Raw genomic sequence first — 55,512 nt, 5'->3', positions numbered from 1 at the left:
CCGATCATGCGCTTCCCGAGCGGGACTCCTGCCCACGAGAGAATCGGCCGGGAATTGGGATTCGGATCCAGCTTAGCGGACGAACCGGGCGTCGAAAACCGGCCGGGCGTCGAAAACCGGCCGGGCGTCAAACGCAGATCAAGCGCCAGACGCAGATCAGGCGTCAGAAGCGGATAAGGCTGGCGCCCCAGGTGAAGCCGCCGCCCATCGCCTCGAGCATGACCAGCTGGCCGGGCTGGATCCGTCCGTCCCGCACCGCCACGTCAAGCGCCAGCGGCACCGAGGCGGCCGAGGTGTTGGCGTGCTGGTCGACCGTGACCACCACCTTGTCGGGCGAGAGGCCAAGTTTGCGGGCCGTGCCGTCAAGAATGCGCTTGTTGGCCTGGTGCGGCACCACCCAGTCGAGGTGCTCGGCCGGCAGGCCGGCGGCTTCCAGAACTTCGCGCAGCACGTCGGCCAGATTGGTCACCGCGTGCTTGAACACTTCCTTGCCGCGCATCCTGAGCTTGCCGACCGTGCCGGTGGTGGACGGCCCGCCATCGACGAACAGCAGCTCGTTGTGCTGGCCATCGGCGTGGAGGCGGGTGGCGAGAATGCCGGGGCCGTGGGCCTCGTCAACCTCGCGCGCTTCCAGCAGGATCGCGCCGGCACCGTCGCCGAACAGGACGCAGGTGGTGCGGTCTTCCCAGTCGAGGATGCGGCTGAAGGTTTCCGCGCCGATCACCAGCGCGCGCCGGGCCATGCCCGAGCGCAGCATCGAATCGGCCACGCCCACCGCATAGAGGAAGCCCGAGCAGACCGCCGCCACGTCGAAGGCGATGCCGCCATTGGCGCCCAGCGCGTCCTGGACGATCGTGGCCGTGGCCGGGAAGGTCTGGTCGGGCGTGGCCGTGGCCAGCACGATCAGGTCGACGCTGGCCGGATCGACGCCGGCCGCCGCGCAGGCCGCGCGGGCCGCCTGGGTGCCCAGCGAGCTGGTGGTTTCCCCCTCGCCCGCGATGTAGCGCTGGCGGATGCCGGTGCGCTCGACGATCCACTCATCCGTCGTGTCGACCATGGCCGCCATTTCGGCGTTGGTCACGCAGCGCCGCGGCAGGGCCGAGCCGGTTCCGATCACCACCGAGCGACGGGTCATTCGGGATTTCCTTCGCGCTTCTTGCTGCCGTTGCGGGCCGAGCGGAGCAGGCCATCGGCCCCCACGCGGGCAAGGTCGGCGTGGATGCGCTGGGTCAGGTCTTCTTCCAGCAGGCGCGCGGCCACGGCCACGGCATTGGCGACGCCCACGGCGTTGGCGCTGCCATGGCTTTTCACCACGACCCCGTTGAGGCCGAGGAAGACCGCGCCGTTGTGGTTGTTGGGATCGAGATGGTGCTTGAGCAGCTCGGTGGCGGGGCGCGAGATCAGGAAGCCGATCTTCGAGCGCAGCGACGAGGCGAAGGACCGGCGCAGCAGGTCGGCCACGAAACGCGCCGTGCCTTCCACCGCCTTGAGCGCGATATTGCCGGAAAAGCCGTCGGTCACGGCAACGTCGACATCGCCGCGGCAGATCTTGTCGGCCTCGGTGAAGCCCTCGAAGCTCATCGCCAGCTTGTCGGCCGCGGCCTTCAGCTCGGTGGCGGCCAGCTTGAGGTCGTCGGTGCCCTTGTTGTCCTCGGTGCCGATGTTGAGCAGCTTCACCCGCGGCGATTCGAGGCCTGTGACGATGCGCGAATAGGCCGCACCCATGATCGCGAACTGGACGAGGTTGCGGGCATCACACTCGGTATTGGCGCCCAGATCGAGCATGATCAGGTCATTGTCGCCGAGCGTGGGCAGCAGCGCGGCCAGCGCCGGCCGGTCAATCCCCGGGAGCGTCCGCAGCGCCAGCTTGCTGATCGCCATCAGCGCGCCGGTATTGCCGGCGGACACCGCCGCCCCGGCCTCGCCGCGCTTCACCGCATCGACGGCCATGCCCATCGACGTGGTCTTGGCGCGGCGCAAGGCCTGGCTCGGCTTGTCCTCGCCGCTGATCGTGTCAGGCGCGTGGAGGACTTCCGACGCGGCCTTGAGGTTGGGATGATTCTCGAGCGCGGCGCGAATCTGCGGCTCGTCACCGACCAGCAGGAACTTGAACCGGTCATGCCGCCGGCGGGCAAGCGCCGCGCCTTCGACCATGACGCGCACGCCCACATCCCCGCCCATCGCATCGACGGCGATACGCGGCAGGTTCATCCCCCCAAACCCCTGCGGTTACGGCTCAGAGGCCGACAGCGACGATCTCGCGACCGTTGTAGTGACCGCAGGCGTTGCACAGGTTGTGCGGGCGCTTCAGTTCGCCGCAGTTCGAGCATTCGTGGAAAGCGTCGACAGTCAGCGCGTCGTGGCTGCGGCGCATACCCCGGCGGGACGGGGACGTTTTTCTCTTGGGGACAGCCATTTCGGCACCTGTTCCTGAATTCTACAATCTGTCGAGGACCGCGGCCTGCCAGTGCGGGGCTGCGGAGCGAAGGCGCGCCTATAGCGATTTTGTCGTGCGTTGCAAGCATTGCCGGGCTAGCACGCGAAGCAATTCAACGGGGGGATGAACCATGTTGCTGCAAACCACACTGAGCCTTGCCGCGGCCGCGGCGATCATCAACTTCTGGCTGGGCATCCGCATCGGCCAGTTGCGCCATCGGCACAAGGTCTCGGTCGGCACCGGCGGGCACGAGGCGATCGAGCGCCGGATGCGCGCGCAGCTGAACTTTGCCGAGAACGTGCCGCTGGTGCTCATCCTGATCGGCCTGATCGAGGCCGCGCAGAAGGGCGGCCAGTGGCTGGCCCCGGTGGGCGCCGCCTTCATGCTCGGCCGGGTGCTGCATGGCCTGGGGATGGACGGCGGCTCGCTGCAATGGGGCCGCGGCCTCGGCACGATGACCACCATGCTGACCGCGATCGGCCTGGCCGTGGTCGCCGTGCTGATCGCGCTGGGGCAGATGTAACGGACGCGAGCTTGTTCCACTGACGTGGAAACGGCACCAGCCCGCTCCCCCACCCGGCCACCCATGGCAAGGTATTCTATGGGTGGCCGGCCCTCTACCACCTGAACATCCCCCGGATGTTCAGGTGCAAACGAGACGGGAGCGGGCTGGTGCCGCACCTGTTTCAGCCAGGCTGAAACAGGCTTCAGGCGCCCCGGGACGACGCCCGCGCCTATCCGAAGTTGCGGTCGGCCACGAAGGGGTTGGTGCGGCGTTCGTGGCCGAAGGTGCCGGTGGGGCCGTGGCCGGGGATGAAGGTCGTCTCGTCGCCCAGCGGCCAGAGCTTTTCGGTGATCGAGCGGATCAGGTCTTCGTGGTTGCCGCGCGGGAAATCGGTGCGCCCGATCGAGCCGGCAAACAGGACATCGCCCACCACCGCGAGGTGCGAGGGGGCGTGGTGGAACACCACGTGGCCCGGCGTGTGGCCGGGGCAATGGATCACGTCGAGCTCGATCTGGCCGAAGCGGACCTTGTCGCCATCCTTGAGCCAGCGATCCGGCTCGAAGCTGTGGCCTTCCATGCCATAGCGCGAGGCCGGATCGTCGAGCTTCTCGATCCAGAAGCGATCGTCCTCGTGCGGGCCTTCGATCGGCACGCCCAGGTCCTGCGCCAGAACGCCGGCCATGCCGCAATGGTCCATGTGGCCGTGGGTGACGAGAATCTTCTCCACCGTGATCCCGGCCTTCGCGATTCCCTCCTTCAGGCGCGGCAGGTCACCGCCCGGATCGACGAGCACGCCGCGCATCGTGGCGGTGCACCACAGGAACGAGCAGTTCTGTTCAAAGGCCGTGACGGGGACGATCGCGGCGCGCAGCGGAAGGGTTTCGGTCATGGAGCCAGCAGATGGCGGCTCCGGCGGCGGGAATCAATGGCTCACAGCCGCCCGCTCTTCCACACCACCCGGCCCACGATCTCGACCTCGTCGGGCGCCAGTTCGATCGGGCGGTAGGCCGGGTTCTGGCTTTCCAGCACGACGCGGCCGGGAACGCCGGTCTGCACGCGCTTGACCATCAGGCTGTCGCCCACCCGCACGACGTGGACCCCATCGCGCAAGGGGCGCGGGGTGCGATCGACGAGGATCTCGTCGCCATCGCGCAGCAGCGGCTCCATCGAATCGCCCGCGACGAGAATCGCGCTGAGCTGGCCCGGCTCGAATCCCTGCTGGCGCAGCCACCGGGCGGAAAAGCGCAGGGCGCCCACCGCCTCGTCGGCGCCGGGAAAGGCGCCCGGCCCGGCCGAGGCTTCGACCGCGAGGCGCGGAATATCCAGCCAGACAGGGCTGACGCCGCGTTTACCAGCCAAGTTGCTGACAGATGCGGAGGAATTATACTCCGGCGCGCCCAGATCCCCCTCCGCCACGCCAAGGAATTCGGCCAGGCGGCGGCGGTCCTGCTCCTCCAGCTTGCGCGGGCTGCCCTTGCGGACAAATTGCTGGAGATACGTGGAATTGCGGCCAATCAGGGCCGACAGCGCGGCAAGGCTCACCCCCTGTTCGGTGGCAAGGGCAAGCAGGCGGGCGCGGGGATCGGTGGTAACCATGAATCCTGCATAGGCGAAGTATTTTTCCTAGACAAGTAGGATTTCCACCGTGATGTAATCGTTTCAACGAGACCGAGTCGGAGCCGGAAACACAATGCTGCTCACCAAGATCGAACGGTTCCTGCGGGAAACAGGAATGCCGTGGACCAAGTTCGGACGCCTCGCCACCCACGATCCGCGCTTCGTGCAGGATCTCCGCAACGGCCGCACGCCCCGCACCCATACCGCGAAACGTGTGGAACATTTCATGAACGAATTCAGGAGGAACCCCCATGCTGCATGAGCGTCGCGCCATTCTCGAACGCAAGGCGGCGATCCGCCCACACCACGACCGCAACCGGCCGCGCCCCCACCCGCGCGGCAACTGGATGCGCCTGCTGGGCCAGGTGCTCAAGCTGGCCGGCGGCCACGGCGACCTGCTGCGCCATGATGAACGGCCCTGGGCCAGCGTGACCTTCTCGGGCGCGCGCCACACCCTGGCCCTCGCCTTCGCCGGCGCCGACGCGATCGCCGCGGCCGAACGGGTGATCGCCGAACTGGCCGACCACGAATTCGACATTCCCGGCCACATCGTCGCCGATGCCCAGGTCCGCGAAGTCAGCCACCAGCACGTGCCGACCGCGCAGCTGACCATGGAGATCGAGATCCTGCTGCTCGAGGACCTGTAAGGCCCGAGCCGGGTTCCGCGCAGAGACGAGCGGCCGGCGGCTTTCAGCCCAGCGCCCACTCCCAGCCGAGCGGATCGCCGTCCATCACCTCCACGCCCTGCCCGGCCAGTTCGTCGCGCAGGGCGTCGGAGCGGGCGAAGTCCTTGGCCGCGCGGGCCTCCTTGCGGGCGGCGAGCGCGGCTTCGATTTCGGCTTCGGTGATGGTCGCGGCCTTGGGGCGCAGGCGCAGGTCGGCGCGGGCGAGGCCCAGCAGGTTCAGGCCGAGAACGGCGTCGATCGCGGCAATCGTGGCGAGCTTTTCGGCCGGATCGGCCTTCTTGAGCGCCACGACCTCATCCAGCACGGTGAGCGCCACGGCGGTGTTGAGATCGTCGGAGATCGCGGCGTCGAACCGTTCGAGGAAGGGCTGGAACTTGCCCGATGCGGCCCCCGCCGGGGCATCGGCGCGCGCCTTCAGGGCATCGACCTGCATCACCATGCGCTTCAGCCGGGTGAGCGCGGCGGCGAGGCCTTCCCAGGAAAATTCCAGCTCGCTGCGGTAATGCGCCTGGAGGCACATCAGGCGGTAGGCGAGCGGGTGGAAGCCCTTGTCGATCAAGAGTTGCAGCCGCAGGAACTCGCCCGAGGACTTGCTCATCTTGCCACTGCGCTCAACCAGGAAATTGTTGTGCATCCACAGGCGCGCGCCGCTGTTGGCCGCAAGGTCAAGGCCATCGGTGCAGCAGAAGGCCTGGTTCTGGGCGATCTCGTTGGGGTGGTGAATCTCGCGGTGATCGATCCCGCCGGTGTGGATGTCGAACGGGAAGCCCAGCACCTCGCCGCTCATCACCGAGCATTCCAGGTGCCAGCCCGGCGCGCCCCGGCCCCACGGGCTGTCCCATTCCATCTGGCGCTTCTCGCCCGGCGGGGTCTTGCGCCAGATCGCGAAGTCGGCGGCATTGCGCTTGCCTTCCACGGCCTCGATCCGGCCCTCTCCTTCCTCGGTCTGGGCGCGGGCGAGCCGGCCATAGTCGGCCACGGTGGAGACGTCGAAATAGAGGCCGCTGTCCAGCTCGTAGCAGTGGGCGGGAGCGATCTTCTTCGCAAAGTCCAGCATCTGGGGCACATAGTCGGTCGCCACGGTCCACCGCGCCGGCTGGCGGATGCCCAGCGCCTGCACATCGGCCCAGTAGGCCTGCTTGTAGTGTTCGGCGATGTCCCAGATCGAGCGCGCCTCGGCCCGGGCCATCTTCTCCATCTTGTCCTCGCCGGCATCGGCATCGTCGGTGAGGTGGCCCACATCGGTGATGTTGATCACGTGGGTGAGCTTGTAGCCCTTGAAGCTCAGCGTGCGGCCCAGCACATCGGCGAACACATAGGCGCGCATATTGCCGATGTGCGGGTAGTTGTAGACCGTGGGTCCGCACGAATAGACCCGCGCTTCCCCGGGGTGGACCGGCTGGAATGGCTCCATCTGGCGCGTGAGGCTGTTGAACAGGACGAGCGGGGGGCTGGTGTCGGTCATGGCGCGCAGCGCCTTGCGGCGCTTTGCCGCCTCCGTCAACAGGGCCGGTTCAGGCGGGCACCGTCTCGAAGCCGGCGAAGGTCACCTGGTCGGCCAGGGCCACGCGGCTGCGCTCGAACTGGTTCACCGGCGCGTCCGCGTCGCGGTAGCCCAGGGCGAGGCCGCAGAACAGCAAGGCATCGTCGGACAGGCCGAGGTGCGCCTTGATGGTGCGGCCATACATTCCCATGTATTCCTGCGGGCAGGTGTCCAGCCCGGCCTCGCGCGCCAGCAGCATGATGGTCTGCAGCCACATCCCCACGTCCGACCACTGCGGCGGCCCCATCAGCTTGGGGAAATGCGCCAGCAGCAGGACCGGCGCGCCGAACGAGCGCGCGTTCTGGCGGGCGAAATCGGCCCGGCCATCGGCATCGCCGCGGCCCACGGCCATCGCGCCATACATCTGCCCGCCCAGTTCCTGGAGCCGCGCGAGGTGGCGGGGCGAGGCATTGGGCGCATCGAAGCGGTATTCGAGCGGATCGTCGGGCGCGGCGGCGAGCAGCTTGGCCTGAAGCGCGGCGAGCGCCTCGCCGGTCAGCACGGTGGCCTCCCACGGCTGGAAATTGCACCCCGATGGCGCCCAGCGGGCGCCCTCCAGGAGATCGCGGATAGTCTCGAACGGCACCGGCTGGCCGGTAAAGGCGCGCACGGAACGGCGGCTGCGAACGGCTTCGGTGACGTTCATGGCTTGGCGTTTCCCCTCACTCTTCCTCGAACAGGCCGGCGAGTTGCTCGATGATCGTGCCGCCCAGTTGCTCGGCATCCATGATGGTCACCGCGCGGCGATAGTAGCGGGTGACATCGTGGCCGATGCCGATGGCCACGAGCTGGACCGGCGATTGCTTCTCGATCCAGTCGATCACTTTCCTCAGGTGCTGCTCGAGATAGCCCGATGAGTTCACGCTGAGCGTGGAATCATCAACCGGGGCGCCATCGGAGATGACCATCAGGATGCGGCGGTCTTCCGGGCGGGCGAGCAGGCGCGAATGCGCCCAGAGCAGCGCCTCGCCGTCGATGTTTTCCTTGAGCAGCCCTTCGCGCATCATCAGGCCCAGGCTCTTGCGGGCGCGGCGCCACGGCTCGTCCGCCTGCTTGTAGACGATGTGGCGCAGGTCGTTGAGGCGGCCCGGCTGGGGCGGCTTGCCGGCCGAAAGCCAGGTATCGCGGCTCTGCCCGCCCTTCCAAGCGCGGGTGGTGAAGCCGAGGATCTCGGTCTTGACCCCGCAGCGCTCCAGCGTGCGCGCGAGAACGTCGGCGCTGATCGCCGCGATCGAGATCGGCCGGCCGCGCATCGAGCCGGAATTGTCGATCAGGAGCGTGACCACCGTATCCTTGAACTCGGTGTCGCGCTCGATCTTGTAGGACAGCGAATGGCCCGGCGTGATGACCACGCGGGCCAGCCGCGCGGCATCGAGCAGGCCTTCCTCCTGGTCGAAATCCCACGACCGGTTCTGCTGGGCCATCAGCCGGCGCTGGAGCCGGTTGGCCAGCCGCGTGACCACGCCCTGCAAGCCCTTGAGCTGGGCGTCGAGATAGGCGCGCAGGCGGCCCAGTTCCTCGTCGTCGCACAGCTCGGTGGCCGAGATCACCTCGTCGAACCTGTCGGTGAACACCTTGTAGTCGAAATCGGACGGCAGGTCGGTCCACGGACGGTTCGGGCGGACCGGGAGCATCCCCTCCTCGCCCTCGTCACCGTCGTCGGCGTCGTCGTCGCTGTTGTCGGTCTCGCTCTGGTTCTGCTCCTCGCCCTCGTCCTCGCCGGCGGCGGGCTTGGGGGCGGATTCGGCCGGCTGGTCATCCTCGCCGCTCTCGTTGCCGCGTTCCTCGTCGGGGGTTTCCTCCTCGCCGTCCTGGTCTTCCGGCTCGGTCGGCTCCGGCTGGTCCACCTCGGTCCGGGTCAGTTCGAGATGCTGGAGCATATCCAGCGCCCGGCTCTGGAAGGCCTGCTGATCCTCCAGCGAGTGGGCCAGCGCGTCGAAATCGCCGCCGGCCCGGCTGTCGATCCAGCCGCGCACCAGGTCCACCCCGGCGCGGGCCGAGGCTGGCACGGCCTGCCCGGTCAACCGCTCGCGCAGCAGCAGGCCGAGCGCGGAGGCCAGCGGCACCTCCTCGGCGCTGGCGGCGCGGGCGATCGGATCGGAAGCGGTCCGCAATTCGGTGGCGGCATCGAGATTGCCGCGCATTCCGGCGAAGTCGCGCGCGCCCAGCGCCTCGTAGCGCGCCGTTTCCACCGCGTCGAAACAGGCCCGTGCCACCGGCTCGGCCGGCGCGTGGCGGGCATGGAGCGCTTCGTTGTGGTGCCTGAGGCGCAGGGCGAAGCTATCGGCGAACCCGCGGGCGAGCGCGGCCTGCTCGGGCGGGAGCGAGCGGGCCGGCATCGGCACCCGCAGCGACTGGCCGGTGAGCGCCGGACTGTCGCCGGTCCACACCACGTCCACCTCGGCGTCGGCCGCGATGGCGCGGCTGGCGCCGGTCAGCGCGGAGCGGAAACGGTCGAGGGGGGATTCGTCAGCCATTATACTCAGTCAAACGTCCCTCGGGACATGGGGCTTCGACAAGCTCAGCCCGAGCGGACAAAAGTTCAAGTCCCCCAACACCGCCCACCCTGAGCCTGTCGAAGTCCGTTCACCCTGAGCCTGTCGAAGGGTGCTCGCGCAGCCCCTCAGATCGACTGGCCGGTCTTCGCCCAGTCGGCGAGGAAGCCCTCGATGCCCTTGTCGGTGAGCACGTGCTTGACCAGCCCCTTGATGACCGCCGGCGGCGCGGTCATCACGTCGGCGCCGATCTTCGCGGCTTCGAGCACGTGGATGCCGTGGCGCACCGAGGCCACCAGGATTTCCGTGGCGAAGGCATAGTTGTCGTAGATCAGCCGGATGTCGGAGATGAGCTGCATCCCGTCGAAGCCGTTGTCGTCGTGCCGGCCCACGAAGGGCGAGACGAAGGTTGCCCCGGCCTTGGCGGCCAGCAGCGCCTGGGCGGCCGAGAAGCACAGGGTGACGTTGACCATGGTGCCCTCGCCGGTCAGCGCCTTGCAGGTCTTGAGACCATCGATGGTGAGCGGCACCTTGATGCACACGTTGTCGGCGATCTTGCGGAGCACTTCGGCCTCGCGCATCATGCCGGCATGGTCAAGCGCGACCACTTCGGCGCTGACCGGGCCATCGACCAGGCCGCAGATCTCGCGGGTTACCTCGATAAAGTCGCGCCCCGACTTGGCGATGAGCGAGGGGTTGGTGGTCACGCCATCGAGCAGGCCGGTGGCGGCCAGGTCCTTGATGTCGGCGATTTCAGCGGTGTCGGCGAAGAACTTCACGGGAATGCTCCGGGCAATGATTCCCCTTGCCTATAGGGTCTGCACCGGGGTGGGGCCAGCCCCAAGGCTGAGGGGCCAAAGCGGGGGCCAAAGCGAAGGGCCAAGGCGGGGACTAGTGCAGCCCGCCCGCGCCCCATATAGCGCCCCCATGCGCCGCGTCCGCCTGCTTGTCCTCAACGCCGCCCTCGGCCCGCTGGATTACCGCGTCCCAGCAGGCATGGCCGTGGAGCCGGGCAGTCTGGTGATCGCGCCACTGGGGCCGCGCCAGGTGCTGGGGATCGTGTGGGAGGCCGAACGCCTGCCCGCCACCGAAGTGCCCGACGCGCGCCTGCGCCCGCTCCTGGAAGCGCTGCCGGTGCCGCCGCTGGCCGCCCCCTTGCGCCGCCTGATCGAATGGACCGCCGACTATTACTGCGCCTCGCTGGCCGGGGTGGCACGCATGGCGCTGGGCTCGCTCGCGGCGCTGCGCGGCGGGGCGACCACCACCGAATACCGGCTGACCGGCGAGGTTCCCGCCCGGCTCACCCCCCAGCGCGCGGTCGCGCTCGATGCGCTTCACGACGAGCAGGGCTCCTTGCGCGAACTGGCCGAGCGGGCGGGCGTGTCGGAGGCGGTGCTGCGCGGGCTGGTGGGCGCCGGCGCGCTGGAGCCGGTGACCGTGGATACCGACCGCCCCTTCCCCCCGGCCGATCCCGCCCATGCCCAGCCCGACCTTTCCGCCGACCAGCAGGAAGCCGCCGACCTGTTCGTGGAAGCGGTTCAGGCTGGCACCTTCCAGCCGTTCCTGCTCGATGGCGTGACCGGCTCGGGCAAGACCGAGTGCTATTTCGAAGGGATCGCCGCGGCCATCGCCACGGGCCGGCAGGTGCTGGTGCTGCTGCCCGAAATCGCGCTGACCCAGAACTTCCTGCGCCGCTTCGAGGCCCGCTTCGGCGTGCCCCCGGTGCTGTGGCACTCCAACCTCAAGGCCAGCGAGCGCCGGCGCGCCTGGCGGGCGATCGTGCGCGGGGGCGATCATGGCGGAGCGCAGGTCGTGGTCGGCGCGCGTTCGGCCCTGTTCCTGCCCTATGCGCGGCTGGGGCTGATCGTAGTCGATGAAGCCCACGAAGTCTCCTTCAAGCAGGACGACGGGGTGCGCTACAACGCGCGCGACGTGGCGGTGATCCGCGCCAGGTTCGAAGGCATTCCGGTGATCCTCGCCAGCGCCACACCGGCGCTGGAATCGATGCAACTGGCCGAAGCCGGGGTCTACCGGCGGATCGCGCTGGCCGCGCGGTTCGGCGGGGCACAGCTACCGGCGATCGAGGTGGTTGACCTGCGCGTGGCCCAGCCCGAACGCCAGCACTGGCTCTCGCCCCCGCTGGTGAAAGCGCTCAAGGACCGGCTGCTGCGCGGCGAGCAATCGCTCCTGTTCCTCAACCGGCGCGGCTATGCCCCGCTCACCTTGTGCCGCCATTGCGGCTACCGCTTCCAGTGCCCCAATTGCACCGCCTGGCTGGTCGAGCACCGGCTCTCGCGCCGGCTCGCCTGCCACCACTGCGGCCACGAGGTGCCCACGCCCGAGGCCTGCCCGGAATGCGCCACGCCCGATTGCATGGTCGCCTGCGGACCGGGGGTGGAGCGGATCGCCGATGAAGTGGCCGAACGCTTTCCCGAGGCCCGCCTCGCCGTGGTCACCTCCGATACGCTCAATTCGCCGGGCAAGATCGGTGAATTCGTGGAGACCGTGGAGGCCGGCATGGTCGATGTCATCGTCGGCACGCAGCTGGTCACCAAGGGCTATCACTTCCCCGAGCTCACCCTGGTGGGCGTGATCGATGCCGACCTTGGCCTCGAAGGTGGCGATCTGCGCGCGGGCGAACGCACCTACCAGCAGATCGCCCAGGTGGCGGGCCGCGCGGGGCGCGGGGAAAAGCCCGGCGAAGTGCTGATCCAGACCCGCCACCCCGAAGCCCCGGTCATCGCTGCCCTGGCCAGCGGCGACCGCGATGCCTTCTACCAGGCCGAGGCCGAAAGCCGCCGCGATGCCGGCGCGCCGCCGTTCGGCCGCTGGGCCGCGATCATCGTTTCGAGCGAGGACGAGGCCGAGGCCCGCGACGCCGCCCGGGCCATCGGCGGCTGCGCCCCCCGCCTGCCCGATCTGATGGTGCTTGGCCCCGCGCCCGCCCCCATGGCCCTGCTGCGCGGCCGGCACCGCTATCGCCTGCTGGTCAACGCGCGGCGTTCGGTGCAAGTGCAGGCGATCATCCGCGAATGGCTGGGCGGGCTCACCTTCCCGCCGGGCGTGCGGGTCGCGGTCGATGTCGACCCCTACAGCTTCGTGTGATCCGGGAGATGACCATGAGACTCGCAACAACGGCTCTGGCGACAGCCAGCGCCCTGGCCCTCACCGGTGGAGCCCTGGCCCGGCCCTTGCCCGAAGGCGCGCGCTACGTGGCGCTCGGCAGCTCCTATGCCGCCGGCCCCGGGGTGGGCGAGCCGGTCCCCGGTGAGCCGGCACGCTGCGGGCGCGGCTCGCTCAGCTATGCGCGGGTGCTTGCCGCCCGGCTGCGGCTCAAGCTGGTCGATGCCAGTTGCAGCGGGGCGACCACGGCCCACCTGCTCGGCCCGTGGAACGAACTTGCGCCCCAGATCGACGCCATCACGCCCGACACCCGGCTGGTGACGATCACCGTGGGTGGCAATGACGTGCGCTTCGTCAGCAACCTGTTCGCCAGCGTTTGCGCGGCGCGCGCCGATGCGCCGCCGCGCTGTCCGCCCCATGCCGCGCCCACTCCGGCGGAATGGACCGCGCTTGCCCGGGCTATGCAGCGGATCGGCCACGAAGCGCGGCGACGCGCCCCGCGGGCCGTGGTGGTATTCGTCGACTATCCCGTCGTGGTCCCGCCACAGGGCACCTGCGCGGCCCTGGGCATTGCCGAACCGCAAGCCGAGGCGGGCCGCGCGGCCGCTGCTCGCCTCGCGCGGGTTACCGCCGAGGCCGCGCGCCGCAGCGGGGCGCGGCTGCTTGCTGCCTCGGCCCTCACCCGTGGCCACGATGCCTGCGCGCCCCAGCCGTGGAGCGAAGGCGCGAGCCTGCGGCCGGGCGGAATTGCGATGCACCCGATGATCGCGGCCCATGCGGCGATTGCCGAAAGGCTCGAACAGATGCTGGAGACCAACCGATGATCGCGCGCGAACTGCTGGGCACCGCGCAGGTGCCGGGGGGCGAGGAACTGCGCCTGTTCCGCCATGATCGCGATTTCATGATCGTGCTGGGCGGCAACGAACTGATGAGCAGCCGGATGAGCGGCTCGGAGATCGCGCTCGCCGAACAGACCCTGGCCCGGCTCGCCCCGGCTCGCCAAAAGGCGCCCTGTATGCTGATCGGCGGCTACGGCATGGGCTTCACCCTGCGCGCGGCCCAGGCCGCCACCGGGCCGAACGCCGAACTGATCGTGTGCGAACTGGTCCCCGAGATCATCGCATGGGCGCGCGGGCCGATGGCGGACCTTGCCGCCGGCTGCCTCGATGACAAGCGCGTGCGCCTGATGATGGGCGATGTCGCCTTCGCCATCGACGGCGCGCGCGGCGAATACGACGCGATCCTGCTCGATGTCGACAATGGCCCCGATGGCCTGGTGCGGGCCGACAACAACGGCCTCTACAGCAAGTCGGGCCTGCGCGCGGCGATGAACGCCCTGCGCCCCGGCGGCATTCTCGCCGTCTGGTCGGCCTATGCCGATCCCGCCTTCACCCGCCGGCTGGAACGCGCCGGCTTCGAAGTGGAAGACATCACCGTGCGCGCACGCTCCAACGGCAAGGGGCCAAGGCACACGATCTGGTTTGCAAGGAAGGCGGGGTAGAGCGGGATGACATTGCGTTGAAGCGCAAAGCCCTTCCCCGTTGGGGAAGGGTTGGGATGGGGGTTCCACGCCAGCGCCGTACCCCCACCCCCAGCCCCTCCCCAATGGGGAGGGGAGACCGGCGCTTCAATCTCATGTCATCTAATTCCAGGCAGGCACTGCCGCATACGTAATATCCGCTCCCCCTTCGACAGGCTCAGGGTGAGCGGGGATGACCGCTACCGCAGCTTGGCAATATTGAACCCATATTGCCGCGCCGCGTCCTTGGTGCTCTCCTCCGTCCGGTTGAGCGCCTTGGCGATCTCCTTCAGGCCTTTGCCCTTTCCGGCAAGGACCTGGAGCTTCTGCAACTCGTCGGGCTTCCACGGCTGCTTGTGGCGGGCGAACTTGTCGCTCATTCCGCCGCCGCCTTCGCCTTGGCCGGCGCCTTCTTCGCGGCCGGCTTCTTCGCCGCAGCCTTCTTGGCCGGAGCCTTCTTCGCGGGCGTCTTCTTCGCCGCAGCCTTCTTGGCCGGAGCCTTCTTCGCGGGCGTCTTCTTCGCCGCAGCCTTCTTCCTGCCCTTGGCCGGCCCCTTGGCCGCGCGCTCGTCGATCAGGACCACGGCTTCGGCCTCGGTCAGGTCTTCGGGCTTCTTGTCGCGCGGGAGGGTGGCGTTGGTCGTGCCGTCGGTTACGTAAGGCCCGTAGCGCCCGGCCATCAGCTTGATGTCCCCGCCAGAGGTCGGATGCTTGCCGAAGACCTTGAGCGGTTCAGCCGCCTGCCGCCCGCCGCGCCCGCCGGCATTGGCCGCCGCTTCCGCCAGCTTGACCACGGCGGCGTTCATCCCCGTCTCGAACACCTCGGCGGTGGCCTTCAGGCGGGCATACTTGTTGTCATGGACCAGGTAAGGCCCATAGCGCCCGATCGAGGCGGTGATCGGCAGCTGGGTTTCGGGATGGAGGCCCACCTCGCGCGGGAGCGAGAGCAGCTTGAGCGCCCAGTCCAGGTCCAGCTCGGGGATGTCCTTGGGGATCGAGGCGCGCTTGGCCTCCTTGCCTTCGCCCAGCTGGATATAGGGGCCGAAGCGCCCGGTCCGGCGGGTAACTTCAAGCCCGCTCACCGGATCCTTGCCCAGACCTTCGTCGTCCCCGCCTTCGCTGCCGCCCGGCTGGGCGAACTTGCGGGTGAACTTGCATTCCGGATAGTTGGAACAGGCCACGAAAGCGCCATACTTGCCGCCGCGCAGCGCCAGTCGGCCCGCACCGCACTTGGGGCATTGGCGCGGATCGGTGCCATCGGCCTTGTCGGGGAACAGGTAGTCCGAAAGGAACTCGTCGAGCGCCTCGGTCACTTCCGAAGGCTTGCGCTCCATCACCTCGTCGGACTTGGGCTTGAAGTCCTTCCAGAACTTGGCGAGCAGGGTCTTCCACTGTTCGCGCCCGCCCGAAACGTCGTCGAGCTCCTCCTCCATGCCGGCGGTGAAATCATAGGCGACATAGCGCTCGAAGAAGCGTTCGAGAAAGGCGGTCAGCAGGCGCCCGCTTTCCTCCGCAAAGAAGCGGTTCTTCTCGGTGCGAACATAGCTGCGGTCCTTCAGCACCTGGAGCGTGGCGGCATAGGTGGAAGGCCGGCCGATCCCCAGCTCCTCCAGCCGCTTGACGAGGCTGGCCTCGGAATAGCGCGGCGGCGGCTGGGTGAAGTGCTGGGTAGCGTCCACGCCCTTCCTGGCCGGGCAATCGCCCGCGCTCATCGCCGGCAGGAGGCCGCTCTCGTCCTCGTCGCCCTCGGCCTTCTGGTCGAGCGATTCCTCGTAGACCGCAAGGAAGCCGGGGAACTTCACCACCTGGCCGGTGGCGCGCAGCTCATGGTTCCCGGTGCCTTCGCGCAAGGTGACCGTGGTGCGCTCGATATTGGCCGAAGCCATCTGGCTGGCCATGGCCCGCTTGTAGATCAGGTCATAAAGCCGCGCCTCGTCACCCGCCCCATAACGGTCCTTGCCGAAATCGGTCGGCCGGATCGCCTCGTGGGCTTCCTGCGCGTTCTTGGCCTTGGTTTCATAGTGCCGGGGCTTTTCGGGCAGGAAGTGGCCGGAAAAACGATCGGAAATGGCGGCGCGGGCAGCCGAGATGGCCGAAGGGTCCATCTGCACGCCGTCGGTCCGCATATAGGTGATGGCCCCGGCCTCATACAGGGTCTGGGCCACGCGCATGGTGTGGCTGGCGGAGAAGCCCAGCTTGCGGGCCGCTTCCTGCTGGAGGGTGGAAGTGGTGAACGGCGGCCAGGGATTGCGCCGGGTGGGCTTGGTTTCCACCTCCTCCACCCGGAAGGTGGCGCTTTCCACCAGCGCCTTGGCGCGCAGGGCGATGCCTTCCTCGCCCAGGCTCAGCCGATCGAGCTTCTGCCCGTCGAACCGCACCAGCCGCGCCTTGAACTCGGTCCCACCCTGCTCCATCCGGGCGACGACCGACCAGTATTCCTGCGGCTTGAAGGCCTCGATCTCGCGGTCGCGCTGGACGATCAGCCTGAGCGCCACCGATTGCACGCGGCCTGCGCTCTTGGCGCCGGGCAGCTTGCGCCACAGCACCGGCGAAAGCGTGAAGCCGAACAGGTAATCCAGCGCGCGGCGGGCCAGGTAGGCGTCGATCAGATCCTGGTCCAGTTCGCGTGGCGCCTTCATCGCGGCCAGGATCGTGTCCTTGGTGATCGCGTTGAAGGTGACCCGCTCCACCTCCTTGGGCAGCGCCTTGCGCTTGGCCAAGAGCTCGCGCACGTGCCACGAAATCGCCTCACCCTCGCGGTCAGGGTCGGTCGCCAGGATCAGGCGGTCGGCCTGCTTGGCCAGGTCCGTGATGTCGCGCACGCGGCTCTGCTTGTCGCCATAGAGCTCCCAGTCCATCGCGAAGTCCTCGTCGGGCCGCACCGACCCGTCCTTGGCCGGCAGGTCGCGCACGTGGCCGTAGGAGGCGAGGACCTTGTAGTCCTTGCCGAGATACTTCTCGATGGTCTTGGCCTTGGCCGGGGATTCAACGATGACAAGTTGCATGGCGGGCTGAGGCGTCCTTACGTGTGTACGTGCGCGATGGTGGGTGCCGCCGCCCGGTGCCGTCAAGCCCCGGCCGCAACCTGCGCCGTCCCGAAGCCCCTCCCCGTGGGGGAGGGGTTGGCGTGGGGGCTCAGGTTCCGCCGATCAGAACCCCAGCCCGCCGCCCAGCATCCCGCCCAGCCCGCGCCGGGGCCGCTCCTGCGGCTGGCCGCGCGGATCGTCGCCGCCCTGCCCCATGCCGCCCATGCCGCCCATCCCAGGCATATCCATCCAGCTCGTGGACGACTTGTGCCGCACCCGCGCGGTCCACTGCACATTCCACGCCGCCTTGGGATTGGCCGGGCGCGGCGGATAGGCAAAGCTTTCCTCCGGCCCGAAGGCGGTCAACCGGCCCATGCGGAACTGCCCGGCATCGCGGATCACCTCGGCCGGAATGGCACACGAGGTCTTCTCCGGCCCCAGCACCGTGCGATCGCGCACCAGCCCCGCCACCTGCCCCGGCGAGAGCCAGTCCTCCAGCCCCCCGCCAAACTGCCGCGTGGCGGAGCTTGACCACATGACCATGTCCCCCATCTCCCCGCGCTGGTTCATCGACCCGCCGAACAGCCCCGCCAGATAGCCCGTGGCATCGGGGATCGCATCCCAGGCGAGCAACCGCGAACCCGAAGGCAACGACCGCAGCCGTGTAGCCAGCGGCGCCATGAAGTCCTTGGCGAGGGTAAAGGAAATCTCCGGCGAATAGTTCCCCGCCACCCGGTGCGCCCCGATCAGCGAGGAACCCGGCTTCACGAACTTGCCATCCTCCGCCGGCCAGCGCCCGAAGGTACGGCTGTTGGCAATGGTCGGCCCCCAGTCACGCAGCACGGTGGACGACCACAGCCCCGGCGGCACCTGCCCCGCCGCCAGCCTGGCAAAATCGATAACCACCGGCTGCCCCGCCCCGGCGTGCTCGCCGCAGCCCCAATAAACCAGCAACCGCCCCTTGGGCCGCTGCCCCTCGGGAAACCCCTCAGGCGGAACCCGCTCCTCGCGCGGGGTCGCCAGCGGCACGGAGCGGCCGAGCAGCGCCCCATCGGGCATGAAATGATCCGCCTTGGGGCTGCCCGTGGCCGCCTGCGAAGACCCCAACCGCAGGTAAAGCTCGCGCTGGACGTTGTTGGACCGCCGCCCCCCGCCAAACATCATCGCCGCCCCCATCCCCCCGCGCCCGCCGGCCCCTGCGCCGGAGATAGTGCCCGCGCGCATATCGTAGCGGGCGACGGGGCCGGAACTTGGCTTCTGCTGCGCCGCGCCCGGCATAGCCGCCAACAGCGCGACGCTGCTGGCGAGAACGGCAAGGGTCGAAAGGTGCAGGCTGGACTTCGTTGTCATGGCAGGTCCCCGTGAAACGAAACTGGGGCGAGTGGATAGGACCAGGCTGCACCTGTCAACGACTTCGATCAATTCAGGAGCGCAGCGGTGCCCCGGGGACACGGTATTCCGCGTCCTGGCCGTGGATTGAGGAGGTATTTAGGGGTTTGCGCACCTGTCACCGTAATTCCAGGTTTTGGAAATTTCTGCACTGATGTGTAGTTCAAGACTGTCACGGTAAACCCAAGGCGAATGCATCTTGAACTACAGGACCGAAGAATTTCGTAAGAGCGTGGTCTATTCGATTGCGCTTGAGAAGACTTGGCTCAAGCCCGCCGAAAAAATCTATGCGCTGAAGAATTCCGGAACATGGGAAGCAGCACGCAGTCGGGACCAGGTTGACCTCATGATGGCAGCGGGCTGCTATGAAGAGGCAATTCCTCTTTATGCCGCATTTGCCCATTGGCGGAAGGTTGGCGATGCGCTCTTCGCGTTGGGCCGCCTTGATGAAGCCAAAGCCGAATATGAGAAAGGCCCGAATGAGGCGGGTGGAGCCTATAAGGCATTTCGCAGTGGACCAGATCGCGATCGCCTCATCGCGTTGGCTGCCGCCCAGGGCGATTGGGGCGAGGCCTTGAAGCAAGTCAGGGAAGGCTCTCCTGAACCTTTATTCGGAAAAGACGTGGTTTTCGGAGGATCGAGCAGAGCCAAAGCCCCTCTCATGAAGCTTTTTGTGCATGCTGCCGCCAAAACGGGCGTCCAATCCGCCAGTGCGGAAATGCAGAAGTTCTTTGGCCTCGCACCAGACGAGGCGGAGCTGCTTCTCGAGCATGCCCGTTCAGATGCCTATGCGAAAGACGTTGCGAAGCTGGCCAAGCCTCCATTGACGCGCGTTCAGGAGCGGTCGTTGCAAAGGGCTCTGGAGGAAGGGAAAACGGATCGGGCCCACGATGCCGATGTGTTCCTCTCAAATCTGGATGCCGGGCTTGCTTTGGCAATTTCGGACTTGAGCCGTTGGAAGTGGTCGCGCTCGCCTGATGCGCTTGACCGTATCGTGTTCTGGCTGACGCAGTCAGGATCATATGAGATTTTCAAGAGCTGCCTATTTGCGTTGCAGTGCGAACATCCGACCTACGGCAAAGCAGAGGAATGGGAGGTCGGTTTTTACACAGCGCATCCGTGGCTGACGCGTGGCGGGATGCGCGAGCTTCTAAAGGCATTAGTGGCGTCCGATTCGTCACCAAGCCCGCAGGTTCTCTTGTGTTGTGCCTTTCAGCATTCACATTCTCCGTTCGATTTCAGTAATATCGATGTCGAGTATACCGATCCACTCACGCCAATCCGCGCCCAGCCTGCCTGGGCGGAAGCGGTGATCGGCAAATGGCAGCATGGCGCGGAATTCTGGCAGCAGTGGTCAGAGTTCAGAGATGCAGGCCGCTCTGCCGGATACGGCGACTTGCGGCAAACCGCTCCGTTCAAGACGATGGCACTATCGATGTCGGCTGCACTACAGGGCGCCTGGAAACAGGATTTCGAGCAAATTCGGTGGAAGACTGAGCACGGCGCATTCCTCGCGCTCAAAGCGTTGTTGCCTGATGTCGAGATTGTTCAGCACGCCAGCCCCATCTGGCTCGCGCCACAGCACCTGGACATCTACCTGCCGAATCAAAAGTTGGCGATCGAGTATCAAGGGGAACAGCATTACCGACCGATCGAGATTTTCGGCGGTTCTGAGGCCTTCGAAGCGACCGTTCGGAGAGATGAAACCAAGCGGAGACTGTGCACTCTGGCCGGTGTGCAACTCGAGCATATCCACTTCGAAGAAGATCTGGATGCTCGATTGCAGCAGATCGTTGAGGCTGTTGCCAAAAAGAGCGTACAATAGATTCGTTCTTGAGGTTTACGGTGGATTACGGTGGATTACGGTGGCAGCGCACTCAATCCCCATAATTTCACCCCTCACCCCGCCAAACTCACCCGCCCGCCGGCATGGCGCAGCAACCTTCCGCCCAGTTCCAGCTCCAGCAGGGCCAGTTGCACCGCCGCCGCGCTTTCCCCCGATTGCCGGATCAGCTCGTCCACGCTGACCGGCGCGGTGGTGAGCAGGCCGGCCACGTCTGCCGGCTCGGCCGCTTCCGCCGCTTCGCCGCCCGCAAACACCGGCCCCTCCTCGCGGAAAGTCGAACGCGGCTGGCCGGTGAAGCCCTCCAGCAATTCGATCACATCCTCAGGCCGCTGGCACAGCACCGCGCCATCCCGGATCAACTGGTTGCACCCGTGCGAACGCGAATCCAGCGGCGATCCGGGAATCGCCATCACCTCGCGCCCCATCTCCCCCGCCAGCCGCGCGGTGATGAGCGATCCCGATTTCCACGCCGCCTCCACAACCAGCGTCCCCGCCGCGATCCCGGCGATGATCCGGTTGCGCGCGGGGAAGTGGCGGGCGAGCGGTTCGGTGCCCGCCGGTTGTTCGGCCAGCAGCAGGCCTTCGCTCGCCACCTGGTCCTGCAAGGCGGCGTGTTCGGGGGGATAGGCAATGTCGATCCCGCTGGCGATCACGCCGATGGTCCCGCCGCCGCCAGCACCCCGAGCCAGTGCGCCCTGGTGGGCGGCGCCATCGATCCCGCGCGCCAGGCCGGAAACCACGACATAGCCCGCCTCGGCCAGCGCCCCGCCAAAATCGCGCGCCAGCCGCACGGCGGCGGCCGAGGCATTGCGCGCGCCCACGATGGCCACGGCCGGGCGGCTGGCCAGCTCCGCGTGACCGCGCGCGATCAGGATCGGCGGCGCGCCGTCGGCTTCGCGCAGGAGCGCGGGATAATCGGCCGTGTCGGAAAACAGGTAGCGGGCGCCGGCCCGGCGCACGGCGGCGATCTCATCGGCCACGCGCGCCTCGCTGGCCGGGCGATAGGCCGCGCCGCCGCGTCCGATAAGGTCGGGCAAGGCCTCCAGCGCCGCCCCCGCGCTGCCGAACCGGGCAACCAGCTGGCGATAGCTGACCGGCCCCACATTGGGCGAACGCAGCAGGCGGATGCGGGCAAAGGCCTCCCCCTGGTCCAGCGCGGCGGCTTGCCCGGCCACGGCCTATTTCCGGCCGCCGATCCTGGGCTCGGTCCCTTCGCGCAGCCGGCCGATGTTGGCGCGGTGCAGCCACAGCACCAGCGCGCACAGGCAGGCCAGCACGGCGGCTTGCAACTGCGTTCCCCAGACCAGCGCGGCAAACGGGGCCACCACGGCGGCCGACATTCCGCCGAGCGAGGAAATCCGCGTGATCGCCAGCGTGCCCAGCCAGACCGCCGCATAGGCCGCGCCGATCGGCCAGCCCAGCGCCAGCGCCACGCCCATCAGCGTGGCCACGCCCTTGCCGCCCTTGAAGCGCAACCACGCCGGGAAGCAGTGCCCCAGCACCGCCGCCGCCCCGCCGAAGGCGCCCGCGCCATCGCCGCCGATCCACCGGGCCAGGGCCACGGCCGCGAAGCCCTTGGCCAGATCGAGCAGCAGGGTGGCCGCGGCCAGCCCCTTGCGCCCGGTCCGCAGCACGTTGGTGGCGCCGATGTTGCCCGAGCCGATCGCGCGCAGATCGCCCGCCCCGGTCAACCGGGTGAGGACCAGCCCGAAGGGGATCGATCCCAGCAGGTATCCCGCCACGATGGCCAATAGTGTCGAGCCGGCATCCATCAACGATCCCCCGCAAACCTGTGCGTGCTTTAGCCGCGCTCCTTGCAATCGGGCAGATAAAAAATAGGGATACCCCCGGTATGGGCCAAATCGCGCAGCAACAGGGCGGGGAAACCGGCACCGCCATCGATCCGGCGGCGCCGCTGCTGCTGTTCGATTCGGGCGTGGGCGGGCTTTCCGTGCTCGACGAGGTGCGCCGCCTCCTGCCGCAAGCCCCGGTGATCTATGCCGCCGATACCGCCGGCCTGCCCTATGGCTCCAAGAGCGAGGCCGAAATCGCCGCGCGGGTTTCGGGCCTGCTCGGGCGGATGACCGAACGGCTCCACCCCCGCCTTGTCTGCATCGCCTGCAACACCGCCAGCACCATCGCGCTGGCCGCCGTGCGCGATGTGCTGGAAGTGCCGATCGTTGGCACGGTGCCCGCGATCAAGCCCGCCGCCGCGCTCACGCAGACCGGCGTGATCGGCCTGCTCGGCACCGCGCAGACCATCCGCCAGGCCTATGTCGACCGGCTGGAGGCGGAGTTTGCTTCGGGCAAAACCCTGCTGCGCCATGCCGCGCCCGAACTGGTCGGCGCGGCGGAAGCCACGCTGCGCGGCGAGCCGGTCGACCCGGCGGTTTTCGCCCGCGCGGCGGCGGGGCTGCTTGGCCAGCCGGGCGGCGCGGCGATCGATACCGTGGTTCTTGCCTGCACCCATTTCCCGCTGGTTTCCGCGCAACTGGCCCAGGCTTTCGGCCCTGGGGTCCGCTTCGTCGACGGCGCGGCCGGGATCGCCCGGCGCATCGCCTTCCTCACCCACGGCCAGGCCTTCGCGCGCCGCGAACCCGATCTCGCGCTGTTCACCGCCCGGCCCGGCGGGCCGGAGCCGTGGCGCGCGCTGGAGCCGAGCCTGGCGGCGCGCGGCCTCAAGCGGATCACCGTGTTCTGATGCAGGCCGCATGACGCATCGGCTCAACCTGCTCCTGCTGGTGCTCGCGGCGGTGCTGGGCCTGCCCTGGTACTGGCTGCTGCTCGACAACCCGCCGCGCGATCAGCCGCCCCAGCCGATCCACCTGGCCGACCTGCGCCGGCTGGCCGATACCCCCCCCGGCCCCCGCCCCGACGCGATCGAGGCGACCGTGGTCGGCTGGGACCGCACGCCGGGCACCCTGCTGGCCGCCGGCGCCGGGGTGAAGCGGCGTCTCTACAGCGTGATCAGCTTCCGGCTCGCCGTGCCCGGGCGCGGCCCGATCGTGATCGATACGGGCACCACCGCCCCGCTGGCCACCGCGCTCCAGGTGGAGGGGTTCAACGCAAGCGCGCAGCAACTGGTCGATGCCGATCTGGCCGAGGCCAGCCTGGTTCTCGCCACCAGCGAAAGCCCCGACGCGCTTGGCGGACTGGCCGATTTCGCCCGGCGGGCAAATGCCGCACCAGCCCTGGCCCATGTCCGCCTCGATGCCGCCCAGGATCGCGCCGCCATGCGCGCCGCCGGGCGCCGGTTCGCGGTCGGCGCCCCCATCGCCGGCGCCGCGCCGCAGGCCGTGGCCCCCGGCGTGGTGGTCATTCCGGCCCGGTCGCCAACTCCGGGCAGCCAGATGGTCTACGTCCGCCTGGCCAGTGGCCGCGAATATGTGTTCGCCGGGGCGGTCGCGCCCTATGCCATCAACGCCGCCGAACTGCGGACCCGCTCGCGCCTGCTCGACCTCGTCGAAGGCCGGCAGGACCGCGCCGGGGCCATGCGCTGGCTGGTCACCCTGCGCCAGTGGCGGCGCGAGGCGCCCGGCCTGTTCGTCGTGCCCGGCAACGACATCATGGCGCTGGGCGAGCGGACCGCGCCCAGCGGGATCGGCAACCGCGAGCCGCGCTAGCCGCGCCAGCCGCAACGCGCAGAAACGCGCTGGAAATCCGCGCTGCATTCCTATATTGGCCGCATCCGACGCCGTTCTGGATCATGACCGGCGCGGCTTTGATTGCGCCCTGGCGCCGGCCCGAGGACTTGGCTGAGTGAACTACGAGCACATTTTCGACCAGGCCATCGAGCGGCTGCATTCGGAAGGCCGCTATCGGGTGTTCATCGACATCCTGCGAAACCGGGGCGCCTATCCCAACGCGCGCTGCTTTGCCGGGCACAATGGCCCCAAGCCGATCACTGTGTGGTGCTCGAACGACTATCTCGCCATGGGCCAGCACCCCAAGGTCATCGCCGCCATGGAAGAAGCGCTGCACAATGTCGGCGCGGGCTCGGGCGGCACGCGCAACATCGGCGGCAACACGCATTATCATATCGAACTCGAACAGGAGCTGGCCGACCTGCATGGCAAGGACGGCGCCCTGCTGTTCACCTCGGGCTATGTCTCGAACGATGCCACGCTCTCCACGCTCGCCAAGGTCCTGCCGGGCTGCGTGATCTTTTCCGATGAACTCAACCACGCCTCGATGATCGCGGGCATCCGCAATTCGGGCGCGGAAAAGAAGGTATGGCGCCACAACGACATGGCCCACCTCGAACAGCTCCTGGCGGAAACCGATCCGGACCTGCCCAAGCTGATCGCCTTCGAGAGCGTCTATTCGATGGACGGCGACACCGCCCCGATCCACGCGATCTGCGACCTCGCCGACAAGTACAACGCCCTCACCTACATCGACGAGGTCCACGCGGTCGGGATGTACGGCAAGCGCGGCGGCGGCATTTCCGAGCGTGACGAGGCCGCGCACCGCATCACCGTGATCGAGGGCACGCTGGGCAAGGCCTTCGGCGTGATGGGCGGCTATATCGCGGCCGACAGCAAGATCATCGACGTGATCCGCTCCTATGCGCCGGGCTTCATCTTCACCACCAGCCTGTCGCCGGTGCTGGTGGCCGGCGTGCTCGCCTCGGTGCGCCACCTCAAGGAAAGCTCGGCCGAGCGCGAGGGCCAGCAGGCCGCCGCAGCCTTCCTCAAGTCCAGCTTTGCACAAGCCGGGCTGCCGGTCATGCCATCGGTCACCCACATCGTTCCGCTGATGGTGGGCGATCCGGTCAAGGCCAAGCGGATCAGCGACATCCTGCTCGCCGAATATGGCGTCTACGTCCAGCCGATCAATTTCCCGACCGTCCCGCGCGGCAGCGAACGCCTGCGCTTCACCCCCGGCCCCAGCCACAGCGAAGCGATGATGCGCGATCTCACCGCCGCGCTGGTCGAGATCTGGGACCGGCTGGAACTGCGCCTCGCCGCCTGATCGGCGGGGATTCCCTCAAGCCCCAGACTCCCCAGAAGTCCTCGCCATCTCGGCCCTGCGCCCGTGTGGCGCGGGCCGCCAGGCCGTGGGCACCCGCGCGCCGGCATGAGCACCGCACCTGACGCCCGACACTGCGGCGCGATCACCCGCCCCGGCGCGCGCTTGCGCCCCAGTGCGGCCCCAGCGCCGACAGCCCAGACCCAACAGAAAACGCCCCGGCAAGCCGGGGCGTTCATGTGAGGAAAGCGGGTTAACCATTTCCCCTGTTTTTCCGCCATCTGCCGATTCTCGCGAATCGGAGCAACGGTTTGTGAGGTTAATCCCCTGAATCCTCACCCAGCAAAACGGGCAAGGAAATCAGTTTATTAGGTACCCCAGAACATAAGGAAGGAAAGAATCCAGTCCATAAATTGAGCCTCCAAGCAATGCCGGAGACTCGGGATTATCACTAAGGAGGATGGTTAACAAGTCATTAAGCGGTTCCCCGCAGTCCGCCCCCCTTGGCCGTATAGCGCGACCGCAGTTGGGCGAAGGTCTCGGGACGGCCAATATAATAGCCCTGCCCAGCATCGCAGCCGAGCTTGCGCAGGAGATCGAAAGTGGGGAGATCCTCGATCCCCTCGGCCACCACGGTCTGCCCCAGGGCATGGGCCAGCTTGACCGTGGAGCGCACGATGTGCCGCTCGCGCTCATGGTGAACAATGCGTGAGACGAACTGGCGGTCGATCTTCAATTCGTCGCTCGGCAGTTCGGCAAGATAGAGCAGCGAAGCCTCGCCGGTGCCGAAATCGTCGATCGACAGGCGGAAGCCCATGGCCTGCAATTCGCGCAGGTTGCGGATCGCGGCGGGCCGGTCATGGAGGCTGGCGGTTTCGGTCACCTCCACGGTCAGCAGGCGGCAATCGATCCCGCGCCGGCGGACGATCTCGGCCATGGAACTGACCAGCCCGGGCTTGTCGACCAGCTGGGCGGACAGGTTGATGCTGGTCTGGAAGCGCCGGCCGATGGCGTTGAATTCCTCGGCAGCGCCGATCGCCTGCTCCAGCACCCAGTAGGTCAGGGCATCGATGCGCCCGGCGCGTTCGGCCTGGAGGATGAATTCATCCGGGCGGATCGGGCCGCGCACCGGATCGTTCCAGCGGATCAGAGCCTCGGCCCCGCTGATCCGGTTTTCGCGGTAATCCCACTGTGGCTGGTAGGCGAGCCAGATGTCGCCATTGCGCATCCCCTCGTCGATGCGGGCAAGCAGCGACAGTTCCCAGGCGGCATTGGCCAGCCGGTCGGCCTGGAACAGTTCGACCGGGCGCCCGTCGCGCAGGGCTTCCGAGGCGCTGGCCAGCGCGGTGTTGACGCGCGACTGGCCATCGAGCTTGTAATTGCGATCCAGCCCGAAGTGGACATTGGTATCGAACATATGCCCCCCCACCAGCAAGGGCGCAGCGAACAGGGCGCGCATCCCCTCAAGGTGCTCAAGCTGCTGGTCGGTCGGGCGGGCAGCTTCTGACCAGGCGAAGAAGCCGGCCTCGCCATGATAGATCGTGCGCGCGCCGCAACCCACGGCAAAGCGGCGGGCGATCTGGCGGGCGCATTCGCCGTGCAGTTCGCCCGGGATGCTGGCGAGGAATTCCTCGTAGCGGGCGATGACGCCAACCACGATATCGTGCTCGACCAGCGCCTTTTCCTGCACCAGCGCGACGAAATTGGGCAGGCCCGACTGGCTGGTTTCGCGCACCTTGCGCCGCCATTTGGCCCACAGCCGCATGGCGGTATAGACAAAAGCCGCGACGAAGGCGTCCCGCGTACGAGTGAAGGCGCCGAATGTCTGGGCCACGGCGGGAGCCGCGACAAGAAATACTGAAACACCAAGATAGGCCAGGAAGCGCCACCGCCCGCTGGCGATCCTGCGGACCGCGACAATCAGGCCAAGAAACAGAAGCAGCAAGGGGAAGCCGCTGATCGTCGGTGAAATCGACCGCTGGATATCCGTCGCGGCAGCAATATCGACATAGACCGGATCGTAGCGCCCTCGTTTGCCAAAGTAGCCGAACAACTGGTCTGGTGCATTGCGTACCCGACTGACGATCACGGTCTTGCCTGAAAAGTCCGGCTTCCGGGCAGACGGCCCCAGCAGATCGCCGGGCGTCACAATGTGGACCTTTCGCAGATTGATCCGGAAATCGGGTACGAACTGGCTGTCCGGCGAGCCGCTGACCCCGGCCATGTCCGCGCTGAGGGCAGGCAACACCCGCCCATCGGCCCTGAAGGCATAGGGCGAAGACTGTGCATAGAGCCAGAGGTTGCTGCGCCAGGCCGAAGCGACCGTGCGAATCTGCGAATTTTTCAGCCACTGCGGGATCTGAACCGTCGCGCCAACGCCGATGTACGGCGAATAGCCCCCGCGCACCACCACGGCCGCCTTGCCGTTCAAGGCGCGCAGTTCGGCTTGCAGGCTCTCGCTCGCCGGCTCGTCCCCGCGCGGATCGAAATAGATTGCGCGGGGATTCCGGGCGGCAATCATCCTCAGCAGCCGGACAGAATCCTTATCCGTCCACGTTTTGCCACTCGTTCGATCATCGCCGGTGATCGGAACCAGAACCACCGCCTGGCTAACGGGACGTTGACCAAACAGGAAGCGCACATTCCAGTAAACCTGGTCGATGATATCGCCAAGCGCCATCGCCCCCAGAAACCAGGCCAGGATAGCGATGATCGCCCAAGGTTGCTTCAGATACGCCCGCATGGTTCGCCTGTCCGGCACTTTGCCGTGACCACTGGATAGCCCTAATGGTTTAAAAAGGGCTTACCTTCGGTCCCGTTCCGGGATTCCCCCCCGCGCTAGACGTCAGGGGTTCAGCCGATCCCCAGGCCCGCCAGCGAGCGTTCGAGCATCAGCAATTGCCACAGGACCCGCGAATGGTCGCTGCGGCCGGCGATGTGGGCCTGCGCCAGGGCTGCCAGCCGCGCCGGATCGAACCAGCCGGTGCGGCCGAGCACCGAGCTTGAGGCGATCCCCCGCGCGGCCGGTGCCAGCGGCCCGCGAAACCAGTCGGCAATCGGAAGCACGAAGCCCTGCTTGGGGCGAAACAGCACATCGTCGGGCAGGTAGCGGCGCATGGCCTGCTTCATCAGCCACTTGCCCTGCCCCCCGCGCACCCGCAACCGCTCGGGCAGGCGGGCCGCGAATTCGACGAGGCGATGGTCGAGCAGCGGCTCGCGCGCTTCCAGGCTCACCGCCATGCTGGTGCGATCGACCTTGGTGAGGATATCGCCGGGCAGCCAGAAGGTCAGGTCGGCATATTGGGCGCGATCCAGCGCCGAACGCGCCGGGGCGCGGGCCATGGTGTCCAGCAAGGGCTGCTCGGCCCGGTAGTCGCCCCGCAGGCGGCGGAATTCCGCGCTGTAGAGGCCATCGCGCTGAGCGGGCGTGGTGATCGCCAGGGCGCGGGCATAGGCCGCATCGGCGCCTTCCGACAGGGCCAGCAGCGTGGTCTTGGCCCGCAGCGGCCGGGGCGCCCAGTCGGCCTTGGGATAGAGCGCGCCCAGCGTGCCGAACAGCGGCGCGCGCAAGGCCTGCGGCACCAGCCGGCGCAGGCGATCCTCGTGGGCGTGGAAGCGCTGGCGCCGATAGCCGGCCAGCGCCTCGTCCGCCCCGTCGCCCGACAGCGCGACCGTCACCGTCTCGCGGGCGAGCTGACACACCCGCCAGGTCGGCAGGGCCGAGGCATCGGCGAACGGCTCGTCGAACATGGCGGCAAGCTGGTCGATCGCGCCGAAATCGTCGGGCGAGACCACGCGGGCGTGGTGATCGGTGCCATAGCGCTCGGCCACCGCCCGGGCATGGCCGGTCTCGTCAAGCGCGGCCACGTCGAAGCCGATCGTGCAGGTGCTGACCGGCGCATTGCTGGCCTCGGCCATCAGGGCGACCACGCTGGAACTGTCCACCCCGCCCGAAAGGAAGGCGCCCAGCGGCACCTCGGCCTCCATGCGCGAACGCACCGCTTCGCGCAGGTGGTGGACCAGCTCGGCCTCGAGGTCCGCCGCGCTTTCCCGCCGCCGCTCGGCGAACGAAGGCTCCCACCAGCGCACCGGCGCCGGCAGCCCGCCCCCGTGGCGCAGCAGCAGGTAATGCCCGGCAGCCAGCTTGCGGACACCCTTCAGGATCGACCGATGATCGGGCACGTAGCCCCAGGCCAGATAGTCCTCCACCGCCAGCGGATCGATCTCGCGGCGCAGCAGGGGATGAGCCAGCAGCCCCTTCAATTCCGAGGCGAAGGCCAGGCTGCCATCGCTCAAGGGCGCATAGTGGAGCGGCTTCACCCCCAGCCGGTCGCGGGCGAGCAGCAGGCTGCGCTGGCCAAGATCATAAAGCGCGAAGGCGAACATCCCGTGGAGGCGGGAAAGGCAATCCACCCCCCAGTGCTGCCAGGCGGCAAGGATCACCTCGGTATCGCCCTGGGTGTGGAAGCGCGCGCCAAGCGCGCCCAGTTCGCTCCGCAGTTCGCGGTAATTGTAGATTTCGCCGTTGAACACGATCGCCGCGCGCCCGTCGGCCGAATGCATCGGCTGGGGCGATCCGGCCAGATCGATGATCGAGAGCCGGCGATGGCCCAGCCCCACGCCCGGCGCGGTCCACACCCCCGCCCCGTCCGGCCCGCGATGAACCATCGCATCGCACATCCGCTCGATCCGCGCAGGGTCGACCGGCTTGGGCGTGGTCAGGTGATAAAGGCCGACAATACCGCACATGGATGGCCTGGCCCCTACCGCGCTCGCGCGATCCGGTCCATCCACGCGTCCAGCGGCCCGGCCGATCGGCGGAACGCTTCAAGGGCGGCGGGCTGGGCGGATTCGGGCGAGGCATCGGTGGACAGGATCAGCAGCATGGTTGGCGCCGCGCGCAGGGCCAGCCGGTCGGCGATGTTGGCAAGCTTGAGCCGGGCATTGCTGCCGGTCAGCAGATCGCCGGTGCGGTAATGGGTTTGCGCCAGGCGCGGGATCGCTCCCTTGCCCAGAAGGCGGTCGGCCTTGCCATCCGGCAGCGCCGGGCCGCTGGCGCGCCAGTCCCATCCGCTTTCGGGCACCAGCGCGCCCTGGCCGAAGCCGCCGGCCTCGCGCCCTTCCGACTGGCCCGACCAGAGCGCGAAGAACACATCAACCGTGCGCCCCTGGCCATCGGCATAGCGGCCGAGCAGGCGGTGGCTGGCCCCGCTCGCGCGCGGCTCCCACCACAGTTGCGGGGCATAGTCCACCCGGTGCCAGCCGGGCACCTGCGGCAGGGCGATCCGGGCGGGCAGCGGCGCTTCGAGCCGGTCGGCCGCCGCCGACCAGGCCTGGCCGCCAAGGACGAGAAACGCCAGCGCGGCCAGCAGGACCAGGCGGCGGACCTGAAGCGCGGCCAGCCGCGCCAGCAACGGCGAAGCCTCGATCGCGGCGACATCGACCAGCATGGCATCGGCCGGCCGATCAAAGAAGCGCCAGCTTGCCGCCAGCACCGCGGCGATCACCACGGCAAAGAAGATCCAGCCATAGACGATGTGATCGAACCCGCCAGCCCAGGCCAGGCCCATGGTCTGCGCGGCCTGGATCGTCCCCCAGGCGCGCACGCCATTGGCAAGGACCGGCACGACCACGGCCAGCACCATGAAGCCCGCGCGCCGCCACGGGCTGGCAAAGCACAGGTGGCAGACCAGCACGCCCAGCGCCACCATGGCGATCAGGAACTTGATCCCAGAACAGGCCTCGGCCACCTCGAACAGGCCGGCCGGGGTATCGATGAACACCCCGTCGATCGCGGCGGGAATGCCCGAAAGGTGGACCAGAGCGATGGTCAGCTGCGCGGTAATGGTCTGCAAGGGCGCGATCAGTTCGTCGCCGAAGGGGACGAGGAAGGCCATGTAGCCCAGCGGAAAGGCCAGCGCCCAGCCGATCCGCGGGCCAAGCAGCGCCAGCACCAGGGCGCCCAGCATGGCCACGCAGGCCGTCTGCCGGGCCAGGTCGAACCCCGCGAAAGTGCCCAGCACCCACAGGAACACGGCCCCTGCGAACAGCACGAGGCCCGGCCACCACGGCGTCGGCACCAGCCGCGCCAGGTCGGCCCGGCGCTGCCAGACCAGCCAGCCCAGGATCGGGGGGACAAGGACAATGTGATTGTAGGTGGAGGAATTCCACCACTGCCCGGCCATGTCGGCCCAGTCCTCGGCGAAGGCCGGCAGCAGGATCAGCGCGGCGCCGGCCAGCGCGGCCAGCGGCGCGCGCCAGGCCGGCGGCAGGTTCGCCAGAAGCGCGCGCGGCGCGGGCAAGGCGGCATCAAGCGGCATCGCGCACCCGTTCGGCCTTGCCCAGCCCGAGCAGCGCCGGCAGATCGGCGAGCATGGCCGGCCAGGCGTGGGCGGCGATGACCCGGGCGCGGGCGCCCTGCCCCATGGCCCGCGCCATATCCGGATCGCGCGCAAGGGCGATCACCGCCTCGGCCATGTCCGCATCGCTGGTGCCAATGGCAATGGTCTCGCCCGGCGTCACGGCAATGCCCGTGGCCGCCTCCGGGCTGGCCACCACCGGCAGGCCCATGGCCATGGCCTCGAGCACCTTGTTCTGCACCCCGCGCGCGATCTCCAGCGGCACCAGCGCGGCCTCGGCCCCCTTCAGCCACGGCCGCACATCGTCCACCCGGCCCCAGACCCGGCAGCCGTTGAGGCCATCAAGCGCCAGCACCTCGGCGGTCGGCTTGCGGCCAACCACGTGGAAGCTGGCCTGCGGACAGGCCGCGCGCACCAGCGGCATGATCCGCGTGGCGGCGCGCACGACGGCGGCCACGTTGGGCGGATAGTCCATCTGCCCGGTGAAGATCAGGCGCGGCCCCGGCAGCAGGGCCAGGCGCGGCTCGGCCACGGCCCCGGCCGGATCGTAGGACGCGGCATCGATCCCGTTGCCCAATGCGCGCACCGTGCAGCAGCCTTGCAGGGCCGGCGCCAGACGGCTGCGAAACAGGTCCGCCTCCGGTTCGCTCACCAGCAGGCTGGCGGTCGCGCGCGCGGCCAGGCAGCCCTCCTCGGCGCGCAGCAGGCGCTCCTCGCGGGCATGGACCCAGGCCATCGGCCCGCGCGCCGCCTTGGCATAGGCGCCGAACTTGGCCGAATCGACGTCGACGAAATCGATCACCAGCGGCCCGCCCCAACTGGCCGGAACATGGTGCCCCATCTGCCCCGAAAACACGAAAACCGCGCCGATCGGCCGCTCGCGCAGCACCTGTTCGACATAGCCCCGCAAGCGCCGGTCAGCGAAAGCGGCCAGGCTCACCGGACGGCCGGTGGCCAGCGCTTCCAGCCCGGCGAGGGCCAGCGGCTTGGCGCGCGGCACCAGGCAGTGCGATGCGGCCAGCGCGGCCAGCTCGCCCTCGTGCGCCGCATCCCCGACATCGTCGGCAAAGCAGGCGACATGGACCGGCGCCAGCGCGGCCAGGGCGCGCAGCAGGTGGTGCGAGCGGATCTTGTCGCCCCGATCGGGCGGGAACGGCAGGCGGTGCGCGATGAACAGGATTTCGCCCATGGCTCAGCCCAGCCCGCGCGCGATCAGCGGCCCCAGGCGGTTCGCCACGGCCAACGGCAGCTTCTGCCAGGCCGCGATCAGGGCGCGATGCTTCGCGCTGGTCGGATCGGCATCGCGGGCTTCTGCCCCCGGCGCGGTCCAGGCGGCATAGGTCAGCGGCTCGGGCGCGAAGCCCCAGTTGCGCTTGAAGTGGAACGGGCCGCTGTTGGTCTTGGAGCGCCCGAAATCGAAGCGGGTGCAGCCCCGCCTTCGGGCATGGACCATCAGCTCGAAATACATCCGGTCATTGGCCCGCAGGGCGCGCGCGGCCTGAACGCCCCCGCCCCAATAGGGCATGACCGCGCCCCGGTGATAGAGCGAGAGCACGCTAGCCACCGGCTGGTCCCCGCTCCACACGGTCAGGATATCGGCGCTCTCGCCCAGCCGGTCGAGCACGGCCTCGAACAGCGCGCGCGGAAACACCGGGGTGCCCAGATTGCGGACGCTGGTCGCATAGACGGCATGGTGCGCCGCCCGGTCCCGCGCCGATCGGCCCACGGTAATGGCAAGATCGCGCTCCAGCCCCTTGCGAACCTCGGCGCGCTGCTTGCGCGGAATGGCGAGCAATTGCGCCTCGTCGCTGGCCGCCAGCGGGGCCACGAAGCCGCAGTGCGCGTCCGCCTTGATCCGCCAGCCCTCGCCGGCGGGCGGCATGGCGCCGCCGCGCAGCTCGATCGCCGGGCACGAGCGGCGCTGGGCCAGCTCCGCCGCCGCCGCCAGCAGGGGCGCCGGATCGGCCCCCTCGGCCAGCAGCAGCCCCCCGCCCACGGCAAAGCCGGTGGACGCCAGCACCCGCCCGAACAGCGGGGAATGAATCTCGCTCAAGGGCAGGTAGCCAGCCACCTGCCCGCCCGCCTCGGCCACCAGCGCCAGGGCGCGGGCGCCCGTTCCTTCCTCCACCGCCGCCAGCCAGTCGGCCCCGTGAAACGGCGTCGCGGCCGGATGATCGGCCAGAAAGGCGCGCAGGGCCGGCTCGGCCGGATCGGCCAGCCGCACCACGGTGCGGGGCAAGGCAAAGGGCGCGTTCATGCCGCCAGGGCCAGCGGCGCGGCGGCGCGGCTCAGCCCGTCCACCACCGCATCGACCCGCCCCCAGGAAAAATCGCGCAGCAAGCGCTCCAGCTTGCCGGCCATCCGGCCAAGCCCGGTATAGTGGCGCAGGCGCGAGCGCAGCGGGGCGTGGTCCACGCGCGGCTGGCCGGGATCGACCTCCCACGGATGGAAATAGAACACCCCCGGCTGGCCCAGCGCGTTGACCTGCCGGAAAGCCCAGCGGGTGAACGCATAGGGCAGCACCCGGAAGAACCCGCCGCCCCCCGCCGCCATCCGCCGCCCGCCCCATTGCGCCGTGGTCACCGGCAGTTCGATGAGCGCACTGTCGGCCAGCGGGCGAAAGGCAAAGCGCGGCGCGGCGCGCCAGCCATAGTGATCATGAACCACCGGGGCCACGCTGGAGGAATAGGCATGGCCCTGCTCGGCCAGCACGGCGAAGGCCCAGGGCGTGCGCGCATCGATGGAAAAGCTGGGCGCGCGATAGCCGCGCACCGGCGCCCCGACGGCATCTTCCAGCGCCCGGCGGGCCTGGGCAAGGTCCGTCGCGAAGCCGGCCGCGCCCAGCGTGAACACGCGGGCATGGTCCCAGCCGTGGCTGGCCACCTCGTGCCCGGCCTCGTGGATCCGCCGCACCAGCGCGGGATGGCGCGCGGCCACCCAGCCCAGGGTGAAGAACGTGGCCTGCACATTGGCGGCGGCGAACAAGTCCAGCACCCGCGCGCAGCAATCTTCCACGCGCGGGGCAAGGCTCTCCCAGTCGCCGCGCGCGATCGCCTGCTCGAAGGCGCCGACCTGGAACCATTCCTCCACGTCGACCGAAAGGGCATTCAGCACGGCCACCGGTGCAGGCTCCTTGCCGACGGTCAGGCAGCCACCTTCTGGTCGCTCTCCAGCCACTCGATCAGCATGGCGAGCGTGTGCTTCACGCTGGCCTCCTGCTCGACCATGCGCTGCTCCAGCGACCCCAGCCGGCCGGCCATGGCGTTCATCCGTTCGGTAAGCGCGGCGATATCGGCCTTGAGGGCCGCATCGTCGACGATGACCGCACTGGAGGCCGCCACCGGCGCCGGCGCTGGCTGCTGCTCCATCACGTTGGCCAGCTCGATCACCGCCTGTTGCAGCTCGGCGATCAGGGCATCGCGCTCGTTGAAGGCGTCCTTCATTTCCGCGAAAGGCACGGCATCGATCGGCGCGGCGAAGGGGGCCGGGGCATGGTGGACGGCTGCCGCCGCCTCGACCACGGGCGCGGCCGGCGCCAGCGCGGTATCGCTGGCCACCTCCTCCAGCACCCGTGCGAACAGGTCCATGTCGAAATGGTCGCGCTCTTCCACCGCGCCCATCAGGAGCAGGCGGTTGGCCAGCTGATTGATCCGCCGCGGCACACCGCCGGTTGCCTCGTAGAGCGCCGGATAGAACTCGGGCGCGAACGAAGGTCGCCCGCCCCAGCCGACCAGCTTGAGCCGGTGCTCGAAATAGGGCTGCACCTCCTCGGCATCCATGGCTTCAAGGTGATGGGTGGCGATCACCCGCTGGCGCAACTGCTCCAGCCGCGGGCTGGATTGCAGGGTGTCGCGGAATTCCGGCTGGCCCAGCAGCAGGGTCTGCAGCAGCGGCTGGTTGCCAAGCTGGAAGTTGGAGAGCATCCGCAGCTCTTCGAGCGCCTCGATCGAAAGGTTCTGCGCCTCGTCGACCACCAGCAGGCAGCGCCGACCGCCGCGCGCCTCGGCATGAAGCAGGCCTTCGATCCCGGCCAGCGCGGTCGCCTTGTCATGCCCGTCGATGACCAGCCCGAAGGACTGCGCGACGACGTGGATGATCTCGTCGCCGTTGAGCGCGCTGGTCACCACCTGCGCGGCGGTCAGCCGCTGCGGGTCGATCGTGGCCATCAGGTGCGCGACCAGGGTCGACTTGCCCGACCCGATCTCGCCGGTGATGACGATGAAGCCCTCGCCCTGGGCCAGCCCATAGCCGAGATACGACAGCGCCTTGCGGTGGGTCAGGCTCTCGAAATAGAAGGCCGCGTCCGGGGTGAGCTGGAACGGGCGAGCGGTGAAGCCGTAGAAATCTTCGTACATGGCGGAAAAACCCCTGTTCGGCTCAGAAGAAGGAATAACGCAGGCCCAGCATGGCCGAGGCGTCCCAGGTATCGGGCGCCTTGCTGCGCTGGATGCCCTGGATCGAAAGGGCGGCATTGGCGGAAAGGTGGTCGCCCAGCGATCGGCCATAGCTGGCATTGGCCCCGATCGCGGTGCCGTCGTTGCCATCGAGCCGGCTCTGGAACCAGTCGACATAGGCGAAGGTGGCGAAGCTCGAACTGCGGTCGATCTGGCCGTTGAGCCAGGCCGACACCCACGCATTCTCATCAAGCAGGCCATTGGCGCTGGCAAGCACCGTGCCCGGCGCGGCGATGAACTTGCGCCGGTCGTAGCCCGCGCCCACCCCCCAGCCCAGCCGCCCGGCCGAAACCGACCAGCTTGCCTGGATCCCGCGCGAACGGAACGTGGCCGAGCGAAGCCCGCCCAGCGCGCCGGTCAGGCAGGCGCTGCCCTTGGTCGTCGCCGGATCGCGCGCGGCCACGCAGCCATTGATGTCGCCAGTCACCGCATTGCGGTTGACCTCGAAATCGGTCGGCAGCTCCACCAGCGCGCGGTTGAGCTCGCCGCCCAGCCCGGCGATGGAATCGTAGACCGAGATGTTCAGCGCGCTACGCCGCGTCGCCCGCCAGCCGAACGAACCGTACCAGGTCGTCGAACCGTAGCGCCGGCCGACATGGGCCTCCAAGGCGGTGCGGCGGCTGGGTCGCCAGGTCACCCCGGCATCCCAGATCAGGCCGCTGGTGTCATAGGCGATCCGGCGCGGGGCGCTCTTGTCGGTGACATAGCGGCCATTCTGGACGACCGGCAGGTGGGTGATGGGATCGATCGCGGCATCCCGGCTGGAAACCCGCACCTTCTCATAGCCCACCCCGCCCACCAGCGAGACGGTGTCGGACACCGGCACGGCAAGGTCGGCCCGCAGGTTGAGATCGTTGATCCGCTGGTCAAGGTTGGAAATATCCTCGCGGTACCAGCCGCCGCCGATCCCCACGCCCACCGGCAGGGCATCGCCCGGCGCGGTCCCGGCATGGAGCGAGGCCATCTGGGTCACCGAATGGTCGAACAGGTCGACATTGGCGGCAGCGCCCGGGGCCACCACCGCGCCGGGCGAACCCACCTCGGTATAGCCGATCCGGTAGGCGCCGTTCACCGCCACGTCGCCGGCATGGGTCGCAAGGCTCGGCCCGGCATAAGCCGACCACAGCCGGGTCGACTGGCCGGGATTCACCCCGCCCGGCAGCGCGGCGCCGCCATCGCTGCTGGTGCGGGTGGCCAGCGCGCCGGCCTCCAGCGATAGCGTGCGCGGGATCAGGCCCACCGAGGCGCGCGCCAAGCCCGACAGCGTATCGCCATCATCCGCCTTGCCATAGCCGAAGCGGCGCTCGTAGCGCACCGAGAAGCTGGCCTGGGTGTTGCGGCCATCAAGCCCGCCATCCACCCCGGCGGCCAGGCTCGACCAGGTGAGCACGTCATGGCTGGGCGCCAGTTGGGCACTGATGACCTGCGCCGCCTCGATATAGGGCGAAAGCCGCGCCCGGCCATGGCGGCCCCGGTGCCCGCCCGCAGGCGCGGCCGCATCGGCGTCGTCGCTGGCGGCTTCGGCGGAACCAGCGCCCTCGCCGCCCCCGACCGAAGCCTTGCCATAGGACAGGCTCTGCGCCCCCGCGCCGCCCGGAACGGCCAGCGCGGCAAGCATCACGCCCGCCAGCATCGCGTTGATCTTGCTACGGTTCATCACCCCGCCCTATCCCGAATATCCGTAGTACGACCCGAACCGCCTTCCGCTTGGCGAGAACTGCACCGCATTGAGCAGCAACTGGATGTTCGGGCAGCCGGCGAGGAGCGCGATGGCATCCTCCAGCGCGCTCTGCCCGGTGGCATCGGCGCGGGCGACGACCAGCGCCTGGCCGACGTATTTGGCCAGCTCCGCGGCCGGCGATGCCGCCAGCGCGGGCGGGCTGTCGAAGATGATCATGCGGTGCGGCGCCCCTTCGGTCAGCCGGTCCAGCACCGCGCGGGTGCGCGAGGAGGCCAGGTATTCGGTGTCCGAGGTCGTGGCATTGCCCGCCGGCAGGACCCACAGGCCCGCGATGTCGGTGCCCAGCACGCAGTCGGCGACATCGATCGCCGGATCGCTCAGCGCGTCCATCAGCCCCGGCCCGCCCGGCAGGCCCAGCGCGGAAAGCACCGAAGGCTTGGCGAAATCGGCGTCGACGAGAACCACCTCGCTCTCCTTCTCGGCGGCGATCGCCAGCGCCAGGTTGGTCGCGGTCCAGGTCTTGCCCTCGCCCGGCAGCGGCGAGCAGATCAGCACCCGCTGGGCCGCGGCGCCCAGCGATCCGCGCAGCTGCGCGGCCTGGAGCAGGAGCTGGCGCTTGACGATGCGGAACTCCTCCAGCAGCCCGGTCACGCTGCCCTCGGGCACGATCAGCCCGGCCTCGCGCAGGTGCGCCCGGTCGATCGGATGACGGGTATCGGGGAAGCGCACCGGGTGCGCGGCCAGCGCCGGCTGGACCGGCGCGGGCGCAACGGCGGCCGCGATCGGCGCAGGCGCGGGCACGGGCACGGGCGCCGGCGCGGAAGCCGGCTCGATGGTCAGCTCGCGCATCACCACCCGGCGCTGCTGCTCGGGCGGCAAGGGCTTGGCGATGCCGCCCATGCGCGACAGGTCGAAGCCGGCGATGGCCCGCTCCACCGAGGACCGCGCCCTGGCCTCGTGCGGCTGGTCGGGCAGCGGGATCTTGCTCTGTTCGGTCATGCCCGCCCTCTCACGCCACCATCTGCCGCTGGACGAATTCGATTCCCAGCAGGAGCAGGAACACCGCGCCCAGCGCGGCGCTGCCCGCCATGAAATACTTCAGCCGCCTGGCCTCGATCCGGCGGGTCGCCTCGGTGCGGACCAGCGAGATCGCGCCCAGCACCGGCAGGCCCAGCGCCTGTTCCAGCCGGGCGCTGGTCTGGAAGGTCTTGCGAAGCTGGCCCAGGCCGAAGGCGCCGGCCACCCCGCCGCCAAGCCCCACCACCAGCACGGCGAACAGCAGCAGCGGACGATTGGGCGCCGCGGGGCTGCGCGGCGTGGTCGGCGGGTCGATCACCTGGAACTTGACCGCGCTGCGCTCGGTTTCCACCTGCCCGCGCAGGCGCAGCGCCTCGCGGTCCTGGAGCAGCTTGTCATACTGCTGCTTGAGCACGTCATAATCGCGGCTGATCCGCTGGGCCTCGGCGGCCACCGCCGGATTGGCGCTCTGCTGGGCGTCGACGCGGGCGAGATCGGCCTGGGCCGCCGCCCGCCGTGCCTGCAAGGCCTGCAAGCTCGCCTGCTTTTCCGCGCGGATCGACTGGAGCGAGGCATAGGCCGGGTTGGGCACGCCGCTGCCCGGCCCTTCCGCCGCCGCCGCGCCGCGCAGCTGGGCCACCTGGGCCTTCATCGCGATCACGTCGGGATGGCTGTCGGTCAACCCGCGCGCGCGCATGGCCGAAAGGTCGGCCGAGGCCTGGGCCAGCGCCCCGCGCGCGCCGCCGGCGGCCACGCCCGGCATCGAGGCCGGCGTTCCGGCGAGCTGGCCGTTGATCGCCGCCAGCGAGCTTTGCGCGGCGGCAATGTCGGCATCGATCCCGCGCAATTGCATCCGCGCCGCTTCCATCCGCTGGAGCAGGCCCGCGCCGCCTTCCGACAATTCGGGATACTTCGCCTCGAACACCAGCCGGCGCTGCTCGGCCTCTTCCAGCTGCTTCTGGCGGGCGGTGAGCTGCTGGTTCATGAATTCGAGCGTGTCGGTCATCTCGCCGCGCCCGCCGGCGAGGTTTTCCTCGTGGAAGATGTCGATCATCTTCTGGACCACGTCGTGGCTGAGCCGCGCGCTTTCGGCGTCCGAGCGGCTGCCGTCGGACGACAGCGCGGTGATCTCGAACAGGTTGTCCTGCTGGCTGACGACCTTGACCGCCTTGCCCAGCGCCAGCACCGCGGCTTCCATCTGCTTGGGACTGGCAATGCCGTCGCCCAGCGCCGTGCCGCGCACCACCTTCTCGAGGTTGATCGCGCTGGTCAGGGTCTGGCGCACGCGATCCATGTCGCGGCGCCGGTCGCCCACGCCGATGCCGATCTGCTCGGCCAGCGGATCGTCGAGCTGGACGAAGATCCGCGCCTTCGATTCGTAGGAATTGGGAATGGCGGCCACGGCCAGCCAGCCCACCAGGCAGATCGCCCAGGCCACGCCCAGCGCGATCCACTTGCGCGACCACACCGTGAACAGGGCGGCGCGCAGTTCCTCGATGAGGCCGTTCATGGGCACAGTCCGTTCATGCGGGCGGCCCTGCTCAGAACGTGCTCTCGGGGATGATGATCACATCGCCCGGCATCAGCATGACATTGGCCTTGCTCGCGCCCTTGCGGAGCAGATCACCCAGGCGCAGCGCGAATTCCTTCTGCTGGCCGCTCTCCTTGTCGAAGCGGATCAGCTTGGCCTTGTTGCCAGCGGCATATTCCGACAGCCCGCCCACCGCGATCATCGCGTCAAGCACGGTCATGTTGGCGCGATAGGGGATCGAGGCCGGCTTGGTCGTCGCGCCCACCACGCGGACCTGCTGGCTGAAGGTCCCGGCAAACTTGTTGACGATGACCGAGACCAGCGGCTCCTGGATATATTGCGAAAGCTGGAGCTTGAGATCCTCGGCCAGCATCGAGGGCGTCTTGCCCACGGCCGGCATATCGGTGATCAGCGGGGTGGTGATGCGCCCGTCGGGCCGCACCTGCACGCTCGCCCCCAGTTCCGGATTGCGCCACACGAAGATCGTCAGCTCGTCAAGCGGGCCGATCACATAGTCCTCGCCCGGCCCTTCCTGCATGGCCACGAACGAGGCCGGCGGCAGCTGCGGACCGCTGGCGCTGCCCGCGCATCCACCAAGCGCAACAGTGCCCATGGCGCAGCCGGCCAGCAGCAGGGAAACGCGGGTCAGGGGCATCAGCGGCAGTCCTCGCTTGCGGCCCGGCCACGCCCGCGGGACAGGTCCCGCGGCGCAAACCGCGCCAAATTCTCCCCTCCGCTATGGTGGAAAAGGGTGAACAAGCGGTTAGTGATCAACCATTGCAGGCGCCCTTGCGCGCCCCGATTTGCCCCAGTCCCACGGCGGGACACTTGCGCTGTCAGGGATTACTTCGCTCGACGCGAACGGAAGGCCGGGCGTTGGCGCTCAGACCAACGCCCCCGATATCACACCATGATTTCGCGCGCCGGCCCCTGGCCCAGGAACTGCATCGGACTGGCGGTCGCGCCATAGGCGCCGGCGCAGAACACGGCCACCAGGTCGCCCGGCTCAGCCCGCGGAAATCCGCCCTTGTCGGCCAGCCGGTCCAGCGGGGTGCACAGGCAGCCAACCACGCTGGCCTCCTCCTCCACCGGCGCGCCGAACCGCGTGGCGATCGCCACCGGGTAATTGCGCCGCACCACGGTGCCGAAATTGCCCGAAGCCGCCAACTGGTGGTGCATCCCGCCGTCGCAGACGAGGAACACCTCGCCATGGCTCACCTTCCGGTCGATCACCGTGGTCAGGTAAACCCCGGCCTCGCCCACCAGATAGCGGCCCAGCTCCACGCAGAATTCGGTTTGCGCCAATTCCGGCGGCAAATCGGCCATCCGTTCGGCCAGCGCCGCGCCCACGGCCATGACATCCAGCGGCGCATCGCCCGGAAAATAGGGAATGCCAAAGCCCCCGCCCAGGTTCAGGTGCGGCAGGGCCAGGCCGGATTCGCTCGCCAGCCGGGCGGCCAGCGCCAGGGTCCGGGCCTGGGCCTCGATGATAGCATCAGCTGATATCGCCTGGCTGCCGGCGAAGATGTGGAAGCCGCGCCACTCGGCCCCCGCGGCCGCGATCCGCCGGGCCAGGGCCGGCACCCGCTCGGCGTCGAGGCCGAAGGGCTTGGCCCCGCCGCCCATCTTCATGCCACTGCCCTTGAGGTCGAAATCGGGGTTCACCCGGATCGCCATCCGCGCCGTCACCCCCAGCTCGCCCGCCAGCCGCAAGGCCCGCTCGGCCTCGGCCTCGCTTTCGAGGTTCAGCGTCGCCCCGGCGGCCAGCGCGGCGGCCAGTTCGGCATCGCGCTTGCCCGGCCCGGCAAAGCTGATCCGCCCGGCCGCGACCCCAAGTTCAAGCAGTTTCTGAAGTTCGCCGCCGGAAGCCACGTCGAACCCGTCCACCAGTTCCGACATGGCTTGAAGAAGCGCAGGGAACGGATTGGCCTTTATGGCATAATGCACATGGACCCGCTCCGGCAAGGCGCGCCGCAGCAAAGCCACCCGATCGGCCACCATCTGGCGCGAATAGACAAACAGCGGCGTGCCGCCCGCCTCGCGCACCAGTTCACGCACATCCTTCGATCCTATGGAAAGAATGCCATCCTTATCATTGAATCCATGTGGAATAGGTCCAAGCGGCTTCATCCCGCCAACTCCGCCGCCAGCCCGGTCCGATCCAGCTTGCCATTCGGCCCGATCGGCATTTCCGAACGCCAGTGAATGGCCTTTGGCTGCATGAAATTCGGTAATTCCGCCATGAGTTTACGTGGCAGTTCTTCCTCCATGCCTGAAATTCCTGGCGCAGCCCGTACCACCAGGTGGACCGCCTGGCCCAGCCGCTCGTCCGGCAGGCCCAGGGCCACCGCTTCGGCCACCAGGCCAGTGGCCAGCGCCGCCTCCTCGATCTCCTGCGGGCTGATCCGGTTGCCGGCCGACTTGATCATCGCATCGCGCCGCCCGACGAAATAGAGCAGCCCATCGGCATCGCGCCGCACCCGGTCGCCCGACCACACCGCCGTGCCGCCATGGGCCGATTGCGCCGGCGCGGGGCGAAACCGTTCCGCCGTCCGTTCGGCATCCTGCCAGTAGCCCTGGGCCACCAGCGGCCCGCAATGCACCAGTTCGCCCTCCTCGCCGTCCGCCGCCACGCGGTTCGCCTCCGCCATGACCAGGATCTCGGCATGGGGAATTGCCTTGCCCATCGAGGTGGGATGGCTGTCGATCAGGGCGGGGTCGAGGAAGGTCGAGCGAAATGCCTCGGTCAGGCCATACATGGCGAAGATCCGCGCCTGCGGAAACAGCGCCCGCAGCCGCCGCACCAGCCCTTCGGTCAGCGCGCCGCCGCTGTTGGTCAGCCGCCGCAGCCGGGCCGCCACTTCCGCCGGCCAGTCCAGCTCGGCCAGTTGCACCCACAAGGGCGGCACGGCGGCGAGCGTGGTGATATCATGGCGCGCTATCGCCTTCACCACGTCGCGCGGGGTGAGATAGTCGAGCGGCGCCACCGCGCCACCGGCGTGCCAGGTGGACAGCAGCTGGTTCTGCCCATAGTCGAACGACAGCGGCAGCACCGCCAGGGTGCGATCTTCGCGCGCAAGGCCAAGGTAGGTGGCCACGCTCTCGGCCCCCAGCGCCATGTTGGCATGGCTCAGCATCACGCCCTTGGGCCGCCCGGTCGAGCCGCTGGTATAGAGGATCGCGGCCAGGTCGCCCGGATCGGCCGCGCTCGGCCCCAGCGGCCGGTTCAAGGCCTCGGTCAGGGCCAGGGCATCGGCTTCCGCCACCACCCGGCATCGCGGCGTGATATCATCCGGCTCCAGCGTGGCCAGCCGCGCCGGCGAGCCGAGCAGCAGGGCGGCCCCGCTATCGGCCAGGATATGGGCGACCTGCGCCCGCTTGAGCAGCGGGTTGACCGGCACGTGGACCAGCCCGGCCCGCGCTGCGGCCAGCGGCATCAGGCAGGCCAGTTCGCCCTTGGCCACCCAGCTCGCCACCCGCGCGCCCGGTTCGGGCACCACATGGCCAAGCCAGCCCGCCAGCAGGGCGATACGCGATCTTAAGTCCTGGTATGTCAGGACGCGGTCGCGCAACAGGAGCGCGGGGTCCAGGTCCCGGCCGGTCAGCGCGAGATGGTCGAGCGGCCGGATCGCGGGGCGGGTTTCAACAGGCACCAGGCTCTCTCGCGCTCCATGACCGGCGGGGCAAGGTGATAGCCGTAGAGTATCTTGGGGACTTGTGCAAAGCATCGCGGGAGCCGGCCGTGGCCGCGCTGCTCGCCGCCGCGCGCGCGCCGTTCGACCGGGCCGAATGGTGGGACGGCCTTGCCCGGCACTGCGATATCACCCCGCGATATGCCCTCGCCCGCCACGCCGACGGCAGCGCCGCGCTGTTCCCGCTGACCTGCGCCGGCGGCGTCGCCCGGCCACTTGCCAACTGGTACACCTTCCGCTGGCGCCCGCTGGTCAGCCCCGGCGCCGATGCCCCGGCCCTGCTCGCCGCGCTTGGCGCCGATCTTGCCCGCCGCTGCTGGCGCATCGAACTCGATCACCTGCCGGGCGAGGACGGCACGGCCCAGTCCCTGGCCGAGGCGCTCAGGGCCAGCGGCTGGCGGGTCGCCATGTCACAGCATGATATCAACCATGTCCTGCCGGTCGCCGGGCGCAGCCATGCCGCCTATCTCGCCGCCCGCCCCGGCCCCTTGCGCTCCACCCTCAAGCGCAAGGCCGGCCGCGTCGCCTGCGCGGTGCTCACCCGCTTCTGCCCCGAAGCCTGGGCCGCCTACGAGGCGATCTATGCCGCCAGCTGGAAGGGCGAGGAAGGCTCGCCCGCCTTCCTGCGCGCCTTCGCCGAGGCCGAGGGCGCCGCCGGGCGCCTGCGCCTCGGCCTTGGCCGGATCGACGGCCAGCCGGTCGCCGCCCAGTTGTGGACCGTGGAAGGCGGCACGGCCTTCATCCACAAGCTCGCCTACCGCGAGGAGGCCCGCGCCCATTCTCCCGGAACCGCGCTCACCGCCGCCCTGATGGCCCATGTGATCGACACCGACCGGGTGGACCTCGTCGATTTCGGCACGGGCGATGATCCCTACAAGCGCGACTGGATGGAACAGGCCCGCCCGCGCTACCGGATTTCGGCCCTGCGCCCCGCCGATCCGCGGTCCTGGCCTCACCTGGCGCGCGCCCTGGCAAGCAAGGCCCGCGCCGCCTTGCCCCCGCGCCCCGGCACGGCTAGAGGCGCGCCACTCCTGTTTGATGGGCAAAGGCCACAATGACCACCGAGCTTGACCGCACCCTGCGCCAGATCCTTGCCGACGTGCTCGGTCTCGCCCCTGAACGCGTGGCCACCTTCGCTGGCGATACCGGCCTGTTCGGCCACCTGCCCGAGCTGGATTCGATGTCGGTCGCGGGCCTGCTTACCGAGATGGAAGACCGCCTCGGCTTCATCATCGAGGATGACGAGGTCGATGGCGAACTGCTCGAAACCTACGGCGCCCTGCTCGCCTTCGCCGCCGCCAAGCAGGTCCAGGGCTGAGCCTGCCCCGATGATCGCCGGCTGGCCCTGCCCGCCTTCCGGCGCCCGCGAATACGCCCTGGCCATCGACCATGACCGGCCTCGCCGCCTGCTGGTCGTCCCCGCCCTGTTCGACGAGGCCAACCGCCTGCGCCGCTTCACGGTGGAAGCCCTGCGCGCGCTCGATGCGGCCGGCGTCGATGCCCTCCTGCCTGACCTTCCCGGCACCAACGAAAGCCTGGCCTCCCTCGCCGCCCAGTCGCTGGAAACCTGGCGCGAGGCCATGGCGGCGGCGGCCCTCCATTTTGGCGCCACCCATGTCCTCGCCCTGCGCGGCGGCGCGCTGGTCGCCCCCAACCTGCCCGGCTGGGCGCTGGCTCCGGTGGGCGGCGCGGCAGTCCTGCGCCAGATGCTGCGCGTCCGCCTGCTCTCCGCCCGCGAGGCCGGCCAGACCGAAAGCCGCGAGGAGCTGCTCGAAACGGCCCGGCACGAAGGCATCGAACTGGCCGGCTATCCGCTGGGCGCCGCGATGATCGCCGGGCTGGAACAGGCCGAGGCCAGCCCCGCCCTCGCCCCCATCGCCCAGGCCGACCTCGGCGGCGGCGCGCTCTGGCTGCGGGCCGAGCCGGACGAGGATGCGGCGCAGTCCGCGCGGCTGGCGCAGATCGTTGCAGCAGGCTTGCAGGGCTGATGCGGCGCCATTGCCTCTTCGCCTGTGAGGGCGCCGAACTGGTCGGCACGCTGGACGAGGCGCCGGGCACCACCGGCCTGCTGATCGTCTCGGGCGGCAACGAATTGCGCTCGGGCGCCTGGGGTGGACAGGCGCTGCTGGCCGCCCGCATCGCTGCCGCCGGCTTCCCGGTGTTCCGCTTCGACCGGCGCGGCGTGGGCGACAGCACGGGCCGGAACGGCGGATTCCGCGGCGCCGGCCCCGATATCGCGGCGGCCCTCGCCACCTTCCGACAGGAAGCCCCGCAGGTCACCCGCATGGTCGCCTTTGGCAATTGCGACGGGGCGGCCGCCCTGATGCTGAACGCAGGCGCCGGCGCCCAGGCGCTGGTCCTCGCCAACCCCTGGACCATCGAGGAAGAATCCGCCGCCGAAGCCCCCGCCGCCGACAGCCTGCGCGCCCACTATCGCCAGCGCCTGAGCGATCCCGCGGCCCTGCTGCGCTTGCTCAAGGGCGGCGTCTCGCTGGGGCCGCTGCTGCGCTCCCTTGCCGGCGCTGCCCGCAAGGCTCCGACCGCCACGCTTGCGGGCGAACTCAAGGCCGGCCTCGCGCAATTCGCCGGCCCGGCCACGATCCTGCTCGCGGCGCGCGACCGCACCGCGCAGACCTTCCTCGCGCGCTGGGACAGGGCCGACCCGCGCCTCAGGCACTGCCCTGGCGCGAGCCATTCCTTCGTGGAAGCCGAAGCGCGCGACTGGCTGGCCGAGCGATTGCTCGAAAGCCTGTCGGCGCCCTGATCAGGCGGTGACCTTCGCCGCGCTGGCCGCGGCAAATTCCCGCTCGGCCACGAACCGTTCCGCATCAAGCGCGGCCATGCAGCCCGTGCCGGCGGCGGTAACCGCCTGGCGGTAGGTGTGGTCCATCACGTCGCCGCAGGCGAAAACGCCGGGGATCGAGGTCTTGGGCGTTCCCGGCTCGACCACGATGTAGCCCGCCGCGTCGAGTTCCAGCTTGCCGCGGAACAGCTCGGTGGCCGGCGCATGGCCGATCGCCACGAAGGCGCCGTCGGCCGGGATCACGCTGGTCTCGCCGGTCACGGTGTCGATCACTTCCACGCCGGTCAGCCCGCCCGGCAGTTCGCCGACGAAGCCCTTCACCGCCTTGTTCCATTCGACCGTGATGTTGGAATGGGCGAACAGGCGATCCTGGAGGATCTTCTCGGCGCGGAACGAATCGCGGCGGTGAACCACGGTCACGTCCTGCGAATGGTTGGTGAGGTAGAGCGCTTCCTCCACCGCGGTGTTGCCGCCGCCGATCACCACCACCTTCTTGCCGCGATAGAAGAACCCGTCGCAGGTGGCGCAGGCCGAAACGCCCTTGCCGCCAAGCTCGGCCTCGCCCGGCACGCCCAGCCAGCGCGCCTGGGCGCCGGTGGCGATCACCAGGGTCTCGCCTTCATAGACGTCGCCCGAATCGGCGATGGCGCGGAACGGCGGGCCGGACAGGTCCACCTCGACGATCGTGTCCCAGATCATCCGCGTGCCCACGTGCTCGGCCTGGGCCTGCATTTCCTGCATCAGCCACGGCCCCTGGATCACGTCGCGGAAGCCGGGATAATTCTCGACATCGGTGGTAATCGTAAGCTGGCCGCCCGGTTGCAGCCCCTGCACCACGATCGGCTGAAGGCCGGCGCGCGCGCCGTAGATCGCGGCGGTGAGGCCAGCCGGGCCGGAACCGATGATCAGCATACGGGTGGTGTGGGTCGCCATGGGGTCCTTCCGTCCAGTTGGGCGCGAAATAGCCATGGCCTGACCGGAATGCCAGTGCGGCGGCGGCAATTTTGCCGACTTTGATCCGGATCAAGGACAAATTTGCAAAAATGCTCTTGCGAATGATTTTCAATAACAGCTAACGGGCAACCGCACGCCAGGGAGGACCCTTTGAACAGAATCGCAATTTCCCCGACCATGACGGCTGCCATCACGGCCGCCATCATCGCCATTGCCGCCCCCACCGCCGCCCATGCCGCGCCCGGTCTGGCCGACGAGGTCTATGCCGCCACCGTCCAGGCCGGCGAGCCGGAAGTGGAGCTGCGCTACGGCCGCCTCGGCGGCGGCCCGGACCACGGCGAGGACGCGCTCAAGGTCGAAGCCGGCTATGGCGTGACCGACCGCCTGCGCCTGGCCGGGGTCTTCGAATTCGAACGCGAGGCCGGCCTCTCGCGCAAGGCCGAGGCCGCCTCGCTCGAGGCGATCTACGCGCTGGGCAAGGCCGGCGGGATCGACGTGGCGCTCTATGGCGAATACGAGATCGGCTTCCACGGGCCGGACAAGGTGGAAACCAAGCTCCTCCTCCAGCGCCGCACCGACAAGTTCGACCTGCGCCTCAACCTGATCGCCGAAAAGCCCCTGGCCAGCGGCAGCAAGGTCGAACTGGGCTATGCGGCCGGCGCCTATGCCGCGGTCGGCGGCGATATCCAGCTCGGGGTCGAGGCCTATGGCGAACTCGGCAATTTCAGCCGCTTTGCCCCCCATGCCGAACATTTCATCGGCCCGGTGGCGAAATTCGAGATCGAGGGGCTGGGGCCGGAGCTGGGCCTCCAGCTGGGCTATCTCTTCGCGCTCGACAAGGCGCGCGACGATACCGACGGCCAGCTCCAGGTCCGCCTCGAAATGGAGTTCTGATCGGAAGCGATCGGCCGGGGGCCATTGACGAAGCGGCATTCGCCTGAAAGGTCAAAACGATGGATATCCCCGGCCCCACCTCGCACAGCTTCGTCTCCCAGCGCCTGCGCCTGCGCTATGTCGACTGGGGCAACCCGGACGCCCCGCCGCTGATCCTCCAGCACGGCGGGCGCGACCATTGCCGCTCGTGGGACTGGGCGGCGCAGGAACTCCGCAAGGACTGGCACGTGATCTGCCCGGACCTGCGCGGCCACGGCGACAGCGACTGGTCGTCGGATGGCGACTATGCGATGTCGAGCTACGTCTATGATTTCGCGCAGCTGATCCACACCCTGGGCTATGATCAGGTCACCGTCGTCGCCCACTCGCTCGGCGGCACGGTCACCTCGCGCTATGCCGGGGTCTTCCCCGAGCGCGTCCGCAAGCTGGTCAACATCGAGGGGCTCGGCCTTTCGGCGCGCGACATGGAAGAACGCTCGGCCAAGTCCTATGGTGACCGGTTCCGCGAATGGGTGGTCGCGCGGCGGCGGCTGGCCGCGGTCATCCCCTCGCGCTATCCCACGATCGAGGCGGCCTGCGCCCGGATGAAGGAGGCCAACCCCTTCCTCTCCGACGCCCAGGTGAGCCACCTCACCATCCATGCCGCCAACCGCAACGAGGATGGCACCTGGAGCTGGAAGTTCGATCCGGCGCTGCGGGTGTTCAACCCCTTCGAAGCCGCGATCGACGACATCCACGAGCTGTGGCCGGCGATCACCTGCCCGGTCCTGCTGCTGTGGGGGCACGAAAGCTTCTTCGACACGCCCGACAAGGACGGCCGGATGGACTTCTTCCGCGATGCCCGCCTCAAGGTCTACGACAAGGCCGGCCACTGGCTGCACCATGACCAGTTCGACCAGTTCATGGCCGACGTGAGCAGCTTCCTCGCCGAATAGGCGGCGCGGCAAGGCTGGCGGGCGGGCTGGCGGGCGGGACTGGCGGGCGGGACTGGCGGGCCGGGCTAGCCGGCGGCGAGCAGCCAGGCCACGCCGACCGCGAGCATGAGGACATAGGCGCCCAGGATCACCGCCCGCGCGGTTTCCATCGCGCCCTCCCGGCTGGCGGGGGGCGAATGCGAAGTCTTGCCTTGTGCCATGGCGTGTCATCCCGATCGGTTGCCCAGCTTCAACGCCCGGCCGGGGCCGGGGTTTCCGCCGCGCGCCGCAATCCGGCGGCGAATTGGCGGCCGCGCCCTTAATTTTCGCGCCCGCCTGCCGGTCTTGGTTGCGACAGTGGCGGGAACCCGCGTTCCCCCCAATGCCACCGGGAGCAGACACATGGCCGTTATCAACACCAATATCAGTGCGTTGCGCGCGTCGAACGCGTCCATCGCCGCCAACAAGATGCTCGGGACGGCGATGGAGCGCCTGTCCACGGGCAAGCGCATCAACAGCGCCAAGGACGATGCCGCGGGCCTTGCCATCGCCACCTCGATGACTTCGCAGATCAAGGGCATGGGCCAAGGCATCCGCAACGCCAACGACGGGATCAGCCTCGCGCAGACCGCCGAGGGCGCCCTGTCGGAAGTGTCCAATATGTTGCAGCGCATCCGCGAGCTGGCCGTCCAGGGCGCCTCGGGCACCTTCCAGACCAGCGACCGCGCCGCGATGCAGTCGGAGGTGACCAACCTCACCCAGCAGATCAGCGACGTGCTGGGCAACACCACCTTCAACGGGATCACCCTGTTCAGCACCACCGCCGGCACCGATGTCACCATCGACATCCAGACCGGGGCGGAAAGCGGCCAGGTCGTCACCCTCACCTCGACCGCGATCGATGGCACCAACATCAGCGCCACCGCGCTCGACGTGACCACGACCGCGCTCGCCTCGACCACGATGGACAACGTCGATCTTGCCCTGAACGACGTGAACGCCGCGCGCGCCTCGCTGGGCGGCGGGCAGAACCGGCTGGAATCGGCGGTCAACAACATGACCAGCAACATCGCCAACCTGTCCGACGCGCGCTCGCGCATCGAGGATGCGGACTATTCGGTCGAAACCACCAACATGGCCAAGGCCCAGATCCTCAGCCAGGCAAGCACCGCGATGATCGCCCAGGCCAACCAGGCCCAGCAGAACGTTCTCTCGCTGCTGAAGTAGCCCCGCCCACCGGTTCCGGCTCCGGCGCTGCGCCTCGCGGGCGCCGGGCTGCTTCCCCCGCGGTTCGCCGCCCGGTCCGACCCCGCCCCGCGCGGGGGCGGGCCTTGGCGCGGGTTCGGCCCGGGTTCGGCCCGGGATCAGCCCGGGATCAGCGCGGTCAGTGCGCGTCGGCGCTGCCGCGCGCGCCGCGAAAACGCGTCTGGTCCATGCGCGGCACCATCCAGATCGCCGCGGCCGAAACCAGCATGGCGATCGCCCCGACATAGAAGGTCTGGATCATGGCCAGGGTCACCGCCTGGCGATCGACCAGGGCACTGAGATAGCCTGCCGCCGCCGTATCGGTCAGGCCCGCCCGGCCAAGCGTGGCGCCGACATTGGCCGGATCCAGCCCCTCCACCAGCCCCGCGCGCGAGACCACCTGGGCGCTGTTCCAGGTGGTCAGGATCAGCGCCGTCGCCACCGCGATCGACATGGTGCGAACGAAATTGTTGAGCCCCGCGCCGGTCGGCACATCGTCGGAACTCATCGAATTCATGGTCATGCTGGTCAGCGGCATCAGCAGCATCGGCATCCCGAAGCCCTGGAGCGCGAAGATCCAGGCCAGGGTGAAGGTATCGGCATCCGTGCTCCAGGTCGTGCGCGCGATGAAGCTGCCCGCCGCCCAGACGCAGCCCATGGTGACCAGCACGCGCGGATCGAGCCGGGGCGCGAGGCGCAAGGTCAGCTGGGCCGAGAGCATCGAGGCAAAGGCGCCCAGCGCGGTGATCATCCCGGCCGAGGTGGCCGAATAGCCCATGGTCGCCTGAAGCCACTGCGGCACGGTCACCAGCCCGCTGAAATAGGCGCCGAAACACAGCGAACTGGCCGCCACGCAGGTGGCAAAGGTGCGGTTGCCGAACAGGCGCACGTCGACCACCGGGTGCTCCTCGGTCAGCTCCCAGACGATGAAGGCAAGGAAGGCAACAACCGCCGTGACCGTCAGCGCAATGATCTCGGTACTGGCGAACCAGTCGCGCTCGCGGCCGGTGTCGAGCATCAGCTGGAGCGAGCTGATCCAGATCACCAGCAGGATCATGCCCACCCGGTCGATCGGCACCTTGCGCGCCTCCGATTCAATGGGCCGCAGGGTGAGCAGCCCGATCATCATGCAGAAGGCGCCGATCGGCACGTTGATCAGGAAGATCCAGTGCCAGCTGACCTGGTCCGACATCGCGCCGCCGATGATCGGCCCGAAGGCCGGCCCCAGCATGACCGTCAGCGTCCAGACCGCATAGGCCATCGGCAATTGTCGCGGCGGGAAGATCCGCAGGACCGCGGTCTGTGCGATCGGCAGGATCGGCCCGCCGCACAGCCCCTGCCCGATCCGGCAGGCGACCAGCATCGGCAGGGTCACCGACAGCCCGCACAGCAGCGAAAACAGCGAGAACCCGGCCAGCGAGACCATGAACACCCGCACCATGCCGAAGCGCTGGATCAGCCAGCCGCTCAGCGGCACGCAGATCGCCTCGGCCACGGCATAGGAGGTGATCACCCAGGTGCCCTGGTCGGTCGTCGCGCCCAGGTTGCTGGCGATATGCGGCACCGACACGTTGGCCACCGTGGTGTCGAGCGTCACCATCAGGTTGGCCAGGAAGATCACCATGGCGGCGATCGGCCGCTGGCCCGGCGGAATCGGAAAGCCGTCGTCCGCCGGCGCGGCCCTGCTCGCGGCCCTGCTCATGATCCCGCCCCTTCATCCGGCAGGCCCGATCGCGCGATATTGGCCATCATCCGGCCCAGCACGGCGCGCGCGGTGGCCAGGTCGGCCTCGCCGATCCCCGCGCCAAGGTCTGCGCCCAGCGCCTGGGCCAACGGCCGCAGCCGGTCGAGCCGCGCCCAGCCGGCCTGGGTCAGGTAGAGGCGGCGCGCCCGGCGATCGGCCGCGTCGCGCTCGCGCCGGACCAGCCCGGCCGCTTCAAGGCGGTCGACCAGCCGGCACAGCCCGATCGCGTCCATCTCCATGATCTGGGCGAAGTGGACCTGGTTGGTGCCCTCGTGCCGGGCCAGGGTCGCCAGGGCGAGCCATTGCTCGCGGGTGACGCCCAGGCCGCGCGCGCGCGATTCGAACGTGCGCGTCAGCAGCCGCGCCGTATCCCAAACCAGTCGCGCCAGATCCTCGGTCATTGCTCAGCGCAATTAAGAACACACTTACAACATGGCAAGCGCTGATAATCAGTGCCCGCGCCGACCGCCCCGCCACCCCTCGCGCAAGGGTGACTCCGTTCGGGAAAATCGGCCCCGCGCGTGGTGCGCCGCACAAGTTCTCGCACGCGCAACACGAGCAGTCCCCCAGCACCCTCGCTTGGCGCGCCCAAGCCGCGCCGGTAGACTGCACGGGTCAGCACCAGCACGGAGACCCCTCGTGGAGTGGCTCTATATCGATTATTCGGAAGCCGAACCGCGCTTGCTGGCCCTGCTGTGCGGCGCCACCATCGCGCTGACCGCGGCCCTCTACACCTGGATTCTCTGACCGGCGGCGATCCCCTGACAGGTCTGGCCCCCTGACCGGCGTCGGCTGACCGCCGTTCCGTCCGGGCATTGCCCGCGTCCGCACGGCCCACTTGCCTCCGGCGCCCCATCCCGGACAAGTCCTGTCGCCGCGCGATGGCACGCCCGGCACCGGCCCTTCACCGGCGCGCCTCGCCTGACGCTCCACCATGGCCGCGACGGCCAACCCGGGCACCCCGCCCGGATGACCGCCCCGGATCAGCGCCCCTGGGGCACCCGCCCCGGCTGGCCCTGCCGACCGGTGGCGGTCGGCGGCGGCGGTGCGGCGGCGGCCGGTCCCGGCGCGATCGCGGCAATGGTCGCCGGCACGATCGACACGCCGAACAGCCGCCACCGGCCCTGCAGCCACTGGTAGTAGAGATCGAACCCGATCGCCGTCGGCCTGAGGCCGAAGTAGCCTTTCACGTGCAGGACATCCGGGTTCATGATCACCGGGGCCGAGGCATAGGTCGGCGCCAGGAGCATGGTGTTGGACAGATCGACATTGCTCGACCGCAAGCTCTCGAACACCCGGACAAGCTTCGCCGCATCGTTCTCCATCTGGAAGGCCGGCGCGGAAAGGTCGCGCAGCACCGAATAGTTGCCCGCCTGGTTGGCATGGTCCACCGCCGCCATGGTCGACCAGATCAGCTTGGCCAGCTCCAGCTCATTGGGGACCGGCATAGGCGATGGTGGCGGGGTCAGCGACTGCGAGGGCGGCGGGGCGCCCTGCGCGCCAGCGGGCGAACCAGCCATGACCCACGCGGCGGCGGCAATGATGGCGCCGACCGTCCGGAACTTCCCCACAAGAACGCCGCAAGCTGCTGATTTCACGCGATGATCACCCTCTGCACAGATCCCCTCCCGGGGCGGAAGAAAAATTCCTGTGCAGCGATGATAGATAATTCCCGAAGCCTTGGCCACACCTTCCCATCGCCTGATATTCGGCAATATTTTTGTGCAAATTCATATCGTTAACTGGTTACGATCGAGTTTCCCCGGAAATTGCCACGGGACGTGGAAGGGAGGCTGGCGGTTAACCCTCCCCGAAAAGTATCTTCCAAAGGTTAGGTCGGGCCTCATCAAGAGCTTGCCCTATCTTCGATTTCCGGCGATGCATCAGCCCAAGTGTGAGTCGCATAGTTTTTGTCAGGCTAGGGGGCCGGCAAAAGTAACCTTAACAGCGCGCTTTCGCTGTCGATCTGGGGGTATTGAATATGGTACTGAAGGGCGGCCAATCGGCCCGTACGTCCAAGAAAATTTCGTCGAATTTTCTTGCCATTACGGGTGATCTCGTCAGCTCGCGGCGCCAGCGCAAGAGGATCATGGCCATCCTCCGCATGGCGACCCGGATCCTCGGCATCGGCCAGAAGGCGCGCATCGGCCGCCTCGGCTCGGCCTCGGTAACCGCGCTCCTCGCCGGCCTCGGCTTCGCAACCGCGTCGGTCCCGGCCTATGGCCAGGCCACGGCGGACGACGGGTCAGGCCCGTCCGTAACCCTCCCGGACATCGCGATCGATGGCACGGCCACCGCGGTCGGCAACGGCTCGAACGCCATCGGCACTTTCGCCAGCGCCTTCGGGGCCAACTCGAATGCCATCGGCGCCGGCGCCACCGCATCCGGCGCGTACTCCAACGCCATCGGCGACGTGGCAACCGCTTTCGGCGGCTACGCCAACGCCGTCGGCAAGGTCGCCACGGCCACCGGCGGCTACTCCACGGCCAATGGCGCCTATGCCACGGCCACCGGCGGCTATTCGGTCGCCAATGGTGATCAGGCAACGGCCACCGGTGCCGGCGCCAATGCCCAGGGCATCTTTGCCACGGCTTCGGGCACCGTCGCCAACGCCTTCGGCGCCAACGCTACCTCCACCGGGGTGAGCGCGCAGGCCATCGGCGACTTCGCCACGGCCACTGGCAACAGCGCCAATGCCGTTGGCGCCAACGCCACGGCCACCGGCACCCTCGCCAACGCCACGGGCGCCAACGCCACCGCCGCGGGCTCCTCGGCCCTGGCTTCGGGCGCTGACGCCACCGCGTCGGGCTCCAACGCCAACGCCACCGGCGCCAATGCCACGGCCACCGGCACCTCGGCTCTCGCCGCCGGCGCCAATGCGACCGCCACCGGCACCCTCGCCAACGCCACAGGCGCCAACGCGACCGCCGCAGGCTCCTCGGCCCTGGCTTCGGGCGCCGACGCCACCGCGTCGGGCTCCAACGCCAACGCCACCGGCGCCAACGCCACGGCCACCGGCACCTCGGCTCTCGCCGCCGGCGCCAATGCGACCGCCACCGGCACCCTCG

49 protein-coding genes and 1 pseudogene are annotated in these 55,512 nt (G+C 68.9%); 18 read left to right on the top strand and 32 right to left on the bottom strand.

All coding sequences use genetic code 11. The annotated features are described in order from the left end of the window. Positions 1–163: 163 nt before the first annotated feature. The 3 genes from ACFOD9_RS10570 to rpmF are packed head-to-tail and all read right to left on the bottom strand — an operon-like array spanning position 164 to position 2,416. Positions 164–1,135 (bottom strand): beta-ketoacyl-ACP synthase III, encoded by a 972-nt coding sequence (locus tag ACFOD9_RS10570; protein WP_379510082.1) that lies wholly within the window; start codon positions 1,133–1,135, stop codon positions 164–166. Next, positions 1,132–2,211 carry a phosphate acyltransferase PlsX gene (plsX, locus tag ACFOD9_RS10565; RefSeq protein WP_379510081.1) on the bottom strand — a complete coding sequence of 360 codons (1,080 nt, stop codon included), beginning with the start codon at positions 2,209–2,211 and terminating at the stop codon, positions 1,132–1,134. Before plsX ends, ACFOD9_RS10570 begins: the two co-directional genes overlap by 4 nt. A gap of 25 nt (positions 2,212–2,236) precedes the next feature. Continuing rightward, a complete protein-coding gene (rpmF, locus tag ACFOD9_RS10560; protein WP_379510080.1) occupies positions 2,237–2,416 on the bottom strand; it encodes a 50S ribosomal protein L32 in 180 nt (59 codons plus the stop codon). 151 nt (positions 2,417–2,567) lie between these two features. Between rpmF and ACFOD9_RS10555 the strand changes: the two genes are divergently transcribed. Beyond that, positions 2,568–2,960 (top strand): MAPEG family protein, encoded by a 393-nt coding sequence (locus tag ACFOD9_RS10555; protein WP_379510079.1) that lies wholly within the window; start codon positions 2,568–2,570, stop codon positions 2,958–2,960. A gap of 211 nt (positions 2,961–3,171) precedes the next feature. Here ACFOD9_RS10555 and ACFOD9_RS10550 read toward each other — a convergent pair whose 3' ends face one another. Next, entirely contained in the window at positions 3,172–3,831 is a 660-nt protein-coding gene (locus ACFOD9_RS10550; protein WP_379510078.1) for an MBL fold metallo-hydrolase, read from the bottom strand. Between the two features lie 41 nt (positions 3,832–3,872). Continuing rightward, positions 3,873–4,538 (bottom strand): S24 family peptidase, encoded by a 666-nt coding sequence (locus tag ACFOD9_RS10545; RefSeq protein ID WP_379510077.1) that lies wholly within the window; start codon positions 4,536–4,538, stop codon positions 3,873–3,875. A gap of 94 nt (positions 4,539–4,632) precedes the next feature. Here ACFOD9_RS10545 and ACFOD9_RS10540 point away from each other — a divergent pair, with 94 nt between their 5' ends. Continuing rightward, positions 4,633–4,821, top strand: coding sequence for a hypothetical protein (locus ACFOD9_RS10540; protein WP_379510076.1), 189 nt, complete (start codon positions 4,633–4,635; stop codon positions 4,819–4,821). After that, positions 4,811–5,206, top strand: coding sequence for a hypothetical protein (locus tag ACFOD9_RS10535; protein ID WP_379510075.1), 396 nt, complete (start codon positions 4,811–4,813; stop codon positions 5,204–5,206). Before ACFOD9_RS10540 ends, ACFOD9_RS10535 begins: the two co-directional genes overlap by 11 nt. Positions 5,207–5,249: 43 nt before the next feature. Here ACFOD9_RS10535 and cysS read toward each other — a convergent pair whose 3' ends face one another. From cysS to fsa, 4 genes are all read right to left on the bottom strand, one after another. Next, a complete protein-coding gene (gene cysS / locus ACFOD9_RS10530) occupies positions 5,250–6,710 on the bottom strand; it encodes a cysteine--tRNA ligase (RefSeq protein WP_379510074.1) in 1,461 nt (486 codons plus the stop codon). A gap of 49 nt (positions 6,711–6,759) precedes the next feature. Beyond that, a complete protein-coding gene (locus tag ACFOD9_RS10525; protein WP_379510073.1) occupies positions 6,760–7,434 on the bottom strand; it encodes a nitroreductase in 675 nt (224 codons plus the stop codon). 16 nt (positions 7,435–7,450) lie between these two features. Then, positions 7,451–9,265 carry a cobaltochelatase subunit CobT gene (cobT, locus tag ACFOD9_RS10520; RefSeq protein ID WP_379510072.1) on the bottom strand — a complete coding sequence of 605 codons (1,815 nt, stop codon included), beginning with the start codon at positions 9,263–9,265 and terminating at the stop codon, positions 7,451–7,453. A gap of 146 nt (positions 9,266–9,411) precedes the next feature. Continuing rightward, complete coding sequence (fsa, locus tag ACFOD9_RS10515) at positions 9,412–10,062, bottom strand: fructose-6-phosphate aldolase (RefSeq protein ID WP_379510071.1); 651 nt, start codon at positions 10,060–10,062, stop codon at positions 9,412–9,414. 148 nt (positions 10,063–10,210) lie between these two features. Between fsa and ACFOD9_RS10510 the strand changes: the two genes are divergently transcribed. From ACFOD9_RS10510 to ACFOD9_RS10500, 3 genes are read left to right on the top strand one after another with little or no spacing between them, the layout of a single operon-like run. Continuing rightward, positions 10,211–12,388, top strand: coding sequence for a primosomal protein N' (locus ACFOD9_RS10510; protein ID WP_379510070.1), 2,178 nt, complete (start codon positions 10,211–10,213; stop codon positions 12,386–12,388). Between the two features lie 14 nt (positions 12,389–12,402). Further along, positions 12,403–13,230, top strand: coding sequence for an SGNH/GDSL hydrolase family protein (locus ACFOD9_RS10505; protein WP_379510069.1), 828 nt, complete (start codon positions 12,403–12,405; stop codon positions 13,228–13,230). Further along, complete coding sequence (locus tag ACFOD9_RS10500) at positions 13,227–13,907, top strand: spermidine synthase (protein WP_379510068.1); 681 nt, start codon at positions 13,227–13,229, stop codon at positions 13,905–13,907. Before ACFOD9_RS10505 ends, ACFOD9_RS10500 begins: the two co-directional genes overlap by 4 nt. 218 nt (positions 13,908–14,125) lie before the next feature. On the opposite strand, the gene ACFOD9_RS10495 is transcribed toward ACFOD9_RS10500, so the two are convergent. The 3 genes from ACFOD9_RS10495 to ACFOD9_RS10485 all read right to left on the bottom strand — a co-directional run bounded on the left by ACFOD9_RS10495 (position 14,126) and on the right by ACFOD9_RS10485 (position 18,300). Beyond that, the gene (locus ACFOD9_RS10495) at positions 14,126–14,305 is read right to left on the bottom strand and encodes a hypothetical protein (RefSeq protein WP_379510067.1); all 180 of its coding nucleotides are present in this window, start codon (positions 14,303–14,305) and stop codon (positions 14,126–14,128) included. Beyond that, on the bottom strand, positions 14,302–16,929 hold the full coding sequence (topA, locus tag ACFOD9_RS10490; RefSeq protein WP_379510066.1) for a type I DNA topoisomerase: 2,628 nt from the start codon (positions 16,927–16,929) through the stop codon (positions 14,302–14,304). The genes ACFOD9_RS10495 and topA overlap by 4 nt, the downstream gene beginning before the upstream one ends. A 144-nt stretch (positions 16,930–17,073) precedes the next feature. Then, positions 17,074–18,300, bottom strand: a complete 1,227-nt coding sequence (locus tag ACFOD9_RS10485) for a hypothetical protein (RefSeq protein WP_379510065.1) — start codon at positions 18,298–18,300, stop codon at positions 17,074–17,076. Positions 18,301–18,538: 238 nt separating this feature from the next. Between ACFOD9_RS10485 and ACFOD9_RS10480 the strand changes: the two genes are divergently transcribed. Further along, entirely contained in the window at positions 18,539–20,164 is a 1,626-nt protein-coding gene (locus tag ACFOD9_RS10480) for a hypothetical protein (RefSeq protein ID WP_379510064.1), read from the top strand. A gap of 74 nt (positions 20,165–20,238) precedes the next feature. On the opposite strand, the gene dprA is transcribed toward ACFOD9_RS10480, so the two are convergent. Together dprA and plsY are read right to left on the bottom strand one after the other, a co-directional pair. Continuing rightward, entirely contained in the window at positions 20,239–21,360 is a 1,122-nt protein-coding gene (gene dprA, locus ACFOD9_RS10475; protein WP_379510063.1) for a DNA-processing protein DprA, read from the bottom strand. A gap of 3 nt (positions 21,361–21,363) precedes the next feature. After that, positions 21,364–21,957: a glycerol-3-phosphate 1-O-acyltransferase PlsY gene (gene plsY, locus ACFOD9_RS10470; RefSeq protein ID WP_379510062.1), complete on the bottom strand. Its 594-nt coding sequence runs from the start codon at positions 21,955–21,957 to the stop codon at positions 21,364–21,366. Positions 21,958–22,037: 80 nt separating this feature from the next. Between plsY and murI the strand changes: the two genes are divergently transcribed. The 3 genes from murI (at position 22,038) to hemA (ending at position 25,159) form a co-directional block, all read left to right on the top strand. Then, the gene (gene murI, locus ACFOD9_RS10465) at positions 22,038–22,886 is read left to right on the top strand and encodes a glutamate racemase (protein WP_379510061.1); all 849 of its coding nucleotides are present in this window, start codon (positions 22,038–22,040) and stop codon (positions 22,884–22,886) included. A gap of 10 nt (positions 22,887–22,896) precedes the next feature. Continuing rightward, a complete protein-coding gene (locus ACFOD9_RS10460) occupies positions 22,897–23,808 on the top strand; it encodes a hypothetical protein (RefSeq protein WP_379510060.1) in 912 nt (303 codons plus the stop codon). A 136-nt stretch (positions 23,809–23,944) separates the two neighbouring features. Then, on the top strand, positions 23,945–25,159 hold the full coding sequence (gene hemA / locus ACFOD9_RS10455) for a 5-aminolevulinate synthase (RefSeq protein WP_379510059.1): 1,215 nt from the start codon (positions 23,945–23,947) through the stop codon (positions 25,157–25,159). Between the two features lie 472 nt (positions 25,160–25,631). On the opposite strand, the gene ACFOD9_RS10450 is transcribed toward hemA, so the two are convergent. The 13 genes from ACFOD9_RS10450 to ACFOD9_RS10390 all read right to left on the bottom strand — a co-directional run bounded on the left by ACFOD9_RS10450 (position 25,632) and on the right by ACFOD9_RS10390 (position 43,851). Further along, positions 25,632–27,677, bottom strand: a complete 2,046-nt coding sequence (locus tag ACFOD9_RS10450; RefSeq protein WP_379510058.1) for an EAL domain-containing protein — start codon at positions 27,675–27,677, stop codon at positions 25,632–25,634. A 332-nt stretch (positions 27,678–28,009) separates the two neighbouring features. Then, positions 28,010–29,905: an XrtA/PEP-CTERM system amidotransferase gene (locus tag ACFOD9_RS10445; protein ID WP_379510057.1), complete on the bottom strand. Its 1,896-nt coding sequence runs from the start codon at positions 29,903–29,905 to the stop codon at positions 28,010–28,012. 14 nt (positions 29,906–29,919) lie between these two features. Continuing rightward, on the bottom strand, positions 29,920–31,476 hold the full coding sequence (xrtA, locus tag ACFOD9_RS10440; protein WP_379510056.1) for an exosortase A: 1,557 nt from the start codon (positions 31,474–31,476) through the stop codon (positions 29,920–29,922). Next, positions 31,466–32,704, bottom strand: a complete 1,239-nt coding sequence (locus ACFOD9_RS10435) for a TIGR03087 family PEP-CTERM/XrtA system glycosyltransferase (protein WP_379510055.1) — start codon at positions 32,702–32,704, stop codon at positions 31,466–31,468. The genes xrtA and ACFOD9_RS10435 overlap by 11 nt, the downstream gene beginning before the upstream one ends. A gap of 3 nt (positions 32,705–32,707) precedes the next feature. After that, on the bottom strand, positions 32,708–33,772 hold the full coding sequence (locus ACFOD9_RS10430) for a FemAB family XrtA/PEP-CTERM system-associated protein (RefSeq protein WP_379510054.1): 1,065 nt from the start codon (positions 33,770–33,772) through the stop codon (positions 32,708–32,710). After that, positions 33,769–34,629, bottom strand: a complete 861-nt coding sequence (locus ACFOD9_RS10425) for an XrtA system polysaccharide deacetylase (protein ID WP_379510230.1) — start codon at positions 34,627–34,629, stop codon at positions 33,769–33,771. The genes ACFOD9_RS10430 and ACFOD9_RS10425 overlap by 4 nt, the downstream gene beginning before the upstream one ends. Before the next feature lie 29 nt (positions 34,630–34,658). After that, complete coding sequence (locus ACFOD9_RS10420; RefSeq protein WP_379510053.1) at positions 34,659–35,870, bottom strand: XrtA/PEP-CTERM system-associated ATPase; 1,212 nt, start codon at positions 35,868–35,870, stop codon at positions 34,659–34,661. Between the two features lie 22 nt (positions 35,871–35,892). Further along, positions 35,893–37,626, bottom strand: a complete 1,734-nt coding sequence (locus ACFOD9_RS10415) for a preprotein translocase subunit YajC (protein ID WP_379510052.1) — start codon at positions 37,624–37,626, stop codon at positions 35,893–35,895. A 9-nt stretch (positions 37,627–37,635) separates the two neighbouring features. Beyond that, a complete protein-coding gene (locus ACFOD9_RS10410) occupies positions 37,636–38,649 on the bottom strand; it encodes a capsular biosynthesis protein (RefSeq protein WP_379510051.1) in 1,014 nt (337 codons plus the stop codon). A 10-nt stretch (positions 38,650–38,659) separates the two neighbouring features. Further along, positions 38,660–40,177, bottom strand: a complete 1,518-nt coding sequence (locus ACFOD9_RS10405; protein WP_379510050.1) for an XrtA system polysaccharide chain length determinant — start codon at positions 40,175–40,177, stop codon at positions 38,660–38,662. A 31-nt stretch (positions 40,178–40,208) separates the two neighbouring features. Beyond that, on the bottom strand, positions 40,209–40,853 hold the full coding sequence (locus ACFOD9_RS10400; protein ID WP_379510049.1) for an XrtA/PEP-CTERM system exopolysaccharide export protein: 645 nt from the start codon (positions 40,851–40,853) through the stop codon (positions 40,209–40,211). 248 nt (positions 40,854–41,101) lie between these two features. Further along, positions 41,102–42,328, bottom strand: coding sequence for a pyridoxal-dependent decarboxylase, exosortase A system-associated (locus ACFOD9_RS10395; RefSeq protein ID WP_379510048.1), 1,227 nt, complete (start codon positions 42,326–42,328; stop codon positions 41,102–41,104). Beyond that, positions 42,325–43,851 (bottom strand): acyl-CoA ligase (AMP-forming), exosortase A system-associated, encoded by a 1,527-nt coding sequence (locus ACFOD9_RS10390; RefSeq protein WP_379510047.1) that lies wholly within the window; start codon positions 43,849–43,851, stop codon positions 42,325–42,327. The genes ACFOD9_RS10395 and ACFOD9_RS10390 overlap by 4 nt, the downstream gene beginning before the upstream one ends. 89 nt (positions 43,852–43,940) lie before the next feature. Here ACFOD9_RS10390 and ACFOD9_RS10385 point away from each other — a divergent pair, with 89 nt between their 5' ends. The 4 genes from ACFOD9_RS10385 to ACFOD9_RS10370 are packed head-to-tail and all read left to right on the top strand — an operon-like array spanning position 43,941 to position 46,654. Next, positions 43,941–44,948, top strand: a complete 1,008-nt coding sequence (locus ACFOD9_RS10385; RefSeq protein ID WP_379510046.1) for a GNAT family N-acetyltransferase — start codon at positions 43,941–43,943, stop codon at positions 44,946–44,948. After that, positions 44,945–45,208, top strand: a complete 264-nt coding sequence (locus ACFOD9_RS10380) for an acyl carrier protein (RefSeq protein WP_379510045.1) — start codon at positions 44,945–44,947, stop codon at positions 45,206–45,208. Before ACFOD9_RS10385 ends, ACFOD9_RS10380 begins: the two co-directional genes overlap by 4 nt. 10 nt (positions 45,209–45,218) lie before the next feature. Further along, a complete protein-coding gene (locus tag ACFOD9_RS10375; protein ID WP_379510044.1) occupies positions 45,219–45,878 on the top strand; it encodes a hypothetical protein in 660 nt (219 codons plus the stop codon). Continuing rightward, entirely contained in the window at positions 45,878–46,654 is a 777-nt protein-coding gene (locus tag ACFOD9_RS10370; RefSeq protein ID WP_379510043.1) for a hydrolase 1, exosortase A system-associated, read from the top strand. The genes ACFOD9_RS10375 and ACFOD9_RS10370 overlap by 1 nt, the downstream gene beginning before the upstream one ends. On the opposite strand, the gene trxB is transcribed toward ACFOD9_RS10370, so the two are convergent. Then, a complete protein-coding gene (gene trxB, locus ACFOD9_RS10365) occupies positions 46,655–47,626 on the bottom strand; it encodes a thioredoxin-disulfide reductase (protein WP_379510042.1) in 972 nt (323 codons plus the stop codon). A 198-nt stretch (positions 47,627–47,824) separates the two neighbouring features. Between trxB and ACFOD9_RS10360 the strand changes: the two genes are divergently transcribed. After that, positions 47,825–48,541, top strand: coding sequence for a hypothetical protein (locus ACFOD9_RS10360; protein ID WP_379510041.1), 717 nt, complete (start codon positions 47,825–47,827; stop codon positions 48,539–48,541). A gap of 59 nt (positions 48,542–48,600) precedes the next feature. Beyond that, on the top strand, positions 48,601–49,476 hold the full coding sequence (locus tag ACFOD9_RS10355) for an alpha/beta fold hydrolase (RefSeq protein ID WP_379510040.1): 876 nt from the start codon (positions 48,601–48,603) through the stop codon (positions 49,474–49,476). Positions 49,477–49,541: 65 nt separating this feature from the next. On the opposite strand, the gene ACFOD9_RS10350 is transcribed toward ACFOD9_RS10355, so the two are convergent. Beyond that, the gene (locus tag ACFOD9_RS10350; RefSeq protein ID WP_379510039.1) at positions 49,542–49,676 is read right to left on the bottom strand and encodes a hypothetical protein; all 135 of its coding nucleotides are present in this window, start codon (positions 49,674–49,676) and stop codon (positions 49,542–49,544) included. Positions 49,677–49,857: 181 nt separating this feature from the next. Between ACFOD9_RS10350 and ACFOD9_RS10345 the strand changes: the two genes are divergently transcribed. After that, a complete protein-coding gene (locus ACFOD9_RS10345; RefSeq protein ID WP_379510038.1) occupies positions 49,858–50,682 on the top strand; it encodes a flagellin N-terminal helical domain-containing protein in 825 nt (274 codons plus the stop codon). Positions 50,683–50,839: 157 nt separating this feature from the next. Here ACFOD9_RS10345 and ACFOD9_RS10340 read toward each other — a convergent pair whose 3' ends face one another. The 3 genes from ACFOD9_RS10340 to ACFOD9_RS10330 form a co-directional block, all read right to left on the bottom strand. Beyond that, positions 50,840–52,402 (bottom strand): DHA2 family efflux MFS transporter permease subunit, encoded by a 1,563-nt coding sequence (locus ACFOD9_RS10340; protein ID WP_379510037.1) that lies wholly within the window; start codon positions 52,400–52,402, stop codon positions 50,840–50,842. Further along, positions 52,399–52,845, bottom strand: coding sequence for a MarR family winged helix-turn-helix transcriptional regulator (locus ACFOD9_RS10335; protein ID WP_379510036.1), 447 nt, complete (start codon positions 52,843–52,845; stop codon positions 52,399–52,401). The genes ACFOD9_RS10340 and ACFOD9_RS10335 overlap by 4 nt, the downstream gene beginning before the upstream one ends. A 582-nt stretch (positions 52,846–53,427) precedes the next feature. After that, entirely contained in the window at positions 53,428–53,964 is a 537-nt protein-coding gene (locus ACFOD9_RS10330) for a hypothetical protein (RefSeq protein WP_379510035.1), read from the bottom strand. Positions 53,965–54,533: 569 nt separating this feature from the next. On the opposite strand from ACFOD9_RS10330, the pseudogene ACFOD9_RS10325 reads away from it, so the two are divergent. Then, a pseudogene (locus ACFOD9_RS10325) lies at positions 54,534–55,512 on the top strand (hypothetical protein); the annotation flags it as partial.

The sequence above is a fragment of the Novosphingobium bradum genome, from assembly GCF_042646485.1.
Taxonomy (GTDB): Bacteria; Pseudomonadota; Alphaproteobacteria; order Sphingomonadales; family Sphingomonadaceae; genus Novosphingobium; species Novosphingobium bradum.
The sequence above is the reverse complement of the archived record's forward strand: the minus strand, read 5'-3'. Positions and strand labels throughout refer to the sequence as shown.

Bases quoted from the DNA above. Each gene is read 5' to 3' on its own strand.
- ACFOD9_RS10570 (WP_379510082.1), bottom strand. From the start codon at position 1,135: ATGACCCGTCGCTCGGTGGTGATCGGAACCGGCTCGGCCCTGCCGCGG.
- plsX (WP_379510081.1), bottom strand. From the start codon at position 2,211: ATGAACCTGCCGCGTATCGCCGTCGATGCGATGGGCGGGGATGTGGGC.
- rpmF (WP_379510080.1), bottom strand. From the start codon at position 2,416: ATGGCTGTCCCCAAGAGAAAAACGTCCCCGTCCCGCCGGGGTATGCGC.
- ACFOD9_RS10555 (WP_379510079.1), top strand. From the start codon at position 2,568: ATGTTGCTGCAAACCACACTGAGCCTTGCCGCGGCCGCGGCGATCATC.
- ACFOD9_RS10550 (WP_379510078.1), bottom strand. From the start codon at position 3,831: ATGACCGAAACCCTTCCGCTGCGCGCCGCGATCGTCCCCGTCACGGCC.
- ACFOD9_RS10545 (WP_379510077.1), bottom strand. From the start codon at position 4,538: ATGGTTACCACCGATCCCCGCGCCCGCCTGCTTGCCCTTGCCACCGAA.
- ACFOD9_RS10540 (WP_379510076.1), top strand. From the start codon at position 4,633: ATGCTGCTCACCAAGATCGAACGGTTCCTGCGGGAAACAGGAATGCCG.
- ACFOD9_RS10535 (WP_379510075.1), top strand. From the start codon at position 4,811: ATGCTGCATGAGCGTCGCGCCATTCTCGAACGCAAGGCGGCGATCCGC.
- cysS (WP_379510074.1), bottom strand. From the start codon at position 6,710: ATGACCGACACCAGCCCCCCGCTCGTCCTGTTCAACAGCCTCACGCGC.
- ACFOD9_RS10525 (WP_379510073.1), bottom strand. From the start codon at position 7,434: ATGAACGTCACCGAAGCCGTTCGCAGCCGCCGTTCCGTGCGCGCCTTT.
- cobT (WP_379510072.1), bottom strand. From the start codon at position 9,265: ATGGCTGACGAATCCCCCCTCGACCGTTTCCGCTCCGCGCTGACCGGC.
- ACFOD9_RS10510 (WP_379510070.1), top strand. From the start codon at position 10,211: ATGCGCCGCGTCCGCCTGCTTGTCCTCAACGCCGCCCTCGGCCCGCTG.
- ACFOD9_RS10505 (WP_379510069.1), top strand. From the start codon at position 12,403: ATGAGACTCGCAACAACGGCTCTGGCGACAGCCAGCGCCCTGGCCCTC.
- ACFOD9_RS10500 (WP_379510068.1), top strand. From the start codon at position 13,227: ATGATCGCGCGCGAACTGCTGGGCACCGCGCAGGTGCCGGGGGGCGAG.
- ACFOD9_RS10495 (WP_379510067.1), bottom strand. From the start codon at position 14,305: ATGAGCGACAAGTTCGCCCGCCACAAGCAGCCGTGGAAGCCCGACGAG.
- topA (WP_379510066.1), bottom strand. From the start codon at position 16,929: ATGCAACTTGTCATCGTTGAATCCCCGGCCAAGGCCAAGACCATCGAG.
- ACFOD9_RS10485 (WP_379510065.1), bottom strand. From the start codon at position 18,300: ATGACAACGAAGTCCAGCCTGCACCTTTCGACCCTTGCCGTTCTCGCC.
- plsY (WP_379510062.1), bottom strand. From the start codon at position 21,957: ATGGATGCCGGCTCGACACTATTGGCCATCGTGGCGGGATACCTGCTG.
- murI (WP_379510061.1), top strand. From the start codon at position 22,038: ATGGGCCAAATCGCGCAGCAACAGGGCGGGGAAACCGGCACCGCCATC.
- ACFOD9_RS10460 (WP_379510060.1), top strand. From the start codon at position 22,897: ATGACGCATCGGCTCAACCTGCTCCTGCTGGTGCTCGCGGCGGTGCTG.
- ACFOD9_RS10450 (WP_379510058.1), bottom strand. From the start codon at position 27,677: ATGATTGCCGCCCGGAATCCCCGCGCAATCTATTTCGATCCGCGCGGG.
- ACFOD9_RS10445 (WP_379510057.1), bottom strand. From the start codon at position 29,905: ATGTGCGGTATTGTCGGCCTTTATCACCTGACCACGCCCAAGCCGGTC.
- xrtA (WP_379510056.1), bottom strand. From the start codon at position 31,476: ATGCCGCTTGATGCCGCCTTGCCCGCGCCGCGCGCGCTTCTGGCGAAC.
- ACFOD9_RS10435 (WP_379510055.1), bottom strand. From the start codon at position 32,704: ATGGGCGAAATCCTGTTCATCGCGCACCGCCTGCCGTTCCCGCCCGAT.
- ACFOD9_RS10430 (WP_379510054.1), bottom strand. From the start codon at position 33,772: ATGAACGCGCCCTTTGCCTTGCCCCGCACCGTGGTGCGGCTGGCCGAT.
- ACFOD9_RS10420 (WP_379510053.1), bottom strand. From the start codon at position 35,870: ATGTACGAAGATTTCTACGGCTTCACCGCTCGCCCGTTCCAGCTCACC.
- ACFOD9_RS10415 (WP_379510052.1), bottom strand. From the start codon at position 37,626: ATGAACCGTAGCAAGATCAACGCGATGCTGGCGGGCGTGATGCTTGCC.
- ACFOD9_RS10410 (WP_379510051.1), bottom strand. From the start codon at position 38,649: ATGACCGAACAGAGCAAGATCCCGCTGCCCGACCAGCCGCACGAGGCC.
- ACFOD9_RS10405 (WP_379510050.1), bottom strand. From the start codon at position 40,177: ATGAACGGCCTCATCGAGGAACTGCGCGCCGCCCTGTTCACGGTGTGG.
- ACFOD9_RS10400 (WP_379510049.1), bottom strand. From the start codon at position 40,853: ATGCCCCTGACCCGCGTTTCCCTGCTGCTGGCCGGCTGCGCCATGGGC.
- ACFOD9_RS10395 (WP_379510048.1), bottom strand. From the start codon at position 42,328: ATGAAGCCGCTTGGACCTATTCCACATGGATTCAATGATAAGGATGGC.
- ACFOD9_RS10380 (WP_379510045.1), top strand. From the start codon at position 44,945: ATGACCACCGAGCTTGACCGCACCCTGCGCCAGATCCTTGCCGACGTG.
- ACFOD9_RS10375 (WP_379510044.1), top strand. From the start codon at position 45,219: ATGATCGCCGGCTGGCCCTGCCCGCCTTCCGGCGCCCGCGAATACGCC.
- ACFOD9_RS10370 (WP_379510043.1), top strand. From the start codon at position 45,878: ATGCGGCGCCATTGCCTCTTCGCCTGTGAGGGCGCCGAACTGGTCGGC.
- trxB (WP_379510042.1), bottom strand. From the start codon at position 47,626: ATGGCGACCCACACCACCCGTATGCTGATCATCGGTTCCGGCCCGGCT.
- ACFOD9_RS10360 (WP_379510041.1), top strand. From the start codon at position 47,825: ATGACGGCTGCCATCACGGCCGCCATCATCGCCATTGCCGCCCCCACC.
- ACFOD9_RS10355 (WP_379510040.1), top strand. From the start codon at position 48,601: ATGGATATCCCCGGCCCCACCTCGCACAGCTTCGTCTCCCAGCGCCTG.
- ACFOD9_RS10350 (WP_379510039.1), bottom strand. From the start codon at position 49,676: ATGGCACAAGGCAAGACTTCGCATTCGCCCCCCGCCAGCCGGGAGGGC.
- ACFOD9_RS10345 (WP_379510038.1), top strand. From the start codon at position 49,858: ATGGCCGTTATCAACACCAATATCAGTGCGTTGCGCGCGTCGAACGCG.
- ACFOD9_RS10340 (WP_379510037.1), bottom strand. From the start codon at position 52,402: ATGAGCAGGGCCGCGAGCAGGGCCGCGCCGGCGGACGACGGCTTTCCG.
- ACFOD9_RS10335 (WP_379510036.1), bottom strand. From the start codon at position 52,845: ATGACCGAGGATCTGGCGCGACTGGTTTGGGATACGGCGCGGCTGCTG.
- ACFOD9_RS10330 (WP_379510035.1), bottom strand. From the start codon at position 53,964: ATGGCTGGTTCGCCCGCTGGCGCGCAGGGCGCCCCGCCGCCCTCGCAG.